Annotated in this window: 51 protein-coding genes (1 of these 51 cut by a window edge); 28 read left to right on the top strand and 23 right to left on the bottom strand. The window is 66.0% G+C overall.

Annotated elements, in window-relative coordinates; genetic code table 11:
* Positions 1-550 carry the 3' portion of an enoyl-ACP reductase FabI gene (gene fabI, locus ACPT9U_RS11505; RefSeq protein ID WP_418365011.1) on the top strand. Its footprint begins 248 nt before the window's first position, so only the last 550 of its 798 coding nucleotides appear in the window; the start codon falls outside the window, past its left edge; the stop codon is at positions 548-550.
* 164 nt (positions 551-714) lie between these two features.
* Here the strand turns inward: fabI and ACPT9U_RS11500 are convergent, their stop codons facing one another.
* The 8 genes from ACPT9U_RS11500 to acs all read right to left on the bottom strand — a co-directional run bounded on the left by ACPT9U_RS11500 (position 715) and on the right by acs (position 15,224).
* Entirely contained in the window at positions 715-2,607 is a 1,893-nt protein-coding gene (locus ACPT9U_RS11500; protein WP_418365012.1) for a SurA N-terminal domain-containing protein, read from the bottom strand.
* A 171-nt stretch (positions 2,608-2,778) separates the two neighbouring features.
* On the bottom strand, positions 2,779-5,361 hold the full coding sequence (gene clpB, locus ACPT9U_RS11495) for an ATP-dependent chaperone ClpB (protein ID WP_418365114.1): 2,583 nt from the start codon (positions 5,359-5,361) through the stop codon (positions 2,779-2,781).
* 70 nt (positions 5,362-5,431) lie between these two features.
* Positions 5,432-7,477, bottom strand: a complete 2,046-nt coding sequence (locus ACPT9U_RS11490; RefSeq protein ID WP_418365013.1) for a sodium:solute symporter family protein — start codon at positions 7,475-7,477, stop codon at positions 5,432-5,434.
* A 37-nt stretch (positions 7,478-7,514) separates the two neighbouring features.
* Positions 7,515-9,707: a 3'-5' exonuclease gene (locus ACPT9U_RS11485; protein WP_418365014.1), complete on the bottom strand. Its 2,193-nt coding sequence runs from the start codon at positions 9,705-9,707 to the stop codon at positions 7,515-7,517.
* A gap of 3 nt (positions 9,708-9,710) precedes the next feature.
* Positions 9,711-10,079 carry a response regulator transcription factor gene (locus tag ACPT9U_RS11480; RefSeq protein WP_418365015.1) on the bottom strand — a complete coding sequence of 123 codons (369 nt, stop codon included), beginning with the start codon at positions 10,077-10,079 and terminating at the stop codon, positions 9,711-9,713.
* A gap of 31 nt (positions 10,080-10,110) precedes the next feature.
* Positions 10,111-12,852, bottom strand: a complete 2,742-nt coding sequence (locus ACPT9U_RS11475) for an ATP-binding protein (RefSeq protein ID WP_418365016.1) — start codon at positions 12,850-12,852, stop codon at positions 10,111-10,113.
* A gap of 13 nt (positions 12,853-12,865) precedes the next feature.
* Positions 12,866-13,063, bottom strand: a complete 198-nt coding sequence (locus ACPT9U_RS11470; protein WP_418365115.1) for a hypothetical protein — start codon at positions 13,061-13,063, stop codon at positions 12,866-12,868.
* A gap of 199 nt (positions 13,064-13,262) precedes the next feature.
* Positions 13,263-15,224, bottom strand: coding sequence for an acetate--CoA ligase (acs, locus tag ACPT9U_RS11465; RefSeq protein ID WP_435751036.1), 1,962 nt, complete (start codon positions 15,222-15,224; stop codon positions 13,263-13,265).
* 288 nt (positions 15,225-15,512) lie between these two features.
* On the opposite strand from acs, the gene ACPT9U_RS11460 reads away from it, so the two are divergent.
* Positions 15,513-17,045 carry a fumarate hydratase gene (locus tag ACPT9U_RS11460; RefSeq protein ID WP_435751035.1) on the top strand — a complete coding sequence of 511 codons (1,533 nt, stop codon included), beginning with the start codon at positions 15,513-15,515 and terminating at the stop codon, positions 17,043-17,045.
* Between the two features lie 164 nt (positions 17,046-17,209).
* Here ACPT9U_RS11460 and ppsA read toward each other — a convergent pair whose 3' ends face one another.
* Entirely contained in the window at positions 17,210-19,576 is a 2,367-nt protein-coding gene (gene ppsA, locus ACPT9U_RS11455) for a phosphoenolpyruvate synthase (protein ID WP_435751034.1), read from the bottom strand.
* A 135-nt stretch (positions 19,577-19,711) separates the two neighbouring features.
* Between ppsA and ppsR the strand changes: the two genes are divergently transcribed.
* The 3 genes from ppsR to msrB all read left to right on the top strand — a co-directional run bounded on the left by ppsR (position 19,712) and on the right by msrB (position 22,194).
* On the top strand, positions 19,712-20,545 hold the full coding sequence (gene ppsR / locus ACPT9U_RS11450) for a posphoenolpyruvate synthetase regulatory kinase/phosphorylase PpsR (protein ID WP_418365020.1): 834 nt from the start codon (positions 19,712-19,714) through the stop codon (positions 20,543-20,545).
* 66 nt (positions 20,546-20,611) lie between these two features.
* Positions 20,612-21,781 carry a DUF2863 family protein gene (locus tag ACPT9U_RS11445; RefSeq protein ID WP_435751033.1) on the top strand — a complete coding sequence of 390 codons (1,170 nt, stop codon included), beginning with the start codon at positions 20,612-20,614 and terminating at the stop codon, positions 21,779-21,781.
* Between the two features lie 11 nt (positions 21,782-21,792).
* A complete protein-coding gene (gene msrB / locus ACPT9U_RS11440; RefSeq protein ID WP_435751032.1) occupies positions 21,793-22,194 on the top strand; it encodes a peptide-methionine (R)-S-oxide reductase MsrB in 402 nt (133 codons plus the stop codon).
* 31 nt (positions 22,195-22,225) lie between these two features.
* Here the strand turns inward: msrB and yjjJ are convergent, their stop codons facing one another.
* From yjjJ to ACPT9U_RS11420, 4 genes are all read right to left on the bottom strand, one after another.
* Positions 22,226-23,599, bottom strand: a complete 1,374-nt coding sequence (gene yjjJ / locus ACPT9U_RS11435; RefSeq protein ID WP_435751031.1) for a type II toxin-antitoxin system HipA family toxin YjjJ — start codon at positions 23,597-23,599, stop codon at positions 22,226-22,228.
* A gap of 174 nt (positions 23,600-23,773) precedes the next feature.
* Positions 23,774-24,955, bottom strand: a complete 1,182-nt coding sequence (locus ACPT9U_RS11430) for an acetyl-CoA C-acyltransferase family protein (protein ID WP_418365024.1) — start codon at positions 24,953-24,955, stop codon at positions 23,774-23,776.
* A 29-nt stretch (positions 24,956-24,984) separates the two neighbouring features.
* A complete protein-coding gene (locus ACPT9U_RS11425; protein ID WP_435751030.1) occupies positions 24,985-25,899 on the bottom strand; it encodes a CobD/CbiB family protein in 915 nt (304 codons plus the stop codon).
* Between the two features lie 187 nt (positions 25,900-26,086).
* Positions 26,087-26,623 carry a CoA pyrophosphatase gene (locus ACPT9U_RS11420; protein ID WP_435751039.1) on the bottom strand — a complete coding sequence of 179 codons (537 nt, stop codon included), beginning with the start codon at positions 26,621-26,623 and terminating at the stop codon, positions 26,087-26,089.
* A gap of 291 nt (positions 26,624-26,914) precedes the next feature.
* Between ACPT9U_RS11420 and ACPT9U_RS11415 the strand changes: the two genes are divergently transcribed.
* The 7 genes from ACPT9U_RS11415 to ACPT9U_RS11385 all read left to right on the top strand — a co-directional run bounded on the left by ACPT9U_RS11415 (position 26,915) and on the right by ACPT9U_RS11385 (position 34,244).
* Positions 26,915-27,418 (top strand): GspH/FimT family pseudopilin, encoded by a 504-nt coding sequence (locus ACPT9U_RS11415; protein ID WP_435751029.1) that lies wholly within the window; start codon positions 26,915-26,917, stop codon positions 27,416-27,418.
* Entirely contained in the window at positions 27,415-27,870 is a 456-nt protein-coding gene (gene pilV / locus ACPT9U_RS11410) for a type IV pilus modification protein PilV (protein WP_435751028.1), read from the top strand. The genes ACPT9U_RS11415 and pilV overlap by 4 nt, the downstream gene beginning before the upstream one ends.
* Positions 27,867-28,871 carry a prepilin-type N-terminal cleavage/methylation domain-containing protein gene (locus tag ACPT9U_RS11405; RefSeq protein WP_435751027.1) on the top strand — a complete coding sequence of 335 codons (1,005 nt, stop codon included), beginning with the start codon at positions 27,867-27,869 and terminating at the stop codon, positions 28,869-28,871. The genes pilV and ACPT9U_RS11405 overlap by 4 nt, the downstream gene beginning before the upstream one ends.
* On the top strand, positions 28,868-29,455 hold the full coding sequence (locus ACPT9U_RS11400) for a pilus assembly PilX family protein (protein WP_435751026.1): 588 nt from the start codon (positions 28,868-28,870) through the stop codon (positions 29,453-29,455). The genes ACPT9U_RS11405 and ACPT9U_RS11400 overlap by 4 nt, the downstream gene beginning before the upstream one ends.
* Before the next feature lie 21 nt (positions 29,456-29,476).
* A complete protein-coding gene (locus ACPT9U_RS11395) occupies positions 29,477-32,890 on the top strand; it encodes a pilus assembly protein (RefSeq protein ID WP_435751025.1) in 3,414 nt (1,137 codons plus the stop codon).
* Positions 32,891-32,892: 2 nt separating this feature from the next.
* The gene (locus ACPT9U_RS11390) at positions 32,893-33,306 is read left to right on the top strand and encodes a type IV pilin protein (protein ID WP_435751024.1); all 414 of its coding nucleotides are present in this window, start codon (positions 32,893-32,895) and stop codon (positions 33,304-33,306) included.
* A 122-nt stretch (positions 33,307-33,428) separates the two neighbouring features.
* Positions 33,429-34,244 carry an ankyrin repeat domain-containing protein gene (locus tag ACPT9U_RS11385; protein WP_435751023.1) on the top strand — a complete coding sequence of 272 codons (816 nt, stop codon included), beginning with the start codon at positions 33,429-33,431 and terminating at the stop codon, positions 34,242-34,244.
* A gap of 85 nt (positions 34,245-34,329) precedes the next feature.
* Here the strand turns inward: ACPT9U_RS11385 and ACPT9U_RS11380 are convergent, their stop codons facing one another.
* The 6 genes from ACPT9U_RS11380 to ACPT9U_RS11355 form a co-directional block, all read right to left on the bottom strand.
* On the bottom strand, positions 34,330-34,815 hold the full coding sequence (locus ACPT9U_RS11380) for a YajQ family cyclic di-GMP-binding protein (protein WP_418365035.1): 486 nt from the start codon (positions 34,813-34,815) through the stop codon (positions 34,330-34,332).
* A gap of 19 nt (positions 34,816-34,834) precedes the next feature.
* A complete protein-coding gene (locus ACPT9U_RS11375; RefSeq protein WP_435751022.1) occupies positions 34,835-35,170 on the bottom strand; it encodes a pyrimidine/purine nucleoside phosphorylase in 336 nt (111 codons plus the stop codon).
* Between the two features lie 14 nt (positions 35,171-35,184).
* Positions 35,185-35,415, bottom strand: a complete 231-nt coding sequence (locus ACPT9U_RS11370) for a DUF2788 domain-containing protein (protein WP_418365037.1) — start codon at positions 35,413-35,415, stop codon at positions 35,185-35,187.
* Between the two features lie 21 nt (positions 35,416-35,436).
* Entirely contained in the window at positions 35,437-36,666 is a 1,230-nt protein-coding gene (locus ACPT9U_RS11365; RefSeq protein WP_435751021.1) for an argininosuccinate synthase, read from the bottom strand.
* A gap of 67 nt (positions 36,667-36,733) precedes the next feature.
* A complete protein-coding gene (argF, locus tag ACPT9U_RS11360) occupies positions 36,734-37,657 on the bottom strand; it encodes an ornithine carbamoyltransferase (protein ID WP_418365039.1) in 924 nt (307 codons plus the stop codon).
* Positions 37,658-37,666: 9 nt separating this feature from the next.
* Positions 37,667-38,842, bottom strand: a complete 1,176-nt coding sequence (locus ACPT9U_RS11355) for an aspartate aminotransferase family protein (protein ID WP_435751020.1) — start codon at positions 38,840-38,842, stop codon at positions 37,667-37,669.
* 302 nt (positions 38,843-39,144) lie between these two features.
* Between ACPT9U_RS11355 and ACPT9U_RS11350 the strand changes: the two genes are divergently transcribed.
* Positions 39,145-39,435 carry a DUF3579 domain-containing protein gene (locus tag ACPT9U_RS11350; protein ID WP_418365041.1) on the top strand — a complete coding sequence of 97 codons (291 nt, stop codon included), beginning with the start codon at positions 39,145-39,147 and terminating at the stop codon, positions 39,433-39,435.
* Positions 39,436-39,643: 208 nt separating this feature from the next.
* On the opposite strand, the gene rpsT is transcribed toward ACPT9U_RS11350, so the two are convergent.
* Positions 39,644-39,910 carry a 30S ribosomal protein S20 gene (rpsT, locus tag ACPT9U_RS11345; protein WP_418365042.1) on the bottom strand — a complete coding sequence of 89 codons (267 nt, stop codon included), beginning with the start codon at positions 39,908-39,910 and terminating at the stop codon, positions 39,644-39,646.
* A gap of 232 nt (positions 39,911-40,142) precedes the next feature.
* Between rpsT and murJ the strand changes: the two genes are divergently transcribed.
* On the top strand, positions 40,143-41,681 hold the full coding sequence (murJ, locus tag ACPT9U_RS11340; protein WP_435751019.1) for a murein biosynthesis integral membrane protein MurJ: 1,539 nt from the start codon (positions 40,143-40,145) through the stop codon (positions 41,679-41,681).
* Between the two features lie 40 nt (positions 41,682-41,721).
* Here the strand turns inward: murJ and ACPT9U_RS11335 are convergent, their stop codons facing one another.
* A complete protein-coding gene (locus tag ACPT9U_RS11335) occupies positions 41,722-42,648 on the bottom strand; it encodes a LysR family transcriptional regulator (protein ID WP_418365044.1) in 927 nt (308 codons plus the stop codon).
* 121 nt (positions 42,649-42,769) lie between these two features.
* Here ACPT9U_RS11335 and ACPT9U_RS11330 point away from each other — a divergent pair, with 121 nt between their 5' ends.
* Positions 42,770-43,546 (top strand): ferredoxin--NADP reductase, encoded by a 777-nt coding sequence (locus ACPT9U_RS11330; RefSeq protein WP_435751018.1) that lies wholly within the window; start codon positions 42,770-42,772, stop codon positions 43,544-43,546.
* Positions 43,547-43,634: 88 nt separating this feature from the next.
* Positions 43,635-44,117 (top strand): glutathione peroxidase, encoded by a 483-nt coding sequence (locus ACPT9U_RS11325; protein ID WP_435751017.1) that lies wholly within the window; start codon positions 43,635-43,637, stop codon positions 44,115-44,117.
* Between the two features lie 69 nt (positions 44,118-44,186).
* On the opposite strand, the gene ACPT9U_RS11320 is transcribed toward ACPT9U_RS11325, so the two are convergent.
* Both ACPT9U_RS11320 and ACPT9U_RS11315 read right to left on the bottom strand, forming a co-directional pair.
* Complete coding sequence (locus tag ACPT9U_RS11320; protein WP_435751016.1) at positions 44,187-44,585, bottom strand: type II toxin-antitoxin system VapC family toxin; 399 nt, start codon at positions 44,583-44,585, stop codon at positions 44,187-44,189.
* On the bottom strand, positions 44,585-44,821 hold the full coding sequence (locus ACPT9U_RS11315; protein WP_297313009.1) for an AbrB/MazE/SpoVT family DNA-binding domain-containing protein: 237 nt from the start codon (positions 44,819-44,821) through the stop codon (positions 44,585-44,587). The genes ACPT9U_RS11320 and ACPT9U_RS11315 overlap by 1 nt, the downstream gene beginning before the upstream one ends.
* A gap of 151 nt (positions 44,822-44,972) precedes the next feature.
* On the opposite strand from ACPT9U_RS11315, the gene ettA reads away from it, so the two are divergent.
* From ettA to ACPT9U_RS11255, 12 genes are all read left to right on the top strand, one after another.
* Positions 44,973-46,637: an energy-dependent translational throttle protein EttA gene (gene ettA / locus ACPT9U_RS11310; protein WP_435751015.1), complete on the top strand. Its 1,665-nt coding sequence runs from the start codon at positions 44,973-44,975 to the stop codon at positions 46,635-46,637.
* A gap of 184 nt (positions 46,638-46,821) precedes the next feature.
* Complete coding sequence (locus ACPT9U_RS11305; RefSeq protein ID WP_435751014.1) at positions 46,822-47,103, top strand: hypothetical protein; 282 nt, start codon at positions 46,822-46,824, stop codon at positions 47,101-47,103.
* 57 nt (positions 47,104-47,160) lie between these two features.
* A complete protein-coding gene (locus tag ACPT9U_RS11300) occupies positions 47,161-48,507 on the top strand; it encodes a pilus assembly protein TadG-related protein (RefSeq protein WP_435751013.1) in 1,347 nt (448 codons plus the stop codon).
* A gap of 140 nt (positions 48,508-48,647) precedes the next feature.
* The gene (locus ACPT9U_RS11295) at positions 48,648-49,373 is read left to right on the top strand and encodes a hypothetical protein (RefSeq protein ID WP_435751012.1); all 726 of its coding nucleotides are present in this window, start codon (positions 48,648-48,650) and stop codon (positions 49,371-49,373) included.
* Positions 49,370-50,149, top strand: coding sequence for a hypothetical protein (locus tag ACPT9U_RS11290; protein WP_435751011.1), 780 nt, complete (start codon positions 49,370-49,372; stop codon positions 50,147-50,149). The genes ACPT9U_RS11295 and ACPT9U_RS11290 overlap by 4 nt, the downstream gene beginning before the upstream one ends.
* Positions 50,146-50,331, top strand: coding sequence for a hypothetical protein (locus tag ACPT9U_RS11285; protein ID WP_435751010.1), 186 nt, complete (start codon positions 50,146-50,148; stop codon positions 50,329-50,331). The genes ACPT9U_RS11290 and ACPT9U_RS11285 overlap by 4 nt, the downstream gene beginning before the upstream one ends.
* A gap of 9 nt (positions 50,332-50,340) precedes the next feature.
* Complete coding sequence (gene cpaB / locus ACPT9U_RS11280; protein ID WP_435751009.1) at positions 50,341-51,213, top strand: Flp pilus assembly protein CpaB; 873 nt, start codon at positions 50,341-50,343, stop codon at positions 51,211-51,213.
* 124 nt (positions 51,214-51,337) lie between these two features.
* Positions 51,338-52,735, top strand: coding sequence for a type II and III secretion system protein family protein (locus tag ACPT9U_RS11275; RefSeq protein ID WP_435751008.1), 1,398 nt, complete (start codon positions 51,338-51,340; stop codon positions 52,733-52,735).
* Between the two features lie 18 nt (positions 52,736-52,753).
* Positions 52,754-54,523, top strand: a complete 1,770-nt coding sequence (locus ACPT9U_RS11270) for an ATPase, T2SS/T4P/T4SS family (protein WP_435751007.1) — start codon at positions 52,754-52,756, stop codon at positions 54,521-54,523.
* Positions 54,520-55,368 (top strand): type II secretion system F family protein, encoded by an 849-nt coding sequence (locus ACPT9U_RS11265; protein WP_435751006.1) that lies wholly within the window; start codon positions 54,520-54,522, stop codon positions 55,366-55,368. The genes ACPT9U_RS11270 and ACPT9U_RS11265 overlap by 4 nt, the downstream gene beginning before the upstream one ends.
* A 7-nt stretch (positions 55,369-55,375) precedes the next feature.
* Positions 55,376-56,290, top strand: a complete 915-nt coding sequence (locus ACPT9U_RS11260; protein WP_435751005.1) for a type II secretion system F family protein — start codon at positions 55,376-55,378, stop codon at positions 56,288-56,290.
* Positions 56,287-56,758, top strand: a 472-nt coding sequence (locus ACPT9U_RS11255) for a DUF192 domain-containing protein (protein ID WP_435751004.1), incomplete at its 3' end; no start/stop codon positions are given. The genes ACPT9U_RS11260 and ACPT9U_RS11255, both read left to right, overlap by 4 nt.

The following is a 56,758-nucleotide window of genomic DNA, read 5'->3' as shown; positions in this document are numbered from 1 at the left end:
CGGGCTCGACAGCCTGGTGCACTCCATCGCCTTCGCCCCCGGTGAAGCGCTCGAGGGCGACTTCCTTGATGGGCTCACCCGCGAAGCCTTCCGCATCTCGCAGGAAGTCAGCACCTACAGCTTCCCCGCGCTGGTCAAGGCTGCACGCCCGATGATGAAGGGCCGCAACGGCTCGGTGCTCACCCTGTCCTACCTGGGCGCGGTACGCACCATGCCCAACTACAACATCATGGGTCTGGCCAAGGCGAGCCTCGAGGCCTCGGTGCGCTACCTCGCCGTGACCCTCGGTCCGGAAGGGACGCGCGCCAACGCGATCTCCGCCGGCCCGATCAAGACCCTGGCCGCCTCGGGTATCGGCAGCTTCGGCAAGCTGCTCGCCTTCAACGAACATAACGCACCGCTGCGCCGCAACGTCACGATCGAAGAGGTCGGCAACGCCGCAGCCTTCATCTGCTCGGACCTCGCCAGCGGCATCACCGGCGAGATCATGTATGTGGACGGCGGCTTCAACACCACCGCCCTCGGCAACGCCCTGCCCCTGCCGCAGTAAGCCTGGCAATGCCTGCCGACCAGCAGTTCCGGTCGGCAATCTCCTAGCCAGCAAAAAGCCCGGACTCGAGAGCCCGGGCTTTTTCATGTCTGTACAGCGGGCAGCGTTCGCTGCAGAGAGCCTGTCGGCGTGCCTGCCGCTGAGCGCCACGGGGCGCTCATCGCTCAGGGCTTCTGCAACACTGCCTGATTGACCTGCACCTCGTAGCGCTGACGCAGATCGGAAAGGAAGGCGCCAAAATCGCGCCCTGCAAGCAGCTGCGCATACTGCGAAGCCACCGCCTCCACGCGCGGATCGTCCTTGTCCAGATCGGGGCGGGTCACCGCCTCGATGCGGTAGATCACATAGTCGCTCTCCGGCAGTTGCACGCCGACGTGCGCCGGGAGCGCCTCGGTCGCCGCGGAGAACACAGCCTGCATGGCTGCCGCGGGAAGACTCGGCGCTCCACGCTGTGCGGCGCGCTCCTCGCTCCACTTCGCCTCGACCGACTCCCCCTTCTCCAGGCGGGCCAGCGTCGCCTTGCCCGCCGCCTCGGCCCGCGCCCTGCCCTGCTCGTCGCGCAGCATACCGACGATGCGCTCGCGAACGGCCTCCAGCGGCAACTGGGTTGCAGCCTCGAAGGTCTTCACGCGCGCGGAAACCAGCGCGCCTGAAGCGATCTCGATCGCCTCGGTGTTGTGGCCCTTCTGCACCGCCTCTTCGCTGAACACGGCACTGATCAGGCGTGCGTTGTCGAAGGGCGCCGCAGCCGGGGCATCCCGGCTGATCCAGTCGGTGGTACGAACCTCCAGACCGAGCGCCTCTGCGGCCGGCGCCAGGGTATCGGGCTGCTCATAAACCGTGTTGGCGAACTGCTCGGCCAGCTCGGCAAAGCGCCGCCCGGCCTCCTGCGCGCGCAACTCGGCGAGGATCTCGCCGCGTACCTCGTCGAAGGCACGAAGCGAAGCCGGTTTGATCTCGGTGACCTCCACCACATGCACACCAAACTCGCTGCGCACCGGATCCCCAACCTGCCCCGGTGCCTGCGAGAAAACGGCCTCCTCGAAGGCGCCGACCATGACACCGCGCCCAAAGAAACCGAGGTCGCCGCCACGACTGGCTGAACCCGGGTCTTGGGATTTCTCCTTCGCCAGATCCGCAAAGCGGGCCGGATCGGAGCGCAGGGTTTCGACCAGGCCGCGTGCCTCCGCCATCACCCGATCAACCTCGGCCTGCTCCGCACCCGCATCGAGCGCGAGCAGGATGTGGCGGGCACGGCGCTCCTCGGCCACACCGAAGCGCTGCGGGTTGCCGTCGTAAAAGGCGCGTACAGCATCGTCTGCGATCTCGATCTTCTGCTCGACGGCTGCACGGTCGAAGATCAGGTACTCGGCCTGCACGCGGGCGGGCTGCTCGAAGCGCGCCGGGTTCTGTGCGTAGAACGCCGCGACTTGCTCGTCCGTGATCTCGACGCCTTCGACATGGTCGGCAGCCGCGAAACGCAACTCACGCACCTTGCGCTCTTCAAGCTGCGCGTCGAGGAAGCGGCGCGCCGAGGCCTCCGGCACAAAACCCGCATCGCCCACCGCGGCCACGACCTGCTGGATGCGCACGTCCTGCGCCAGGCGCGCTTCGAAGCTCGCGGGCGTCATCCCCTGCGCGCGCAGCATGGTCTCGTAGCGCTGCAGCGAGAAGCGCCCCTCCTCCTGGAATGCGGGCACGCCCGCGATCGTGTCCTGAAGCTGGGCGGGCGTCACCACCAGCCGGCTGTCGAGCGCGTACAACGCAAGCACACGCTGGTTGATGAGGTTGTCCAGGACGGCCTTGCGAAGCTCGGGAGAGTCGAGCAGTTCGCGGTTGATCTGCCCCCCTGCGCTCTCGCGCAGACGGTCCTGCTGGTTGCGCAACGCATCGTCGAACTCGAAGGTGCTGATGCTGCTGCCACCGACCGTGGCGGCATCGTTGCCCCGGGCGGAGTCGCTGAAATACGCATCCATGCCAAAGAACGCGAAAGGAATGATGAGCAGCGCCAGGATGACCTGTGCGACCCGCTTGTTTTTGCGAATGGATTCGAACATCTCGATTTCCGTGGGAACTGACGGGAGTCGTATGCGCATGACGGGTCCGAACGAACCCCTCCGCGCACGAAAGGCAGCAGTTTAACGCATTCACCGCCTGATCTGGCTGCAGGCGCGACAACGCCCGGGGGCTTCTCAGCCACCCGGGCGCGGGCACAATTCCAGTCGTCTTCAGGCGAGCCTGTCGAACACCAGCACGCCTTCACGGGCGTCGACCCGGATGCGGTCCCTGGCAGCGAATCTGCCTTCCAGGATCGCCTTCGCGAGCGGATTCTCGATGCGCTCCTGGATCGCGCGCTTGAGCGGCCGGGCGCCGAAAACCGGGTCGAAGCCCGCACTCGCCAGCTCGGCCAGCGCGCCGTCGGTCACCTCAAGCCCCATCTCCAGCCGCGCCAGACGCTTCTCGAGGTACTGAAGCTGGATACGAGCGATGCCGGCGATATGCTTCTCGTCGAGCGCATGGAACACCACCACCTCGTCGATGCGGTTGATGAACTCGGGGCGGAAATACGTTTTGACTTCCGCCATCACCGCGAGCTTGATCACGCCGTAGTCGTCACCCGCCATGGCCTGGATCATCTGGCTGCCCAGGTTGGAGGTCATGACGATCACGGTGTTCTTGAAGTCCACCGTGCGCCCCTGGCCGTCGGTCATGCGGCCATCGTCGAGCACCTGCAGCAGCACGTTGAACACGTCCGGGTGCGCCTTCTCGACCTCGTCGAACAGGATCACGCTGTAGGGCTTGCGCCGCACCTGCTCGGTCAGATAGCCACCCTCCTCATAGCCGACGTAGCCCGGGGGGGCGCCGATCAGGCGTGCGACCGAGTGCTTCTCCATGAACTCGCTCATGTCGATGCGGATCAGGTGCTCCTCAGAGTCGAAGAGGAAATTCGCCAGCGTCTTGCACAGCTCGGTCTTGCCCACGCCAGTCGGACCAAGGAACAGGAAGGAGCCGTACGGCCGGTTCTCGTCCGACAGGCCCGCGCGCGAACGTCGGATGGCGTCGGCCACCAGGCGTACGGCCTCGTCCTGACCGACCACGCGCTCGTGCAGCTTGTCCTCCATCTTCAGCAGTTTCTCGCGCTCGCCCTGCATCATCTTGCTCACCGGGATGCCGGTGGCGCGCGACACCACCTCGGCGATCTCCTCAGTACCAACCTGGGTACGCAAGAGCTTGTTTGGCGTGGCGTTCTCGCCCGCCTGCTCGGCCATCTTCAGCTGGCCCTCGAGTTGCGGCAGTTTGCCGTACTGCAGCTCAGCCACCTTGTCGAGCTGGCCTTTGCGCTGGAACTCCGCCATCTGCGCACGCAGCGCGTCGATCTCTTCCTTGATGTGGGCCGAGCCGGCAGCTTTGGATTTCTCGGCCTTCCAGATCTCCTCGAGGTCGTTGTACTCACGCTGCAGCTTGGCGAGTTCTTCCTCGATCAGCTGCAGGCGCTTCTGCGAGGCCTCGTCCTTCTCCTTTTTCACCGCCTCGCGCTCGATCTTGAGCTGGATCATGCGGCGGTCGAGCTTGTCCATGACCTCCGGCTTCGAGTCGATCTCCATCTTGATGCGCGCGGCCGCCTCGTCGATCAGGTCGATCGCCTTGTCGGGCAGGAAGCGGTCGGTGATGTAGCGGTGTGACAGCTCGGCCGCGGCAACGATGGCCGGGTCGGTGATGTCGACGCCGTGGTGGATCTCGTACTTCTCCTGCAGACCACGGAGGATGGCGATCGTCGCCTCCACCGTCGGCTCGTCGACCAGCACCTTCTGAAAGCGGCGCTCGAGCGCGGCGTCCTTCTCGATGTACTTGCGGTACTCGTCCAGCGTGGTCGCGCCGATGCAATGCAGTTCGCCGCGGGCAAGCGCGGGCTTGAGCATGTTGCCGGCATCCATCGCGCCCTCGGCCTTGCCCGCGCCGACCATGGTATGGATCTCATCGATGAAGAGGATGATGCGCCCTTCTTCCTGGGCGATCTCCTTCAACACCGCCTTGAGACGCTCCTCGAACTCGCCGCGGTACTTGGCGCCGGCGAGCAGCGCGGCCATGTCGAGCGACAGCACTTTCTTGCCCTTGAGCGTCTCGGGGACCTCGTCGTTGACGATGCGTTGCGCCAGGCCCTCCACGATCGCGGTCTTGCCTACGCCGGGTTCGCCGATCAGTACCGGGTTGTTCTTGGTGCGACGCTGCAGGATCTGGATCGCGCGGCGGATCTCGTCGTCACGGCCGATCACCGGGTCCAGCTTGCCGCTGCGTGCACGCTCGGTCAGGTCAAGGCAGTACTTCGACAGCGACTCGCGCTGTCCCTCGGCATCCTGGCTGCCCACGCTGGCACCCCCGCGCACGGCCTCGATCGCGGCCTCGAGCGCCTTGCGATTCAGTCCGTTCTCCTTCAGCAGCCGGCCGGCCTCGCCCTTGTCCTCGCACAACGCGAGCAGGAACATCTCGCTGGCGATGAACTGGTCGCCGCGCCTCTGCGCCTCCTTGTCGGTGACGTTGAGGAGATTGTTGAGATCGCGTCCGATGCTGACCTCGCCGCCATGGCCTTCGACCTTGGGCAGCCGGCCGATGGCTTTAACGGTCGCGGCCTTGAGCGGTGGCACATTGACACCGGCACGCTGCAACAGCGACACACTGCCGCCGTCGTCCTGCTCGAGCAGGGCCTGCAGCAGGTGCAGCGGCTCGATGAATTGCTGGTCGTTCCCCACGGCGATGCTTTGCGCATCGGCCAGGGCCTGCTGGAATTTGGTAGTGAGCTTGTCGAAGCGCATCGCGGGCATCCTCGGGAATCGTTGAACTGAACCCTATGTGGGGTGCATCGGCCACGCTTCAAGGGCCGGATCAGCCTTGCGGTCGGTCCTGCCCCGGCAGGTCGGGGTAGCGCACATAGTCCACCAGATCCTGGATCTCCTGCGGCGGCGGCTTGGTCAGCAGACTGACGACGAAGATCGTCAGGAAGCCCAAGGGTACGCCGAAGGCCCCGGCCGAGATCGGGTTGATGTCGAACCATGCGTTCGCCATGGAGCCGCCGAAGAAGGGGTGCGTGCGCACCACGTAGAACAGCGCGACCGCCAGCCCGACGATCATGCCCGTCACCGCCCCGGGCCGGTTGGCCCGCTTCCAGAAGATCCCCAGCACCAGCGCGGGAAAGAACCCCGAAGCGCCGATCGAAAAGGCCAGCCCGACCATGAACAGGATGTTGTCCGGGCGCAGCGAGGCCACCCACGCCGCCACCACCGCAACCACCAGCAACTGCGACTTCGAGATCACCAGACGGCGGTGCGTCGAGGCCTGCGGGTTGATCACCTTGTAGTACAGGTCGTGCGACAGCGCGTTCGAGATCGTCAGCAACAGCCCATCGGCGGTCGACAGCGCAGCGGCCAGCCCCCCGGCCGCCACAAGGCCCGATACGACGTAGGGGAGACCGGCGATCTCCGGCGTTGCGAGCACGATGACATCGGTGTTCAAGCGCAGCTCCGCAAGCTGCAGCACCCCGTCGCCATTGAGGTCGTCGAGCGTCACCAACCCGACCCTGCCCCAGGAGGCGACCCAGTCGGGGAGGATCGCAATGCTCGAGCCCACCAGGTTGTGATACACCTCCCACTTCGCAAACACCGCGTAGGCCGGTGCGGTCACGTAGAGCAGGAAGATGAAGAACAGCGACCACGCGACCGAGCGCCGCGCCTCCATGACACCTGGCGTGGTGTAGTAGCGCATCAGGATGTGCGGCAGCGCCGCAGTGCCGACCATGAGCACGAACATCAGCGCGAGGAAGTTGTTGCGTGCGACCGCGGACAGCGCGGGCGTGCTGCCCGGATGGGCCTCGGCATGCCGTGGCGGGGGCTTCGAACGCTCGAGCGCCTCCAGGCGCTTGAGCTCCCATTGCTCGCGGGCCTGCGCCGGGGTGGCGGGCAGATCGCGCAGCGCCCGCTCGGTCAGCGCGATGTCCCGCGCAGGCGCATGGTTGATGCGCATCGAATTGACCTGATCGATCAGTGCCTGGCGTTCGACCTCGAGTGAATCAGGAAGGGCCGCGATCTTCGCCGCGTGGTTGTTCGCCTGCGCCGCGTACATGTCGCGCACCTCGCGCTCCGTGGGCGAGGCAAACAGCACCTCCTCCCGCTCGCTGATCTGCTGCAGCACGGTGCCGTACACCGCCTGTGGAATCGGAATGCCGGTGAGCTTGTAGGACAGGATCACCACCGGCACCAGATAGGCGATGATCAGGATCACGTATTGCGCCACCTGGGTCCAGGTGACCGCCCGCATGCCGCCGAGGAAGGAACACACCAGGATGCCCGCCAGGCCGATGAAGAGTCCGATCTCGAACTCCACGCTGACGAAGCGGCTGGTCACCAGCCCCACGCCGTAGATCTGCGCCACGAGGTAGACGAAGCTCGCCAGCACCGCGGCGGCGAGCCCCACCAGGCGCGCGACGTTGCCTTGGTAGCGCGCGCCAAGAAAGTCCGGGATCGTGTATTGCCCGAACTTGCGCAGATAGGGTGCGAGCAGCAGCGCCACCAGCACGAAGCCGCCCGTCCATCCGGTGACGAAGGCCAGCCCTTCGAAGCCGCTGAAGTACAAGGTGCCGGCGAGACCGATGAAGGATGCGGCGCTCATCCAGTCGGCTGCGGTCGCCATGCCGTTGAACACCGCCGGCACCCGCCGCCCGGCCACGTAGTACTCGGACACGTCCGAGGTGCGGCTCATCACGCCAATCGTGGCGTAGATGGCGATGGTCACGAACAGGAAAACATGCCCGATCACGCGCTCGGAAAGCCCCAGCGACTCACCGATCGCGAGTGCAACGACGAAAAACGCGAAGGTGAGCGTGTACAGCCCGTAATACTTGCGCAGCCGGCGCGTGAAACCGACGTTGCGCTTCAAGACCGCCGCCCCACGCGCCTCACGCCCGCAGCCCGCATCAGTACTTGATCCGTGCGTAGTAGGACTTCTCCGCCGCCTCGCGCGCATCGCGCAAGGTACGAATACCCATCTCGGCCAACAGCGGGATCAGCTTCAGGAACACCTCTGCGGTGACGATCGCATCGCCCAGCGCGGTGTGCCGCCCCACGATGGTCAGCCCGAGGCGCTCCGCGATGGCTTCGAGACGGTGGGACGCCTGGTTCGGATGCACCACCGCCGAAAGCAGCAGCGTGTCGATCACCGGCTGGTCGAATCGCAAGCCGGTCTGTGCCTCCTTGAGCTGCAGGAAGCGCATGTCGAAGGCAGCGTTGTGCGCGATCAGCACCGTATCGGCGGCAAAGGCGTGGAAGGCCGGCAACACCTTGTCGATGGTCGGCTGCCCGCGCAGCATGTCGGAGGTGATGCCATGGATCTTCGCGGACTCCGGCGCCAGCGGTCGCTCGGGGTCGACGAGCTGCTCGAAGGATTCACTGCGCAGCAGCTTGCCGTTGAGCACGCGCGTTGCGCCGATCTGGATGATCTCGTCGCCACCGGACGGGTTCAGGCCGGTGGTTTCGGTGTCGAACACCGTATAGGTCAGCTCCGACAGCAGCCGGTCTTCCAGCCCATGCGAGCGCTCGGACCACGCGAAGAGATCGAAGTCGTAGTATTCCGGCCGGCTTTCACCGCGCAGGTAGGTGTCGGCCTCGACCTGCTCCTGCGGCGTCGCGGTCGGCAGCAGGATGCGGAAGAACGCGCGATGGCGTACCTTCTCGCGCTCCAGCCACATCTCGCCGCCATGGCGGTCGATGACATCGCGCACGCTGAGCGGGCTGTTCTCGCCCTCGATCTGCATGGGCTCGAGTTCCCAGCTCATCACTGTCTCGGTGCTCATCGCCTGCCCGGACCAGATCAGGTCGAGATGGGCGAGGCGGCCGGCAGGCGTGAGACGGAAACGCACCTCGCGCACCTCGAACTCGTCGGAGAGCCGGTTCGCGAGATAGGTGATGGCCTGCAGCAGCGCGAAACTGTCCACCCGGACCCAGAGTGACTCATCCACCTCCTCGATCTTGGTGGGCAAGCCGATGCGTTTCTCCACGCGTTGCTGGGCGGCGGCGATGAGGTCCGCACCGAGCATATCCTCGAGCTCCCAGCGCGCCTTGACCGAGTCGGCGAACTCGGCCGCAGCCTGGTCGAGACGCTGACTCATCGCCGCAACCTCGTCGCGCACCACCTTGCGGAAGCGCACCCGCATCTCTTCGGGCAGGTCGTCGTACTCGAGCATGTCGGCCGCTGCGCGCACATTGGCGAGCGCCGCGCGGTTGCCCTCGGTCAGGCCATGCAGCATCTGGTCGCGGCGGGATTCGGACTCGAAATCGCGCGTGATGTTGTCGAGCATCAGGATGAAGCCGGTCAGGGCGCGCTCAGGCTGCGCCGCCGCGGCCTCTTCCTCCTGGGCGGCCCCAGCCACGGACAGCACCGGAGACATCTGCACGCGCAGCAACTGCCCCGCCCGCGTGGTGGTGACGAAATTGGCCTGCGGCTGTGCAACGCCGCGGCGAAGGCGCTGCTGGATGGAGTCGAGCGCGTGGGCAATCAGGTTGCGCTCGAGCACGCCGTAGATCGAGCGTCCCAGGCCGATCAACTCGCCGCCACCCGCGACGCCGGGGGCATCGGAGAGCGCGCGGAACTGGGTGCGCGCCCGGTTGTTGTAGAGCAGCACACGGCCGTCGAGGTTACACACCACCACGCTCTGCGTAAGTTCCGACATCAGCGCCGCGAGCCTGTTCTTCTCGAGCTCCACCGACTCCTTGGCGCGCATGATCTGCGCCTCGACATCGGACATCAGCGCGTCGCGCTGACTCGCGAGCTCGTTCGCAGCCGCGGCCAGCGCCTGCACCTCGGGCGGTCCTTCGGGCTGCACGCGGAAACCGCGATTGGCGCCCACCATGAGCCGCAGGTGCTCGGCCATGCGCAACAGCCCCTGGACGTACTGGCGGAACAGACTCTGCACCACGCCCACCCCCGCCGCGAAACCGACCGCGGTGAGCACGGTGCCCAGGGTCAGGTGCGGCGTGAGAACATCGATCAGCAGCGTTCGCCCCTCACCGCTCGTCTCCAGCCAGACGATCAGGGCCGTAAGCAGGAAAGGCCCGGTCATGAGCATGAACAGCACCATGACCGCGAGAATGAAGCGCACACGGGCGGACATGGTTCATTGCTCCAGCATGCTGCGCACCTTGTCCACCAGTTCACGCGTGGAAAAGGGCTTGGTCATGTACGCGTCGGCACCGAGCGCAAGCCCCTTGGCAACCTCCGTATCCCGCCCCTTGGCGGTGAGCATCAGGACGCGCACCGCTGCAAGCGCGGGGTCCGCCTTGACCTCCTGACAGACCTCGAATCCGGTCTTCTTCGGCATCATCACGTCGAGCAGCACCAGGTCCGGGCGCTCGGCCCGGATGCGCTGCACGGCTTCCTCACCGTCGTTGGCCACGACCACGTCGAAGCCCTCCCGCTTCATCAGGAACTCCAGCGAGATGACGATGTTCTGTTCGTCGTCGGCAATCAGGATCTTCTTGTTCATCGATCTCTCTCCTCCCCACGCCTATTCTATGTCATCCCTCGCTCGCCGCCGAAGTCAGTGGCAGCTCGAACGAGAAGGTCGCGCCTTCTCCGGGCGCGGACTGCAGCCACAGACGGCCGCCAAAGTGCTCGATGATCTGCCGGCTGATCGGCAGCCCCAGCCCGGTGCCCTGCGGCCGCGAGTGCTCGTCCCCACCCTGGCGGAACTTCTGGAACACCACCGCCTGGGTTGCAGGGTCGATGCCCGGTCCGTTGTCCTTCACATCCACGCGCATGTGCGCATCGTCGCATGCGAGCGTGACATCCACCCGGCCGCTACCTGCAGGAACGAACTTCGCGGCGTTCGAAAGCAGGTTCAGCATCACCTGCAGCAGGCGGTCGTGGTCGGCGCGCAGCGTGGGCGCCGAAGCCGGGAGATGCAGTTCCACCACCGCGCCGCGGTCGCGGAAGAGCTGCAGGGTCGCATCCACCGAATGCCGCACCAGCTCGCACGGATCAATATCGGTGTTGTGCCATTCGGCATGTCCCGACTCGATCTTCGCCATGTCCAGCACCTGATTGACCAGACGCGACAGGCGCACGGTTTCCGACACGATGATGCCGAGAAAGCGCTGCCGATCCTCAAGCGCGATCTCCGCATCGTCGAGCAGCATCTCGGAAAGCGCGCGGATCGAGGTAAGTGGCGTGCGCAGCTCGTGCGTCACCGAGGACATGAAATCGTCCTTCAGCCGGTCGAGCTCCTTCAGCTGCTCATTGGCGGCGCGCAGTTCGGCCGTGGCCGCCTCCAGTGCGCGGGACTTCTCCTCGAGCTGGTGCGAGTAGGCGCGCACCTGCGAGGCCTCGTCGAGGATGTCCATCACCTCGCCCAGACCGAGCGGCTCCTCCTGCACGACGGTGGACACCATCACGCGCGCCGACGCCCCCCCGATCGCCCCTGCCAGCAAGGACTCGGCGAAGTGCACAAGCTCCGGGTCGGCCTTGAGCCGCGACAGGTCATCCAGGCCGTGGCTGCGGGCGTAGGCACCGAAAGCCTCCTCGGTGCGGCGCTGGCCCAGAAACCGTGCCACCAGCGGCAGCAGGTCACGGACCTCCGCACCCGAGCGCCAGAAGCTTGCGGGACGCCCATCTGCGCGCCGGAACGCATCGACGAAAAGCGCGCCCTGCGTGGCCTCGGCCCCCGTGGGCACGCGCGCGAGCGAAACCAGCAGATAGGCACCGATGTTGGCGAGCAGACTCCAGAACAGCGCATGACTGATGTTGTCCCAGCCTGCCAGGCCGAACAGTTGCTCCGGCTTAAGCCAGCCGAGCCCATACGGTCCATGGGTGAGGAAGCCCGGGTCGAGCCAGCCCGACTTCGCGAACGAGGGCAGCAGCAAGGTGTAGACCCACACCACGAAGCCCGCGAGCAACCCGGCGAGCGCCCCCTCGCGCGTGCCGCCGCGCCAGTACATCCCGCCGAGCACCGCCGGAGCGAACTGCGCCACCGCCGCAAAGCTGATCAGGCCGATGCTCACCAGCGCGTAGGCCTCGCCCGCAAGCCGGAAGTAGAGATAGCCCAGCAGCAGCAGGACCACGATCGCCCCGCGCCGGATGCCAAGCAGCAGTCCGGTCAGGTCGCGCTCGCGCGCCAGGTCGAGGCGCTTACTGCGCAGCAGCATGGGCATGACCAGGTCGTTGCACACCATGGTCGACAGCGCGATCGCCTCCACGATCACCATGCCGGTCGCTGCCGACAGGCCGCCGATGAATACGAACAGCGCCAGCGCCACGTTGTCGTGCGCCATCGGCAGCGTCAGCACGAAGGTATCGGGGTCGACCGTGCCCTGGCCGAAATGGAGCAGACCGCCGATGGCGATCGGCACCACGAACAGGTTGATCGCGAGCAGGTAGGCGGGAAAGACCCAGGTGGCGCGGCGCAGGTGCTGCTCGTTCACGTTTTCCACCACCGCGATCTGGAACTGGCGCGGCAGGAAGATGATCGACAGCATCGCCAGCAGCACGTGGGCGAACCAGCCGCCGTAGCCCAGCTTGCCCCCGCCATCGAAGACCAGCAGGTTGTGCAGTTCGGGCATCGCCACCGCGCGCGCGTAGAGGTCGCCGAAACCGTCGTAGAGCCAGTAGGTCACGTAGATCCCGACCGCGAGGAAGGCCAGCAGCTTGACCACCGACTCGAAGGCGATCGCGGCCACCATGCCCTCGTGGCGCTCGGTGGTGTCGAGGTGGCGGGTGCCGAACAGCACCGTGAATGCCGCCAGCGTCAGTGCGATGTAGAGCGTCCCATCCTGCCACCAGCCACCGGAAGCTGCGACGCGAAACAGGTTGTCGTGCTCGCCGACCAGCAGTGCATAGCCACTGGAGATGGCCTTCAGCTGCAGCGCGATGTACGGCACGATGCCGACGACCGCGATCAGCGTCACCAATCCGCCCAGCAGATGGCTCTTGCCGTAGCGCGAGGCCACGAAGTCGGCGATGGAGGTGATGCGCTGACTGCGGGCGATGCGGATCATCTTCAGCAGCACCAGCCAGGCCAGTGCCAGGCCCAAGGTCGGCCCGAGATAGGTCGGCAGGAACCACAACCCGCCCGAAGCGGCACGACCGACACTGCCGAAGTAGGTCCACGCCGTGCAATAGACGGCGAGCGAAAGACTGAACACCCACGGGTTGTCGATGACCGAGCGCCCCTGATCCGCCCTGCGGTCGCCGAAATACGCCACGGCAAACAGCAGCAGCAGGTAGGCGAAGGACGCCGCGACGATCAGCCAGCCGGGCAGCATCGCATGCTCCGCATCAGCGCGCTCCGCGCTCGACGATCCACGCCGCAGCGACGATCAGGCCCAGCCACACCCCGAACAGGTAGAGATGGAGCAAGGGCAGGCCAAACACGCTCAGCGGACGATCGAACAGCGAAAGAATCGGGTAATTGAGTAGCAGCAGGCCGGCGATGAACACCGCCATCAGGCGCTGGCCGGCGAGTCCCTTGCGCATCATGAGTCTCCCATGATGTCCGATTCGGCGTCGAAAAATGACGAGGCGCCGCCCCGCTCTTTGCGGCAGGGTCGGCGCATCGCACGATCAGGCACCGCGCGTCATGCGCGGCCGGTCTCCCCCGATGTCCGGCTTGTGCGCCGGATCTCCTCCTGTCGTTCAGGTCGGGGCCACCCTGGAAGAGCGGCCCCCGCGGTCGTCAGCCCTTGAGCTGCTCGAGGATATGCGGATTCTCGAGCGTCGAGGTGTCCTGCGTGACGTCCTCGCCCTTGGCCAGCTGACGCAGCAGGCGGCGCATGATTTTGCCCGAGCGCGTCTTGGGCAGGTTCTCGCCGAAGCGGATGTCCTTGGGCTTGGCGATCGGGCCGATCTCGTGACCGACCCAAGCCTGCAGCTCCTTGACCACCTTGGCGGCATCTTCGCCGGTCGGACGTGCGCCCTTCAGCACCACGAAAGCCACGATCGCTTCACCGGTCACATCGTCCGGACGGCCGACCACGGCAGCTTCGGCCACCTTCTCGTGCGCCACCAGCGCAGACTCGATCTCCATCGTGCCCATGCGGTGACCGGAGACGTTCAGCACATCGTCGATACGGCCGGTGATGGTGAAGTAGCCGGTCTCGGCGTCGCGGATGGCACCGTCGCCCGCAAGATAGAGCTTGCCCTTGAAGTCCTCGGGGTAGTAGGTCTTCTTGAAGCGGTCGGGGTCGCCCCAGACGTTGCGGATCATCGCCGGCCACGGCTTGGTGACCACCAGGATGCCGCCCTGGCCCCACGGTACTTCGGTGCCGGTCTCATCGACCACTGCAGCCATGATGCCCGGGAAGGGCAGCGTGCAGGAGCCCGGAACCATCGGCGTGGCGCCCGGCATCGGCGTGATCATGTGTGCGCCGGTCTCGGTCTGCCAGAAGGTATCGACAATCGGGCAGCGGCCGCCGCCGACGTTCTCGTAGTACCACTCCCAGGCGGCCGGGTTGATGGGCTCGCCCACCGAACCCAGGATGCGCAGCGAAGACAGGTTGTACTGCTTCGGATGCACGGACGGGTTGTTGTCGGCAGCCTTGATCAGCGAACGGATCGCGGTCGGCGCGGTGTAGAAGATGCTGACCTTATGATCCTGGATCATCTTCCAGAAGCGGCCGGCGTCCGGGTAGGTAGGCACGCCCTCGAACACGATCTCGGTCGCACCGCAGGCGAGCGGGCCATAGGTGATGTAGGTATGGCCCGTAACCCAGCCGATGTCGGCGGTGCACCAATAGATGTCATCGGGCTTGATGTCGAAGGTGTATTTCATCGACAGCATGGCCTGAAGCAGATAGCCGCCCGAGGAGTGCTGCACGCCCTTCGGCTTCCCGGTGGAGCCCGAGGTGTAGAGAATGAACAGCGGGTGCTCGGCTTCGACCCACTCCGGCTCGCAGGTCTCGGACTGGCTGGCAACTGCCTCGTGGTACCAGCTGTCGCGGCCGGCGACCATGTTGATGTCTGCGCCCGTGCGCTTGACCACGATGACGTTCTTGACCGAGTCGCAACCGCCCAGCGACAGCGCCTCATCGGCGATCGGCTTGAGCGGCAGCGCCTTGCCGCCGCGGAACTGGCCGTCGGAGGTGATCACGGCCACGGCCGCGGCGTCCTCGATACGGTCGCGCAGGGCTTGGGCCGAGAAGCCGCCGAAGACGATGGAGTGGGTCGCACCGATGCGGGCGCAGGCCTGCATCGCGACCACACCTTCAATCGACATCGGCAGGTAGATGATGACGCGGTCACCCTTCTTGACGCCCATGCCGCGCAGGGCGTTGGCGAACTTGCTGACGCGGGCGAGCAGATCCTTGTAGGTGACCTTGGTGACTTCGCCGCTGTCGGCTTCGAAAATCAGCGCGACCTTGTCGCCCAGGCCATTATTGACGTTGCGGTCGAGGCAGTTGTAGGAAACGTTCAGCTTGCCGTCGGCGAACCACTTGAAGAACGGAGGGTTCGACTGGTCGAGGACCTGAGTGAAGGGTTCCTTCCAGTCCAGCAGTTCCTTGGCACGGCGGCCCCAGAAACCCTCGTAGTCGTCCTCGGCTTCCTTGCACAGCGCACGATAACCGTCCATGCCGGACACCGCTGCGTTCTTGACCATCTCTTCCGACGGGTTGTAAATGCGGACTTGCTCGTTGGACATACTCACCTCTCCTCAACTGTTCAAATGGTTGAAGCTGACCCGGTTACGGGCGGGCTGGTTGGTTCCAGCCTGTTTGATCGCCTGACGGAAAGCCCCTCGGGGGCCTCCCGCTCGGGCGCTTCGATGCCTTCGAATCGCCGGCATTTTAGTGATGTCTATCTTACACAGGACTTACACAGCCCGGCCAGCGGCGGTTGAACGCCCCCGGTGGTAGAATCCGACGCCTGTCCGGGCCGGCCGGCCCGTGCACGTCATTCTGCCCCCATGTCATTCCGGAGACCAAGCGTCATGACGATCATTCGCCAGGAAGACCTCATCCAGTCGATCGCGGATGCCTTCCAGTACATCAGCTACTACCACCCGCTCGACTACATCCAGGCGCTCGGCGAGGCCTATGAGCGAGAGGAAAGCCCCGCGGCCAAGGACGCCATCGCGCAGATCCTGACCAACTCGCGCATGGCCGCCGAAGGCCACCGCCCGATCTGCCAGGATACCGGCATCGCGGTCGTCTTCCTCAAGGTCGGCATGAACGTGCAGTGGGACGCGAAGATGAGTGTCCAGGACATGATCAACGAAGGCGTTCGCCGCGCCTACAACAACCCTGACAACAAGCTGCGCGCCTCGGTGCTGCTCGACCCGGCCGGCAAGCGCCAGAACAGCAAGGACAACACCCCGGCGGTGGTCCATTACGAGATCGTCGAGGGCGATGACGTCGAGGTCATCTGTGCTGCCAAGGGCGGCGGTTCGGAAAACAAGACCAAGATGGCCATGCTCAACCCGTCCGACTCCATCGTCGACTGGGTGCTCAAGACCGTGCCGACCATGGGCGCCGGCTGGTGTCCGCCGGGTATCCTCGGCATCGGCATCGGCGGCACGCCCGAGAAGGCGATGCTGCTGGCCAAGGAATCGCTGATGGACCCGGTGAACATCCACGAACTGCGCGAGAAGGCTGCCTCGGGCGCCCAGCTCAGCCGCGTGGAGGCGCTTCGCCTCGAACTGATGGACAAGGTCAACGCGCTCGGTATCGGCGCGCAGGGCCTGGGTGGCCTCACCACCGTGCTCGACGTCAAGATCATGGACTACCCGACCCACGCCGCCAGCCTGCCGGTCGCGATGATCCCCAACTGTGCCGCCACCCGCCACGTGCACTTCCACCTCGACGGCTCGGGTCCGGCGCATCTGCCCACGCCCAGGCTCGAGGACTGGCCGCAGGTCACCTGGAAGGCCGACACCAACGTCGCCACCCGCGTGAACCTCGACACGCTGACGAAGGAAGAAGTCGCGTCGTGGAAGCCGGGCCAGATCCTGCTGCTCAACGGCAAGATGCTCACCGGCCGCGACGCCGCGCACAAGCGCATCGCCGACATGCTCGAGAAGGGCGAGAAGCTGCCGGTCGACTTCACCAACCGCGTCATCTACTACGTCGGCCCGGTCGACCCGGTGCGTGATGAGGTCGTCGGCCCGGCCGGTCCCACCACCGCCACCCGCATGGACAAGTTCACCCGCATGATGCTGGAGAAGACCGGCCTCATCTCGATGATCGGCAAGTCCGAGCGTGGCCCGATCGCCATCGAGGCAATCAAGGACAACCGGTCGGCCTACCTGATGGCGGTGGGCGGTGCAGCCTACCTGGTGTCGAAGGCGATCAAGGAAGCCAAGGTGGTCGGCTTCGAGGACCTGGGCATGGAAGCGATCTACGAGTTCACCGTGCAGGACATGCCGGTGACGGTCGCGGTCGACGCCAACGGCACCAGCGTACACAACACCGGCCCGAAGGAATGGCAGGCGAAGATCGGCAAGATTCCGGTCACCGTCGCCTGAGCAACGCAGCCTGCGCCGCCACCCGCGGCGCAGCACCACACACAGCCCGGCCAAGGGAAGCGAACCCCGGCCGGGCTTTTTTCATGGGCAGACAAAACAAACGGGGAGCAGGCTTTACGCCCCTCCCCGTTCTTCACTTCAGCACCGGCTCACCGGCCGCCGCCTTACTGCGCGCGATGCGCAGCCAGCTTCAGCCAGGTATCGACCACCGTATCCGGGTTCAGTGAAATGGTCTGAATCCCCTCGTCCATCAGCCACTCGGCAAAATCCGCATGGTCGGACGGACCCTGGCCGCAGATGCCCACGTACTTGCCGAGCTTGTTGGCCGCCTGGATCGACATCGACAGCAGTTGCTTGACCGCCGGATCGCGCTCGTCGAAGGCGTGCGCCACCAGACCGGAGTCGCGATCCAGGCCCAGCGTCAGCTGGGTAAGATCGTTGGAGCCGATCGAGAAGCCGTCGAAGTACTGCAGGAACTGCTCGGCCAGGATGGCGTTGGACGGAATCTCGCACATCATGATCAGCTTGAGATCCTTCTCGCCGCGCTTGAGGCCGTGCTCCGCAAGCAGATCCACCACGCCGGCGGCCTCTTCGAGGTTACGCACGAACGGGATCATGATCTGCACGTTGGTCAGCCCCAGCTCGTTGCGCACCTTCTTCATCGCCGCCACTTCCATCTCGAAGCAGTCACGGAAGCTGTGCGCGATGTAGCGCGAGGCGCCGCGGAAGCCCAGCATCGGGTTCTCTTCCTCCGGCTCGTAGATGTCGCCGCCGAGCAGCTTGCGGTACTCGTTGGACTTGAAGTCGGACATGCGCACGATCACGGGCTTCGGATAGAAGGCCGAGGCGATCGTGGCCACCCCCTCGACCAGCTTCTCGATGAAGAATTGCTTGGGCGTGGCGTAGCCGCGCGAACGGCGGTTGATCTCGTCACGCAGGCTGGCCGGCACCTGGCCAAGGTCGAGGATGGCCTTGGGGTGGATGCCGATCATGTTGTTGATGACGAACTCCAGGCGCGCCAGGCCGACGCCGCCATTGGGGATCTGCGCGAACTCGAAGGCAAGCTCGGGGTTGCCCACGTTCATCATGATCTTCACCGGGATCTCGGGCAGGTTGCCCATGTCGGTGGTGATGACCTCGAACTCGAGCTTGCCGCGATACACGTAGCCGGTATCGCCTTCGGCGCAGGACACGGTGACCGACTCGCCTTCATTGAGCACCTCGGTCGCGTTGCCGCAGCCCACGATGGCGGGGATGCCCAGCTCGCGCGCGATGATCGCCGCGTGGCAGGTGCGGCCGCCGCGGTTGGTGACGATGGCGCTCGCACGCTTCATCACCGGCTCCCAGTTGGGGTCGGTCATGTCGGTGACGAGGATGTCGCCCGCCTGCACGCGGTTCATCTCCGAGGCATCGCCGACGATGCGCACCACACCGGCACCGATCTTCTGCCCGATGGCACGGCCATGGGTGAGCGCCTTGCCGTATTGCTTGAGGCGGTACTTCTCCATCACCAGGCCCGTATCCTGGCTCTTCACCGTTTCGGGGCGGGCCTGCAGGATGTAGAGCTTGCCGTCGACACCGTCCTTGCCCCACTCGATGTCCATCGGGCGGCCGTAGTGCTTCTCGATGATCACCGCGTAGCGGGCCAGCTCCAGCACGTCCTCGTCGGTCAGCGAGAAGCGGTTGCGATCCGCCTCGGGAACATCCACGGTGCGCACGGACTTGCCAGCGACGGCCTTGTCGGTGAATACCATCTTGATCAGCTTGGAACCCAGGTTGCGGCGCACGATGGCGGGCTTGTCCAGCGCCAGCGTGGGCTTGTGCACGTAGAACTCGTCCGGGTTCACCGCGCCCTGCACCACCGTCTCGCCCAGGCCGTAGGAGGCGGTGATGAACACCACCTGATCGAAGCCGGATTCGGTGTCGATCGAGAACATCACACCCGAAGCGCCCGAGTCGGAACGCACCATGCGCTGCACGCCTGCCGACAGCGCCACGTCAGCGTGGGCGAAGTTCTTGTGCACGCGGTAGGCAATCGCACGGTCGTTGTACAGCGACGCGAACACTTCCTTCATCGCATGCAGGATGTTCTCGTAGCCGTGGATGTTGAGGAAGGTTTCCTGCTGGCCGGCGAAGGACGCATCCGGCAGGTCCTCGGCGGTCGCCGACGAGCGCACCGCGAAGCTGCCCTCGCCCTCGGCAGTGATCGCCTCGTAAGCCGTCTTGATCTCGGCTTCGAGCTTGGCCGGGAACGGAATGTCGATGATCCACTGGCGGATCTGCGCGCCGGTCTTCGCCAGGGCTTCGACGTCTTCGACGTCCAGTGCGTCGAGCGCGGCATTGATGCGGTCGGCAAGGCCGTCGTGGGCCAGGAACTCGCGATAGGCCTCGGCCGTGGTCGCAAAGCCGCCCGGGACACGCACGCTCGAAGGAAGCTGGCTGATCATCTCGCCGAGCGAGGCGTTCTTGCCGCCGACCTTCTCGACATCGGTCATGCGCAGTTCGTTGAAGGGGATCACATAGCGTGTCATGGGTGGCTTCCGCAAATGTTGGAGAGAAAGCAAAATAACCGAGCGCGAAGTTTAACGTTTTTTTTGTGCTCTGCCGCATCCGGGCTTGTATGTATGTATAGAAGCCGCTGATGCAGGAGCCACAAGGCCCAACACATGACCGACATTCCAAGCCGCAGCGTCTTCTTCGTTTCCGACGGCACCGGCATCACCGCAGAAACCCTGGGCCACAGCCTGCTGGCGCAGTTTCCCGAGGCGAGATTCCGCCAGATACGCGCCCCCTTCGTCGACGACATCGACAAGGCGATCGACTGCGCCAACCACATCCGAGAGGTCGCCCGGGAAGACGGCGTGCGCCCGATCGTGTTCAGCACCCTGGTGCATGAGGACACCGTTGCTGCGCTGCACAAAGCGGACGCGCTCTTCCTGGATCTCTTCGACAGCTTCATCGGACCACTCGAATCCGAGCTCGGGCAGCGCTCCACGCACGCCGTCGGCCGGTTCCACGGCATTGCCGACAGTCTCAACTACAAGCACCGCATCGAGGCGATCAACTTCGCCATGGCCCACGACGACGGCATCTCCAGCGACGGAGAACTGGCCGAAGCGGACGTGATCCTGGTAGGCGTGTCGCGCTCGGGCAAGACCCCCACCAGCCTCTACCTCGCCATGCAGTTCGGCGTGAAGGCCGCCAACTATCCGCTGATCCCCGAGGATTTCGAGCGCAACAAGCTCCCGGGCGAACTGCACAAGTACCGCGCCAAGCTCTTCGGCCTTACCATCGCGCCGGAGCGCCTCTCTCAGATCCGCCAGGAGCGTCGCCCCAACAGCCGCTACGCCTCGCTGGACAACTGCCGCTACGAGATCGACGCGGCGCAGAAGCTCATGCGCCGCGAGAACATCCGCTGGCTCGAATCCACCACCAAGTCCATCGAAGAGATCTCTGCCACCATCCTCCAGACCGTGCGCGTGGAACGCCCCGGCTTCTGACCTGCCCAAGGCCGGGCAAGCACGAAAATCGAACGGACCCAAACAACGCCCAACACAGGACAAGACATGAAAAGAACGCGCATCAAGCGCCGAGGCGGCCTCGGCCGCAGCGCCGAACGACTCGTCCGCCTCGCCACCGGCCTCGCCCAGTCCGGCAGCCGCATCGAAGACCGCTACTGGGAGCGCCAGCTTGCGGGCCTGATCGATGAAACGCTTGCGGACAACGACGAGGAAGTGCTCAACACCGCGCTCGACCACCTCTACAGCACCGAGCCGCGTGCCTATGACGAGCTCGCAGACAGCATCGAATCGCGCGCCGAATGCGCCGCGGGCGCCCTGACCGAGCACGACGTGGTGCTCATCGCCGCGCCGGTGCTCGCCTGGTCGCGCTACCGCATCGGCGCCACCAGCATTTCGCCCGCCGTGCTCGCCAACCTCCGCGTGCACCTGCAGGCGCACGTGCTCGCGAAGGACGCGCGGCTGTCGGTGGCCGACTTCCTGTTCAGCCCCGACCAGTTGCCGCAGGGCTACTGCGCCACCGCCGAATTCGCCAAGGTGATCTGCGCTGCCGCCCTCGAGGGCCTCGATCTGCACATCGAGACCGAAGGCATGCCCGAAACCGCCCAGTTCCTCTCCGACACGCGCTACCTGCTCGCTGCGGTCGCCGTCCCGCGCGGCGCCCCGATCTTCCGCTGGCAGGAAGAAGACGGCTCGCGCGATGGCGCACTCGAGCACTGGCGCACCCAGGGTGGCGCCTGCCTGACGCCGCTGCTGCCGGGCTGCGTCGTGGATCTGGTGCTGCCCGAGTCCTACTTTGCCGCCAGCCGCGCAGCCGACAAGGAGAGCCGCCCCTACTCGGTGCGCGCCTCGGTTGCCTACCTCGCCACCACGCTCGAAACCCCGGCCGCAAACCTGCGCGCCGTGGTCGCCCCGTACTGGGACCGCGCGCTGGAGGAATACCGGATCGGCTTCACCGTCCGCGATCAGGACCAGGTCGTGCACGGCGTGGTGTGGCCACTGCTCGGCGCCGAGGACGAAACCTCCGACTGCATCGGCGAGATCGAAGCCGTGCTGCGTGAATCGGGGGTCAGCGAGATCCTCGCGCTCGACCACCACTTCCCGCTCGAATACTGCGACGACTGTGGCGTTCCGCTCTACCCCTCGCCCGAGGGCGAAGCCGCCCACGCCGAGATGCCGGCCGAGCAGACCGAGCAGATCCCGCGTCACCTGCACTGAGGAAGTCGCCCATGTCCCGCAAGATCGTCAAACCCGAAGCCGAGTGGCGCGCCCAACTCACCGACGCGCAATACCACGTCACACGCGAGAAAGGCACCGAGCGCGCCTTCACCGGCGAATACTGGAACGTCTGGGACAAGGGCGCCTACCACTGTGTGTGCTGCGGCGCCCCGCTCTTCCGCTCCGAGCACAAGTTCGACGCGGGCTGCGGCTGGCCCAGCTTCTGGACCGCCGCCGAGCCCGACAATGTCGAAACCGCCGAAGACCGCAGCCACTTCATGATCCGCACTGAAGTCCTGTGCCACGCATGCGGCGCCCACCTCGGCCACGTCTTCGAAGACGGCCCCCAACCCACCGGCCTGCGCTACTGCATCAACTCGGCGTCGATCAAGCTGGAAAAGGACGCAGGCTGAAGGAAGGCTCAGGGATGCGGGCTGAGCGCGCTCACACGCGGCCCGCTGCATTCTCGAGCCGGTTTGCGTTATCGCGGAACACCTCGCGCAGGGGGTCGGAGATCCGGCGATCACCAGCGGCCGCGCTCCAGAAGACCAGCGCCTGTCTGCAGGCCTCCAGCCAGATGGCGCGCTCTCCGGGGAGCGGCAAGGGCGGTTGCCATACCTTCGTAGGTAGTTCGCCGCCGGGCAGCGGAGCGTAGTCCATTGGCACCATGTCGTAGGCTGGCGCGAGCGTGAGCCGGCCATCGGCCACGCGGAAGGCGCAGTTGCCAAGGTGCATGTCGCCATTGGCGATCAGGCGCCCGAACCACCACAGTCGGCCGATGCATGCTGCATCCACCGGGGACAAGAACCCTGCCTCGACCAACGCACTGGCATGTTCCCGCCAGTCACGCGCGCCCAAGCCAAGAAGATGCGCGCTGACCGCTTGCAGGCTTACGACCGGCAGCCGACCGAAGCGACCCAGGCGGTCGAAGCGCTCCGACTCGAGGAAGGTTCGACCCTTGCTGGCGAGGATGCGAGTTCGCGCAACCTCGATACCCGTCAGCCCCTGCGCCGCGCCCAATGCAAGGTGCTCGCAGACCAGCAAATCGGCCCAGCGCTGGCTGCTCTCCCCCGCACCGGAAAACTTCACCAGCACATGCGGTGTGCGCTGACCCGGTAGCTCGCGTAGTGACAGGAACTTCGGAAACTCACCCGCCGCGCTGCTCCCCGCGATACCGAGTGACACGCTGCGCTCCGCCGAATCGTGATAAGCCGCGAGCAGCGTCGACTCGGTGAGGACCGGCGTAGGCGCCAACGCCTCGGCCTGCCACAGCCGCGCTGCCTGCTCGCCGAAAATCAGGTGACCGGGAAGGTCAACGCCGCGGCGGCTCAGGATCCAGGCGATTTCGTCATCGCCCCAGCCGCGGGGATCATCGGACACCTCAAGATCCAGGTGAAGTTGGCGGGCGAACTGGCGCCCGAGGTATCCCTGCGGCTGCATGTCGTACAACGGATAAGGCAAACCCGGCCACCACCCGTCTCGTGCCTCGCCATCGACCGGAAATCCGAGCCTGTCCAGCGCGCACCAGGCCCCCTCTGGCTGGAGCAGGCGCAGGACCCCACCCTCCTGCAATCGACCGTCGGCACCGACATGAAACACCGGAACCGGCGCCGACGAACCACGCAACGGGCGGCACGCAGCGTACCGCGTTCTACCCGCCGCCCCACCACGGCATACATCCGTGCCCAACTCTTCGAACAGGCGCAGCACCGTTCGCGCCGACACGTCCAGTTGCCGCGCCAGATCGGCCGCACGCGCAGGCCCTCGCCGCAGGAGGGCAATCAGCCGCTGGCGTACTTCAAGATTCCTGGTGCGCATAATGTCGAGCTAACTGCATCGTTAAAATAACAATTAATCTCTAATAATCAGATTGTTAGGCTAGCATGTTGCTTCATTACGTCTAGAGTTTTGTCCACAAACTACCCGGATGAAAAAACCCGCGCCAGCCTCACGGCCGCGCGGGTTTCTTTTATCAGAGGGCAAAGACAGCGCTTACACGCGTTCCCACACCGTGGTGATGCCCTGGCCGCCGCCGATGCACATGGTGGCCACGCCGTAGCGGCCATTCACGCGGATCAGCTCGTGCAGCAGCTTGGTGATGATCACCGAGCCCGTCGCGCCCACCGGGTGGCCGAGCGAGATCGCGCCGCCGTTGGGGTTGACCTTGGCGGTGTCGAGGCCGAGGCCGCGGTTCACCGTGATCGACTGCGCCGCAAAGGCCTCGTTGGACTCGATCACGTCGATCTGGTCCAGCGTCAGGCCAGCGCGCTTGAGCGCGAGCTGGGTCGCGGGGATCGGGCCTTCGCCCATCACCTCGTTGGGCACGCCGGCGATCGCGTACGACACCAGGCGGGCGATCGGCTTGTGGCCGGCGGCCGAAGCCTTGGCCGCATCCGCCAGCAGCAGGAAAGCGGCAGCGTCGTTGATGCCCGAGGCGTTACCCGCCGTGACGGAGCCGTCCTTCTTGAAAGCGGGCTTCATCTTCGCCAGCGCTTCCAGGGTGGTCATGCGCGGATGTTCGTCGGTGTCGAACACCACGGTGCCCTTGCGGGTCTCGAAGGTGATCGGGACGATCTGGCTCTTGAAGCGGCCCTCGGCGATCGCCGCCGCAGCGCGTTTCTGCGACTCGAGCGCAAAGGCGTCCTGCTCTTCGCGGGTGATGCCATGCTTGGTGCACAGGTTCTCTGCGGTGATGCCCATGTGGCCGACGCCGAAGGGGTCGGTCAGCACCGCAACCATCGAGTCGATGGCCTTGGTGTCACCCATGCGCGCGCCGCTGCGCAGTGCGGGCAGCAGATAGGCGCCACGCGACATCACCTCGACGCCGCCGCCGATCGCGTAGTCGGCATCGCCCAGCATGATGGCCTGGGCCGAGCTGACGATGGCCTGTTGCGCCGAACCGCACAGGCGGCTGACCTGGAAGGCCACGGAATCCATTGCCATGCCGGCGTTGATGGTAGCAACACGAGACACGTAGGCGTAGCGGGAGTCGGTCGGAATCACATGACCCACGGAAGCGAACGAAACTTCCTTCGGATCGACACCGCCGCGTGCGATCGCCTCCTTGATCACCACCGCACCGAGGTCGGACGGCTCCATGTCTTTCAGCGAGCCACCAAAGCCACCCACCGCGGAACGAACAGCACTCAGAACAACGACTTCACGATTTGCCATAACCCACTCCCTTGTTGAGATGAAACGTGTCACCCGCCCGCCGCGCCCGCAACCGCGAGCAGCGCCAGCAGGAACAGACACACCAGCAGAGCCCGCCAGAGCAGACCCACCGTACCTTGCATGTGGTCGACGCCCGCCTCGCCGCCCAGCCCCATCTCGGGCCGTTCGACAAGCGCACCCGCTTCGTGAATCGGCCCGCCCAGGCGGACACCCAGCGCGCCACCACCGCTTGCAATCAGTATAGCCGACGACCTCTCCGGCCACAGCACCGCCTGCGACCGCCAGCAATACACCGCATCCTCGAAGTTCCCCACCACCGAAAACACCAGCGCCGTCAGCCGTGCCGGTAACCAGTCGAGGGCGAGAAAAACGCGCTGCGCAAATCCGTCGCAAGCACCGGACTGCACCGCGCGCCCAACCGCCAGCAGCGCCGCCAGGCGATAGAGCACCACCCCGCTCGGCCCGGGCAGCAGCACGAACCAGAAGATCACCCCGAACACCGAACGGTGCGCTGCAACCAGCGCCTGCTCGATCGACAGCCGCGCAACCTCTCCGGTGGTCGCAGCGTCATGTCGCACGCCACGCCAGTCCGACAACAGGGCACGCGCGCCATCGAGATCCGCCATGCGCAGCGCCACGTGCACTTCGTTGAAGAACCGGCTATCGCGCGCAAACCCCATGCCGGCGAACAGCACCGCCACGTTGAACAGGAAGGCCAGCAGCGGATGCAGCGACCACAGCATGCCGTACACAACGGCGCTCGCCAGCGCAGTCGCGGGCACGACCAGCAACCAGGCCGTCCGCCCACCCGCCCCGGTGCTCGCCTGCACGCGGCGCTCGAACCAGGCGACGAAGCCCCGGCCGAGCCTGCTCGCCAGCGACCCGGCACCTGCCGGCCAGAATTGCTGCAGCACGAGCGCAACAAACAAGGAAAGAAGGGTCATGCGGCAGCCCAGGAAGGCATCAGGAGCGAAACGTGGAATAAAACTGAAAGACTGAAAGACCGAAAGACTGGAACGACTCCAGAATAGTACCGCAGCACCCTACCGGACATGCTGCGCAGGCGACGTATGCACGCAACAGCTGTGGCATCCGCGCCCGCGCCTGCATGTGACACCGACGCCGTACAGATCAGCTGCGCTGTCCCAGCAAGCGGTACAGCGACATGATGATCCCCGCCGTCGCGCCCCAGATGAAATACCCCTGGTACGGCATGGCATGGAAGGTGCGCAGCCGCCCCTCGTGCACGATGCTGTGCGCCTCGTGGTTGGCCGGGTCGAGAAAGTGCGCCAGCGGCACCTCGAACGCCTCCGCCACCTCGAAGGCATCCAGCGTGAGCTCGAACGGCGGCCGCACCACCCCCACCACCGGCGTCACGCGAAACCCCGTTCCGGTCAGATAGTCGGGCAAGGCACCGAGCAGTTCCACATGGCGGCGATGCAGGCCAATCTCCTCCTCCGTCTCACGCAGCGCAGTCTCCACCGGCGACGCATCACCCGCCTCCACCCGCCCGCCCGGAAAGCTGATCTGGCCCGGGTGGTGGTGGAGGTGGTCGGTGCGCTTGGTGAACAGGAGTGACTCCTCGCCCTCGCGCGCAATCAGCGGTACAAGCACGGCAGCCGCCTTGTACGCAGTCTCCGGCAACTCCGGCGCAAAATCGCCCGCCACCGTGCCGGGACGAACCCCTGCAAGCCTGTTTCGAAGCAGTTCAGGCCCGATCAAACCCACCCCCTCAACGCGTAATCTGCATGAAACCGTGGCAGATGCCTCGCGCCACCTGGTTCTCGCCCTTCCTCCCGGGCGCCACAAGCGCATCATAACCTTCACGGTCGACACCGTCAGTCGCCACCGGACCCCATGAGCATGGCTAGCAATCCGTTGCGGACCGTTGGTCGTGCGTTTTAACCCACTGGTCGCCCGCCCGACCCTTCCGCATCGTCAGCCCGGTACCTTAAGGCTATGAAAAAGATATCCGGTTTCACTATCGTCGAACTGATGGTCACGGTTGCCGTGGCGGCCATCCTGATGATGATCGCCGCACCGGCATTCCGCGATGCGATCGCCAGCTACCGGCTGACCACCTTGACCAACGAGCTCGTCGCTGCCACGCGCTTCGCGCGCGGCGAGGCCATCAAACTCAACCGCCCCGTAAGCTTCTGCCGGGCGGCGGCCGCCAACAGCACCGACTGTGCCGGCGGCGCAGGTGCCAACTGGGCCGACTGGGTCGTGTCCGACGGCACCTCCGGCATTCGTCGCGGCGCGCCCGAGCAGTTGGGCAACGAGTTCCGGGTCGCGAGTAACTTCGGCGGAGACACCGTGACCTACGCCCCGAACGGCCTGCCCACCGCAAACGGAGTGGTGACGGCCTGCACGACGACCCCCATCGCCGAGAATCGCCGCGTCATCACCATCGGCCCAGGCAACCGCATATCGGTCGCGCGTGCAGCAGGAGCCTGCCCATGAAACCCCTTCGCCCCCACCGTCGCGCCCCGCGCAGCACGCGGCAGGCCGGTGTCTCCCTGATCGAAGTCCTGGTCGCTGTCCTCGTCCTCTCGCTCGGACTGCTGGGGATGGCCGGGCTGCAGACCAGCGCCCTGCGCAACAACCAGAGCGCGTTCGAACGCAGCGTGGCCGTCATCGAAAGCTACAGCATCGTCGATGCGATGCGGGTCGACCGCGTCAATGCGGTCAACGGCGTATTCAACATCCTGATCGACGGCACGCCGGTGGGGGGCACCTTCGCCGGCAACGAGTTGGCCAAGTGGCGCAACCGGCTCGCCGCACAGTTGGGCGCCGGCGCAGCGGGCTCGGTCAACTGCAATGGCGCAGCATGCACGATCACCGTTCGCTGGCAAGACGAGCGCATCGGCGGCGCCGGTGCGGTGCAAACGATCCAGACCGAGGTGCAGCTATGAAAAACCTGGTTTCCCGCCCTCGCGCACGCCAGGACGGCCTGACCCTGGTCGAACTGATGATCGCCATGTTGCTCGGCCTCGTCGTCGTCGGCGGGGTCGGCTCGGTGGTCATCGCCAACGGCGAGGCCTACCGGACCAACGAAGGCCTGTCGCAGACGCAGGATGCCATCCGCACCGCCTTCGAACTGGTGGCCCGCGACATCCGCGAAGCGGGCGCCACGGGGTGTGGCAACAGTACGGTGACGAACGTCCTGAACGGCGGCGGCGGAGACTGGCTTGCAAACTGGGACGGCGTCCGCGGCTACGACGCCGGCACACCCCTGCCTGCCGCGTTCGGCATCGGCAACCGGGTCGCCGGGACCGATGCGATTCTGCTGCAGGGCATCGAGGGGACGGGGCATAACGTCGTCGTTCATAGCACGGGCGTGGGGGGTGGTGCAGCCAATTTTCAGATCAACTCCCCCACAACAGCGATCAACGACGGAGACATCCTCCTCGTGTGCGACCCGACCCGCGCGGTGATTTTTCAGGCGAGCAACTACAACGGCGCAAACCGCACGGTCGTCTTCAACACGGGCGGATCCATCAATCCGGGGAATTGCTCAAAGTACCTCAACCCTCCGGCAACGCCCGGCGCCTGTGGTGGCGGCGAACCCAACCCGCCGTTCGAGCAGAATTCACAGATCGCGGCCATGGTCGCGACCGTCTGGTACATCGGCGACAACGGCCGACCGGACGAGGGGAGCCGCTCCCTGTTCCGCCGCCGCATCGGAGGCGGAGGCGCTGAAGAGATCGTGCCCGGAATCTCCGACATGCAGCTGAGCTACCGCCCGACGGACACGGCGACGGGCTTCGTGACCAGCCCGGCCAACTGGCGGAACGTCACAGCGGTCGAAATCACGCTCACCGCCGTCAGCACCAACGACCGGGTGAGTGTCAACAACGGCCGCCTCCAGCGCACCTTTACCACGGTGGTCGGCCTCAGGAATCGTGTGCCATGAAATCAGCCGCAACCTTCCCCGGCATGCTGCCCGCAGGGTGCAGGCGGCAAAAGGGTATCGCCTTTGTCGTTGCGCTCGTCATGCTCGTCATGCTCACGCTGATGGGCCTGGCAGGCATGCAGAACACCTCGCTCCAGGAGCGCCTGAGCGGCAACATGTACGACCGCTCGCTCGCCATGCAGTCCGCCGAGGCCGCGCTCAGGGCGGCCGAAGCAGCGCTCAGCGCCAACCCCGGCCTTGGGGTCAATTGCCTGCCCGGCAACGTCGCGTGCGACATCGTCCCGCCAACGGCCTTCAACGGCGACGACGGCAACTGGGTCAACGCCCCGGGCGCGTTCACCACCAACCCGGGCACCTCTGCGGGTACGGGGCAATATCACATCCAGTTCGTCGCACGAGAGTTGAGCAGCGAGGACGAGCTTGGCCTGTCCAGCAGCGCAAACAGCTTGCAATACGGCAGCCCCTCCGGCACCCCGCCCGTCAATTTCTACCGCGTCACGGCACGCAGCCACGCGCCCGCCGCGGGCAACGACACCCGCTCCATCGTCGTGCTCCAGAGCACCGTGCGGCGCGTGGCACCCTGATTCCCACTGGGAGACCCCACCATGAAAACCGCTTCCAGCTTCCATCAGACCCTTCGCGGACTCGCGATCGGAGTCCTCGCCGGCCTCCCCCTGCTCGCAGGGGCCGCGGGCGTGACGGTCGACCAGCAGCCTCTGGTCGTCGCGGAGCCCCTGCCGCCGAACATCCTGTTCATCATGGACGACTCGGGGTCGATGGCGTGGCAGCACATGCCGGGTACTTCAGCCACCTGGACCAGCTCTCCGGACAGAGGCCTGCCCTACAGCGGGCAGCTCAACAACGACATTCGACTGCGGGCTGCCAACGTCAACACGCAGTGGTACGACCCCACCAAGAACTATATCCCGTGGAAGAACTGGGATGGGACATCTTGGCGACAGTACAACCCCAAGACGGAAAATCTCCCCTACGACCCCTCAGGAGAGATCAACACGGGCTCGCATAGCCTGCGCCAGACCAGCTATCCAGACCGTCCGGATAACTCAGACCGGGACCACAGTTCGACCACTTCGAGCACCGATCGCGCATTCCGGTTCCAGGGTTTCTACGTTTACCAGAGCGGATTGCAAAGCTCGAATGCCAACTACCGTCGCTTCGATTTCCGCTGGAACTCCACGAATTCACGTTGGGAAGGTCGAGCCTGTCCAGCGACCATCTGGGGCACAAGCACGAGCCTGAGCGACTGTACCTATTACGTCGGCAACACAACCCTGGGCCCCTACGGCCGCACGCTCGAGGCCGAGGTGCAGAACTACGCCAACTGGTTCTCCTACTATCGCTTGCGCGCAAGCATGGCCAAGGCATCGGCCAGCCGGGTGTTCGCCGACCTCGGCGAGGATTTCCGTGTCGGCTACAACACGATCTGGAACCGCCAGAACTACCGCATCCCGGTGGGGAACGACGACGGCCTGTTCCGCGGCAGCAACAAGCAGGGCTGGTTCACCCGCCTGTTCAACACCAACGCGTCCAACGGCACCCCGTTGCGACAATCGCTCGGCGACGCCGGAGAGTATTTCCGCGAGACCGGCGTCAACGGCCCCTGGGGCCCGCAGGCCACAGCCGCACAGTATTCGTGCCGGCAGAACTTCACCATCCTGACCACCGACGGTTACTGGAACAGTGACGAGGCATCTGTCAGCGGAGCGCGGGCGAACAACGACGGTACCGGCGGCAGCACGATCACCGGACCGAACGGTGCGAGCTACCAGTACATCGCGGGTCGTCCCTATTCGGACACGCGGAGCAACACGCTTGCCGACGTGGCCATGTACTACTGGAAAAACGATCTGCGCACCGACCTGAAGAACGATGTCCCCGCAAGCGCCGCCAACCCGGCCTTCTGGCAGAACATGACCACCTTCGGCATCTCGATCGGACTCAAGGGTACGCTTGACCCCTCCACCGATCTTGCCGCACTGGAAAACGGCACCAAGTCCTGGCCCAACCCGACCGAAGCGGAAGACGCCGAGCGCATCGACGACCTGTGGCATGCGGCCGTCAACAGCCGCGGAGAATTCATCGTCGCCTCCAACGCAGACGATTTCGTCGACTCCCTCAATGCCGCGCTGGGCGAGATCGCGAACCGCCTCGGGTCCGGAGCCTCGCTCGCTGCCAACTCGACCAAGCTCGAAACGGGTACGCGCACCTTCCAGGCGCAATACTGGAGTGGCACCTGGCGCGGCGAGCTGAACGCATTCCAGGTAAATGCCGATGGCTCGCTCGCACCGACACCGCTGTGGAAGGCCAGCGAGCAACTCCCCGCCTGGGGGTCACGCAACATCTGGGTCCATAACCCGCAGGGCACCGGAAACAATGCCTACAAACTCTTCGAGTGGGGTAATCTCGGCTCGACTCAGCAGGCCGCGATCGCTGCGGACGCCACGACCGGCGCGAAGGTCGTCGACTACCTGCGTGGGGAGCGCGTCAACGAGCAGACTGACGCCAACCCCACCGGCACCTTGCGCGCCCGTACCGGTCTGCTGGGTGACGTGGTGAACTCTCAGCCGGTTTTCGTGGGCACGCCCAACCCGCGCCTGTACTACGGCGCGAGCTTCAACGGCGCCACGGCCTATGCCACCTTTGCCGCAGGCCTGACGGGCCGCCCCCCCACCCTCTACGTCGGCGGGAACGACGGCATGCTGCATGGCTTCAACACGAACACGGGCGCGGAGACCTATGCCTTCGTCCCGAATGCTGCAATCCTCGCCGGCATCAAGGGCCTCTCGTCGACCAGCTATGCGCACCAGTACTTCGTCGACGGCGAAGTAACGGTCGCAGACGCCTACGGTGGCAACTCCATCGGCTGGCGGACGGTGCTGATCGGCAGCATGGGGCGCGGCGGCCGTGCGCTCTTCGCGCTCGACGTCACCGACCCGGCCAACGTCAAGTTCCTGTGGGAGCGCGACGCGACACAGATTTCCGCACTGGGCAACGTGCTCGGCAAACCAGTGATCGCACAGGTTGCCAATGGCGACTGGAAGGTCCTGATCGGCAATGGCCCCAACAGCGCGAGTGACGACGCAAGCCTGATCATGATCGACGTATTCACCGGCAGCTCGACCGTGGTGAGCACTGGCGTCAGCGGCAGCAACGGGCTTTCCGCGGTGTACACATGGGACTCGGACGGTGATCGCTTCATCGATCAGGCCTACGCGGGAGACCTGCAGGGCAATCTCTGGCGCTTCACCAGCCTGGGGGGCACCCCGGCAGCCTCCAGACTGTTCGTTGCCCAAGACGGCTCCGGCGTCGCTCAGCCCATCACTGCAGCCCCCCTCGCCGCGAAGAACCGCAGCACCGGCGACCTCTGGGTCTTCTTCGGTACCGGCCAGTACCTCAACCAGGCCGACACGACCAACCTACAGGTGCAGAGCTGGTATGGCCTGATCGACCGGGGCGGCACCATCGCGTCCCGTACTGACCTCCTCGAGCGCAACATCCTTGCCGAGGGCGAGATCAACGGCTTCGGCGCACGCGTGATCGAGGAAGGCAACGCAGGGCAACTCATCGGCACGGACGGCTGGTTCATCGACCTCGAGTCGCCCTTGAACGGTGCGGAAGGCGAACGCATCGTCGTGCCGAACCAGTTCCAGGGCCCCATCCTCGTTGGTACGACCCGGATTCCGGACGGCAGCGACCCCTGCAACCCGAGCGGTCGCGGCTTCATCATGGCAATCGACCCCTTCACGGGCGCAAGGCTCCCGCAAACCTTCTTCGACTTCACGCTCGATGGAAGCTTCAATGACGCCGACAAGCTCATGGTCAACGGGCAACTGGTTGTGGTGTCGGGCATCGGTTTCAGCGCAAGTCCGAACAGCCCCATCTTCATCGAGAAGGTGATGCAGGTCAGTCTGGATGACGGATCGACCCGCACGGTCGGAACAGAGGGCACCGGCACGGATGCCGTTCGTCAATCGTGGCGCGAAATCGTAGGACAGTGAACATGCAAAGACATCAGCACCGCCTTGCCGGGCACTCCAAGGCTCGCCAGCACGGCATCACCTTGATCGAGATGATGATCGTGGTGGCGATCCTGGGGATTCTGGCCTCGATCGCCTACCCCTCGTATCAGCAGCACGTCCTCCGAACCTTCCGCAGCGCGGCGACGGCTTGCCTGATGGACCAGGCCCAGTTCATGGAGCGTTTTTACACCACGAACATGACCTATGCCGGAGCGGCCCCGGCCTTGGGCTGCATGGCCGACCCGGACCTGACCCAGCGCTATCAGTTCCAGCGCGTTTCCGCCGCAACCACCTACACCCTGACCGCAGCACCGATCGGCGCACAGGTTGCCGATGCCTGCGGAAACGTGAGCCTCGATCAGTCGGGAGCGAGAACACCCGCAAACTGCTGGTGATCCTGGTCGAACCAGGCCTCCGAATACGACAGACCGTGACAAACGTCACGCCCCAAGTTGGGCTTTGCTGGGACTAGAACCGGACCCGATGTAAAAGGAGCAATCAAAAAAAACGAAAAATCATGAAAAACGCATTTTTCTCGTTCATGGGCACGAGTTACCCCTCTCACCTTGAGCGCGAATTCGAGCGGATCCTGATCCGTATCGAGGACTTGTGGGACACCCCCCAGATCCATGATTACTTCAGCGATCTGCTGATCGACAAGCGCGGCGGCCGCAAGGGCTTCCCGCCCGACGTACTGGCTGACATCATCCGCCTGCGCGACGCTCGCGAACTCGAAACCTTCAAGGCGGCTGAGCGCAAGGAGCACGCGATGCACGATCTGGTGTCGCGTGGCATAGCATTCCTGCCAAAGAATTTCTTCCGCTACCTGGAGGAAGGCGACCAGGAGGTGATCGACCTCTTCGTGCGCGCCAATTTCAACGTCAACATGCCGTCCGAGGACGGGGTGCCGCCCTTGCTGATCGCGCTCAAGCGCGGACTGACGATCATCGCGCAGATTCTGTTGAATGCGGGCGCAGACCCGAACGGGAAGGACCGGCTGGGGCTTACCCCGCTGCTGATCGCCTGCGGAAAGCCCACCGACGGATACCGGAACACGGTGCTGCTGCTGCTCGCCAAGGGCGCACACATCGACGTGCGCGACCCGCTCGGCAACACGCCGCTGCTGCTTTCTCTCAGCGGCGCCACCACCGATATTGCGTTCACACTGATCGAGCAAGGCGCCGACGTGTCTGCCACCCGCCGCGACGGCGCATCGGCGCTATCGCTGGCGCAGAAGCTGGAGGACGGGCGCCTGGCGCGCCTGATCGAGCTGAAGATGCAGGACGCCGCGAACGCGAGTCGCAAGCTGTACGGAGAGCACAGCGCTGCATGACGTCTGGCAGCGCCCTGCCTCTGCGGTTGAGCGCACCGCGGCAACAGGCTGCCTTTGTTAAGAAGGCCCCGGCTGGGCGCCCCCGTCAGTCGCGGAAATTCCCGTATTGCAGCGGGAAGTCGGTGACCTGTTTCTTGACCAGCGCAATGGCTTCCTGCAGTACGTCGCGCTTGGCGCCGGAGACGCGCACGGCTTCACCCTGGATGGCGGCCTGAACCTTCAACTTGCTGTCTTTCAGCAGTTTGACGATCTTCTTGGCCATATCCTGGTCGACGCCCACGCGTACCTTCACTTCCTGCTTGACCTTGTTGCCGGAGATCTTCTGCACCTCGCCGTAGTCCAGGCAGCGGACGTCGACGTTCTTCTTGGTCATCTCGGGCAGCAGGATGGTCTTGATCTGGTCGAGCTGGAAGTCGCTGTCACCGTAGAGGGTGATGAGTTTTTCGGCGAGCTCGATGTTGGCACTGGTGCCCTTGAAGTCGTGGCGGCCGGTGACCTTGCGGTTGGCCTGCTCGACCGCGTTGCGCAGCGCGGGCTGGTCTACCTCGGACATGATGTCGAACGACGGCATGGCTCCCCCTCCCCTGCGCTCAGCCGAAGTGGCAGATGTAGTGATAGGGCTCGCCGACGACTTCGATGTCGAAGCTCGAATTGGCGGGCACGTTGAAGGATTGGCCGGCGCCGTAGGTCGTCCAGTCGCCGGGGTTGCCGTCAGGGTCCTTCAGGCGCACGCTGCAGCTGCCGGCGACGCATTCCATGACTTCCGGGGCGCCGGTGTTGAAGGTGAGCAGCGCCGGCAGGATGACGCCGACCGATTTCCGGGTGCCATCGGCGAGTTGAATGCCGTGACTGACGCACTTGCCGTCGAAATACACGTTGGCCTGGGTGGTGACGGTGACGCCGTCGAAGCGGGTGGTGACGCTCATGCTGTTGAACCTTCCTATTCGATTCCGAGAAGCTTCTGGATGATGCCCTTGGCAACGAACCCGACGAAGCCCACACCCAGGCCGATGAACATCCACATCATGCCGTAGCGGCCGGCCTTGGATTCCTTGCCGAGGTTCCAGATGATGAACATCATGAACAGGATCAGCCCTGTGAGGCCGACCTGGAGGGCGATTTCCTCGAACTCGGTGAAGCTGAGTCCGAGGATGAAGTCTTCGTCGTTCATCGCGATCGGTGCGATCCTGCCTTAGCCGCGCTTGGCCCTGGCGTTGGCAGCGATGCGCATGCGCAGCGCGTTGAGGCGGATGAAGCCGTGGGCGTCCTTCTGGTTGTAGGCGCCGGCGTCGTCCTCGAAGGTGGCGATCGTCGGGTCGAACAGCGAGTCGGTCTTCGAGTCGCGGCCGGTGACGATGACGTTGCCCTTGTAGAGCTTGACGCGCACCCAGCCGTTCACGGTTTCCTGCGTCTGGTCGATCAGGGCCTGCATGGCGCGGCGCTCGGGGCTCCACCAGTAGCCGTTGTAGATCACGCTGGCGTAGCGCGGCATGAGGTCGTCCTTGAGGTGGGCGACTTCGCGGTCGAGCGTGATCGACTCGATGGCGCGGTGGGCGCGGAGCAGAATGGTGCCCCCCGGGGTTTCGTAGCAGCCACGGCTCTTCATGCCGACGTAGCGGTTTTCCACCAAGTCGAGGCGGCCGATGCCGTGCTTGCCGCCGAGTTCATTGAGCTTGGCGAGCAGTTCGTGCGGCTTCATGCGGGTGCCGTTGATGGCGACGAGGTCACCGCGCTCAAACTCCAGGTCGAGGTATTCCGCGGCATCCGGGGCGGCCTCGGGCGACACCGTCCAGCGCCACATGTCTTCCTCGGCCTCGGCGGCGGGGTTCTCGAGGTGGCGACCTTCGTAGGAGATGTGCAGCAGGTTGGCGTCCATCGAGTAGGGCGAACCGCCCTGCTTGTGCTTCATTTCGATGGGAATGCCGGCCTTTTCTGCGTAAGCAAGCAGTTTCTCGCGCGAGAGCAGGTCCCACTCGCGCCAAGGGGCGATGACCTTGACGTTGGGCATGAGCGCGTAATAGCCAAGCTCGAAGCGCACCTGGTCGTTGCCCTTGCCGGTGGCGCCGTGCGAGACGGCGTCGGCGCCGGTGGCCTGGGCGATCTCGATCTGGCGCTTGGAGATCAGCGGGCGGGCAATCGAGGTGCCGAGCAGGTACTCGCCTTCATAGACAGTGTTGGCGCGGAACATCGGGAAGACGAAGTCGCGCACGAACTCTTCACGCAGGTCGTCGATGAAGATGTTCTCGGGCTGGATGCCGAACTTGAGCGCCTTCTGGCGCGCGGGCTCGAGCTCTTCGCCCTGACCGAGGTCGGCGGTGAAGGTGACCACTTCGCACGCGTAGGTGTCCTGCAGCCACTTCAGGATGACCGAAGTGTCCAGCCCACCCGAATAGGCGAGCACTACTTTCTTGACGTCGCTCATGCTGTTTTCCTGTTTTCTGCTGTGTTGCCGGCACGCACGCCCGTGCACGCCGTTCATGTTCGTTGGATCAGTGCTCGATGCGGCCGAGCATCAGGTATTCCATCAAGGCCTTCTGCGCGTGCAGGCGGTTTTCGGCCTCGTCCCATACCACCGACTGCGGGCCGTCGATGACCTCTGCGGTGACTTCCTCGCCGCGGTGCGCGGGCAGGCAGTGCATGAACACGGCCTCCTTGTGCGCCACGGACATCATCTCGGCGTCCACGCACCAGTCGGCGAAGGCCTTCATGCGCGCTTCGTTCTCGGCCTCGAAGCCCATCGAGGTCCACACGTCGGTGGTGACCAGGTCAGCGCCCTTGCAGGCTTCCATGGGGTCGGCGAACTGCTCGAAGTGGTTGGTACCGAAGAGGCCCGCACGCTCGGGCTCGACTTCGTAGCCCGGCGGGGTCGACACATGCACGTTGAAGTCCAGCACCTCGGCGGCCTGCAGCCAGGTGTTGCACATGTTGTTGCTGTCGCCGATCCACGCCACCGTCTTGCCCTGGATGCAGCCGCGGTGCTCGATGAAGGTGAGGATGTCGGCGAGGATCTGGCAGGGGTGATATTCGTTGGTCAGGCCATTGATGACCGGCACGCGCGAGTTGGCAGCGAAGCGCTCGACGATGTCCTGCTCGAAGGTGCGGATCATCACGATGTCGCTCATGCGCGAGATGACCTGGCCGGCGTCTTCCACCGGCTCGCCGCGGCCGAGCTGCGAGTCGCGGGTGTTGAGGTAGATCGCCGAGCCGCCGAGCTGGTGCATGCCGGCCTCGAAAGACAGGCGCGTGCGCGTGCTCGCCTTCTCGAAAATCATCACCAGCGTGCGGTCGAACAGTGGATGGTAGGGCTCGTAGCGCTTGAACTTGTCCTTGATCCACTTCGCGCGGGCGAAAACGTAGTCGTATTCCTCGCGCGTGAAATCCTTGAACTGAAGATAGTGTTTGAGTTCGGTCATGGGCAGTCCTCAGCCGTTCGCGAGGAAGTCGCGAATCATCGGCGCCAGCATGGACACCAGGGTTTCGGCATCGGCGTGGGTGAAGGTAAGCGCCGGCAGCAGGCGAACAACGCGCTCGGAGGTCACCGACAGCAGCAAGCCCTGCTCGGCCGCGCGGGCCATGAGCACGCCACAGGGGCGGTCGAGCTCGATGCCGATCATCAGGCCGCGGCCACGGATGTCGACCACGCCCGCCACGCCCTCGAGCGCCGCGGCCATGCCCTTGCGGATCGCCTCGCCGACGGCGATCGCGTTATCCATCAGCTTGTCCTCGACGATGGCGTCGAAGGTGGCCAGGCCAGCCGCGGAGGCGAGCGGGTTGCCGCCGAAGGTGGAGCCGTGATTGCCTGGCCCGAACAGGCCCTTGGCCCGTCCGCTGGTGACGCAGGCGCCAATCGGCACGCCCGAGGCCAGACCCTTGGCCAGTGTCATCACGTCGGGCTTGGTGCCCGCGTGCTGCCACCCGAACCACTTGCCCGTCCGGCCCATGCCGCACTGGACCTCGTCGCAGATCATCAGCCAGCCCTTTTCGTCGCACAGGGCGCGCAGCTCGCGCTGGAAGGTTTCGTCGGCCACGTTGACGCCGCCTTCGCCCTGAATCATTTCGAGCATCACCGCGACCACCGCGTGGTTGTGCTCGGCGATCTTGCGGATGGCCTCGATGTCCTTGTACGGCACGCGGATGAAGCCCTGCACGAGCGGCTCGAAGCCGGCCTGGGCCTTGCGGTTGCCGGTTGCCGACAGCGTGGCGAGGGTACGACCGTGGAAGGCGCTCTCCATCACGATGACGTGCGGTACCTCGACGCCCTTGTTGTGGCCGTACATGCGCGCGAGCTTGATCGCAGCCTCGTTGGCTTCGCAGCCGGAGTTGCAGAAGAAGACCTCGTCCATGCCAGAGGCTTCGGCGATGCGGTCGGAGAGCGCGTCCTGCAGGGGAATGCCGTACAGGTTGGAGGTGTGCAGCACGCGCGCGGCCTGATCGGCGATGGCCTTGACCAGGCGCGGGTGGTTGTGCCCGAGGGTGCTGACTGCGATGCCGGAGAGGGCATCGAGATAGCGCTTGCCAGTTTCGTCGTAGAGCCACACCCCGTCGCCATGCGTGAAGGCAACCGGCAGGCGTGCGTAGGTGTTCATGACGTGGGACATGTTGGAAACCTCGATCGAAACGAAGCCAAAAACGCACACGGCGGCAGGCGCCGCCGTGCTGGGACAAGGGCAGGATGTTAAGCCAAAAATGTCAGGGCTGTACATAAGCGCGGCCCGGGCGCCCCGCGCCGGCGCCCTGCCCACCCCCGCGCGGTGGCCGCCCCCCCTGAGGGCGGTCGCGACCGCTTCCACATTGCGCAGGCAGGCGCCGCCATATGGATTTCTGCTAGAATTCGCGGCGTTTTGAGTCCGGCATCCAAGAACCGGAACAGAACACCCCCCGAAGTCGAAAAGGCATCAACATGAGCCAGAAGATCGAGAACTTCATCATTATCGGGGTCACGAGGGAGGGGAAGAAGTTTCGCCCAAGCGATTGGGCCGACCGCCTGTGCGGCGTCATGTCGGCCTTCGGGGCGGACCACCGCATGAAGTACTCCCCCTACGTGCGACCCGGCGTTGCCATCAAGGGACACAACACCGTCCTGGTGGACGCCCGCCTCTACGACATCGAACCCTTGGCGTACAAGTTCATGGTGAACTTCGCCAACGACAACAACCTCGAGATCGACTGGAAGGGCGACACGCCGCTCTGAGCGCCCGCCGAGGTGTTCCCCGAGGTTTTCACCCATGGGCGCAACGGACTGCGGAAGCGGGCTTGCTCGCGAACATCGCGAGATCCAGCGCCACTTTCTCGGGCGACCCCGCTCCCGCGGAAACGCAGCCAGCGGTGCAGACAATAAAAAAGCGACCCGCAGGTCGCTTTTTTATTGTGGCGCCGAGGCACCGGAGCATGCAGCAAGATCAGGCAGCCATGCCCTTGACGGCGGCCGACAGGCGGCTCTTGTGGCGAGCGGCCTTGTTCTTGTGGATGATCTTCTTGTCGGCGATGCTGTCGATGGTGCTCATCGAGGTGCGAAAGACCGACTGAGCCGCCGCCTTGTCGCCACCCACGATGGCCTTGCGCACGGCCTTGATCGCGGTACGCAGGCGGGAACGAAGGCTGGCGTTATGGGCGCGGGCCTTGGTCGCCTGACGGGCGCGCTTGCGAGCTTGTGCCGAGTTGGCCATAAGTGTGAATTCCGTATTGGTGGTTCTGTAAAGTCCGCGATTATATTTTCCGCGCAGGATGGATGCAAGACTTGGAGCGCAAATATTTCTCGCCGGCGAAGGGGGTACGCGATCCGCGGACGAGGCAACCAATGAATGCGTCTTACCGGCACGCGCCCGGGCCGCTATGATGCGCGCTTTCCGATGAATGCGCGTCCGCCAACGCCCCCCTCCGCCCGGCCTCGCCCTCCGCATGAACCTCCTGCGCGCACTCGCCACCGTCAGCGGCATGACCCTGCTGTCCCGCATCCTGGGCTTCGCACGCGACCTCATCATCGCGCGCGCATTCGGTGCCGGCATGGCGACCGACGCCTTCTTCGTCGCCTTCCGGTTGCCCAACCTGCTGCGGCGCATGTTCGCCGAGGGCGCCTTCTCGCAGGCCTTCGTGCCCATCCTGGCCGAGTACAAGAACCGCCTGGGTGAGGACGCCACGCACACGCTGGTCAATCGCGTGGCGACGCTGCTCGGGCTGGTGGTCGCCGTGGTCGCGGCGCTGGGGGCGCTGGCGGCGCCCCTCATCATTTACGTATCGGCGCCGGGGTTCTCGGGCGATCCGGGCAAGTTCGAACTCACCGTCGAGCTCACCCGCATCACTTTCCCGTACATCTTCTTCATGTCGCTGGTGGCGCTGGCGGGCGGTGTGCTCAACACCTGGAGCCGGTTCGCGATCCCCGCCTTCACCCCGGTGCTGCTGAACCTGTCCTTCATCGGCATGGCACTGTTCGCGGTGCCGTACTTCGATCCGCCGGTACTGGCGCTGGCGTGGGCGGTGTTTCTGGGCGGCCTGCTGCAACTTGCGTTGCAGATCCGCCCGCTGATGAAGATCGGCATGCTCCCGCGCTTTGAGCTCGACCTCTCCGACCCCGGTGTGCGCCGCGTGATGAAGCTCATGGCGCCCGCCATCCTCGGCGTTTCGGTGAGCCAGATTTCACTGCTGATCAACACCATCTTCGCCTCCTTCCTCGAGAGTGGCAGCGTGTCGTGGCTGTATTACGCCGACCGCCTGATGGAGTTCCCGGCAGGGCTGCTCGGCGTGGCGCTGGGGACGATCCTGCTGCCGAGTCTCGCCAAGCTGCACGCCGACGACAAGGCGGATGAATTCTCGTCGCTGCTCGACTGGGGCTTGCGACTGACGCTGCTGCTGACCTTGCCCGCGGCACTCGGCCTTGCGCTGCTGGCGGTGCCACTGGTCGCAACGCTGTTCAACTACGGTGCTTTCTCTGCGGCCGACGTACTGCACACGCGCAGCGCGCTGGTGGCCTACAGCGTGGGGCTGACCGGGCTGATCCTGGTGAAGGTGCTGGCGCCGGGCTTCTACGCGCGCCAGGACATCCGCACACCGGTGAAGATCGCGATCATCACGCTGATTGCCACCCAGTTGATGAACCTTGCCTTCATCCTTCCGTTGCGCCATGCGGGCCTGGCGCTTTCGATCGGGCTTGCGTCGTGCCTGAACGCCGCACTGCTGTACCGCGGGCTGCGCAAGCGGGCGGTCTATGTGCCACAGGCGGGCTGGGGCGTTTTCACGCTGAAGCTGCTGGTGGCGCTGTGCGTGATGGGCGGGGTGCTGTGGTTCGTGAGCGGGCCGGCGGCGTTGTGGACCGAGATCGGCGGGCTGGAACGTGCAAGCCGGCTGGCGGGTGTGGTGGTCGCAGGCGCCATGGCGTATTTCGCGACCCTGTTCGCGCTGGGATTCCGGCTGCGTGACTTCCGCCGCCGCGGCGCGGCCTGAGCGCCCGGCGTCGCGGGCTTGCCCGCGAAGAATGCGGCCTTCAAGCGACCGGCGGCAGCGGGATCTGGTCGCTGCGCTGCGCGCCCGCGGTGAAGGCGCGGCAGTCTTCCAGGAAACGCCGCATCGCCGCGCTGTGATACTTGTCGCGGTGCCACACGAAGCTGAAGCGCCGGTGCAGATCCAGCTCGGGCGTCTCGAGCGCCACCAGGCTGCCGCGGCGAAAGGCGTCGCGCAGCGCCAGCCGCGACAGGCAGCCCAGGCCAAGGCCGCTTTCCACCGCGCGCTTCACCGCCTCGGTATGCTCGAGTTCCAACCGTGGCACGATGCCGCCCGGCCAGTGGCGCAGCGCCGCATCGAAGGTGGCGCGCGTGCCCGACCCATGCTCACGCAGGATCCACGGCTGTGCGGCGATCTCGTCGAAGGCCACCTTGCCACGTCCCGCGAGCGGATGTTCTGGCGCGCAGAACACCACCAGTTCGTCTTCCACCCAAGCCTGCGCCTCGAGCTCGGCGTCGACGATCTGCCCTTCCACCAGTCCAAGATCAATCTCGTGATGAAGCAGCATGCCGGCAATGGTCGCCGTGTTGTGCACCTGCAGGCGCACCCTGCTCTCGGGATGGGCCTGCAGGAAGTTCGACACGATCAGCGGCAGCAGGTAATTGCCGATGGTGAGTGTCGCGCCAACACGCAGACTGCCCAACCCTCGCTCGCCGCGCAGCAGGGCTTCGATTTCGGCTGCGCGGTCAAGCAGTTCCACCGCATGTGGCAGCAGCAGACCGCCCTGATCGTTCAGGCGCAGGCGCTTGCCATGGCGGTCGAACAGCCGCTGATCGAACTGATGCTCCAGCTCGGCCAGCGCCGCACTGGTGGCCGACTGCGACAGGGAAAGCGTCTCGGCCGCGCGCGAGACATTCTCGCTGCGCGCCACCTCGACGAAGACCTGCATCTGGCGAAGCGTGAATCGCATATCTATTTTCCAGGCAAGAGATAGATAAATTATCCACTTGAACGGTAAGCCGCAGTGGACCGAAACTGTGCTCCGTCTCTTTTTGCCACAGCTTCGCCCCATCCCGGCAGGAAACCCGCCCATGAGCAGCCTCGTCACCGAACGCGTCCTCAGCGTCCATCACTGGAACGAATCCCTCTTCAGCTTCCGCACCACGCGCGATCCTGGCCTGCGCTTCGAGAACGGCCAGTTCGTGATGATCGGGCTCGACGTGCACGGCAAGCCGCTGACGCGTGCTTACAGCATTGCCAGTCCCAACTACGAGGAGCACCTGGAATTCTTCAGCATCAAGGTGCCCGACGGCCCGCTGACCTCGCGCCTGCAGCATCTGCGTGAGGGCGACCCGATCATCGTCAGCAAGAAGCCCACCGGCACCTTGGTGCTGCACGACCTGAACCCCGGCAAGCACCTCTACCTGCTCGCCACCGGCACCGGACTGGCCCCCTTCCTGAGCGTGATCCAGGACCCGGAAACCTACGCGCGCTTCGAGAAAGTCGTGCTGGTGCATGGCGTGCGCTTCGTGTCCGAGCTGGCCTACACCGACTTCATCACCCGCGCGCTGCCGCAGAACGAATTCTTCGGCGAGCAGGTGCGCGAACAACTGATCTACTACCCGACCGTGACGCGCGAGCCCTTCCGCAACACCGGTCGCATCACCCACGTCATCGAGTCGGGCAGGCTCTTTGCCGACACCGGCCTGCCGCCGCTCGACCCCGCGCAGGACCGGGTGATGATCTGCGGCAGCCAGGCCATGAACAAGGACTGCTGCGACCTGCTGGATGCGCGCGGTTTCAGCATGTCACCCCGCATCGGCGTGGCGGGCGACTATGTGATCGAGCGCGCCTTCGTGGAGAAGTGATCGCACCGCCCTGAATCGCCCACGAGCAAACTTTTTGCGCATGTGGGGCTCGAATGAATCCTGACCCCTCCCTCAGATGGAGCCCCACATGCCTTCTTCCCTCCACGAAATCGAAGTCGAACGCCTCGCCGGCGGCACCACGACGCTGGGTGAATACGCTGGCAAGGTCCTGCTGATCGTCAACACCGCCAGCCAGTGCGGCCTCACCCCGCACTACGCCGGCCTGGAGAAGCTCTACCAGACCTACAAGGACCGCGGCCTCGTGGTGCTCGGCTTCCCGTGCAACCAGTTCGGCGCGCAGGAGCCGGGCAGCGCCGAGGAGATCGGCGCCTTCTGCGAGAAGAACTACGGCGTGAGCTTCCCGATGTTCGCCAAGATCGACGTCAACGGCGACGGCGCCCATCCGCTGTACAAATACCTGAAGCAGCACGCCAAGGGCATCCTCGGCACCGAGGCGATCAAGTGGAACTTCACCAAGTTCCTGGTCAGCCGCGACGGCGAGCACATAGAACGCTACGCGCCGACGACCACGCCGGAGGAACTGGTGAAGGATATCGAGGGGATACTGTAGCGAAGGAGAACGCTTGCGCAGTCCCGGATGCGCGTGCGCCAACGCGGGGGCGCAAGCCCCCGACACGATTCAAGGCGTCACGAGTTCGATCGAGGGAAAGTACTGCCGGTACTTGTGCGGATCGCGCGTCAGGATCGGCCAGCCCTCCACTGCGGCATGGGCGCCGATGAAGAAATCCGCCAGCACGTTGTTACGCTGGCCCCCGTTCCTGCGGTAGGCCACGAACGCCTTCCCTGCGAGGAAGAGCGCCGGCCTGGGGATCTCGCAGACATCGACGCCGAAGCCCCCTAAGGCGTCATCGAGCGTCTCGACCGTCGAGAAGGTCAAGGAAAGTTCGGCGTAGATGATGGGATTGATTGCAAGGCGATGCACTTGCGACTGCCGACGCAGCATATCGATGGACCAATCCGCCCACTGCGGATCGTCTTCCAGCACATCGATCAGCACGTTGGTGTCGACCAGCAGCATCAGTCGTCGCCACGTAGCAAGGCCATCAGGTCGTCCGTCCGCCATTTCACGTCGGCCTTGCCGCGCAGGCGCTCGAAGCGATCAGCCTCGTCTCGTAGTTCACCGGGGCGCGTCAGGACGACCTCGCCCTCGCGATTGATGCGGAACTCGATCGCGCATCCGGGCTCGAGATGCAGCGCGTCGCGGATGTGCTTGGGGATCGTCACCTGCCCCTTGCTCGTCAGTGTGGTGTGCATCTCGATTCTCTCCTTCCTGTATTTCTTACACGTCGCCTCAGCGTAATACCCCAATCGGCTAGCTGCAAGCTCCATGCGTGCCGGCCGCTGCCCACTCGGGTAGACTCCGCCCTTTTCCGCCCCACCGAACACCGTCAACGAGGTACCCGTAGTGGCCCAATACGTCATGTCGATGCTGCGCGTGAGCAAGATCGTTCCGCCCAAGCGTCAGATCATCAAGGACATCTCCCTCTCCTTCTTCCCCGGCGCCAAGATCGGCCTGCTGGGCCTCAACGGCTCGGGCAAGTCGACCGTGCTGCGCATCATGGCCGGCGTGGACAAGGAATACGACGGCGAAGTGCAGTGGCTCGCCGGCCAGCGCATCGGCTACCTGCCGCAGGAGCCCGAACTCGACCCGGCCAAGACCGTGAAGGAAGAGGTCGAGTCGGCGCTCGGCGAGATCATGGAAGCGCGCCAGAAGCTCGAGGAGGTCTACGCCGCCTACGCCGAGCCCGACGCCGACTTCGACAAGCTCGCCGAGGAACAGGCGAAGTACGAGAACATCCTGTCGACGGCCGGCAACGACGTCGAGACCCAGATGGAGATCGCCGCCGACGCGCTGCGCCTGCCGCCGTGGGACGCCGTCATCGGCAACCTGTCGGGCGGTGAGAAGCGCCGCGTCGCGCTGTGCAAGCTGCTGCTGTCCAAGCCCGACATGCTGCTGCTCGACGAGCCCACCAACCACCTCGACGCCGAATCGGTCGACTGGCTGGAGCAGTTCCTCACCCGCTTCCCCGGCACCGTGGTCGCCGTCACCCACGACCGCTACTTCCTCGACAACGCCGCCGAGTGGATCCTCGAACTCGACCGCGGCCACGGCATCCCGTGGAAGGGCAACTACTCTTCCTGGCTGGAGCAGAAGGGCGAGCGCCTGGCGCAGGAAGCCAAGCAGGAAGCCGCGCACCAGAAGGCAATGAAGACCGAACTGGAGTGGGCGCGCTCCAACCCCAAGGCGCGCCAGGCCAAGTCCAAGGCCCGCCTGGCCCGCTACGAGGAGATGGCGAGCGTCGAGTACCAGCGCCGCAACGAGACGCAGGAAATCTTCATCCCGCCCGGCGAGCGCCTGGGCGACAAGGTCATCGAGTTCCACGGCGTCAGCAAGGCCTTCGGCGACAAGCTGCTGATGGACAACGTCAGCTTCAGCATCCCGCCGGGCGCCATCGTCGGCATCATCGGCCCCAACGGCGCGGGCAAATCGACGTTGTTCAAGATGATCGAAGGCCGCGACACGCCCGATTCCGGCACCGTCGAGATCGGCACCACGGTCAAGATCGCCGCCGTCGACCAGACCCGCGAAGGCCTGGCCAACGACAAGACGGTGTTCGACGCGATTGCCGATGGCGCCGACGTGCTTACCGTGGGCCGCTTCGAGATGCCCAGCCGCGCCTACATCGGCCGCTTCAACTTCAAGGGCGGCGACCAGCAGAAGATCGTCGGCAACCTGTCGGGCGGCGAACGCGGCCGCCTGCACCTGGCCAAGACCCTGATCCAGGGCGGCAACGTACTGCTGCTGGACGAACCGTCCAACGACCTCGACGTCGAGACCCTGCGCGCGCTCGAGGACGCGCTGCTGGAGTTCGCCGGCTGCGCGCTGGTGATCTCGCACGACCGCTGGTTCCTCGACCGCATCTGCACGCACATCCTGGCGGCCGAAGGCGATTCGCAATGGACCTTCTTCGCCGGCAACTACCAGGAATACGAAGAGGACAAGAAGAAGCGCCTGGGCGAGGAAGGCGCGAAGCCGAAGCGCATCCGGTACAAGCCGATCGCACGCTGATCCGGGCGCACCACCGGCCTCATCTGCCTCACCCGGCAAGGCCCGCTGCAGCAATGCAGCGGGCCTTTTCCGTTCACGCAGCCCGAACATTCCCGAATCGGGTAACCGAAAACCCTTTTTGCATATTGACTATGCATTTTTCATTTGACATCATCATGTCACTTCATCCACGGACGGCACGATCATGTCAGCACCTGCACAGCACAAAACCCGGCACCACACCCAGCGCGGTCAGGGCATGACCGAGTACATCATCATCGTCGCGATGATCGCGGTCGCCGCGATCGCGGTGTACCAATACTTTGGCCAGACGGTGCGCAACCAGACCGCCGCCATCGCCCAGGAGCTCTCCGGCAAGGACGGCACCGCGGCCAAGACCGCAGCCCAGACCGCCTCCGAAAAGGCCGGGACCGTCGGCAACCAGAAGCACACCCTCGACACCTACGTAAACCAGGTCGGCAAGTAAGCACGCGCCGGCCGGGCAGCGCCCGTCTTCGAGCGAAGCACGCAAAGAGCACGGGCGATGCGCACCCACCATCCACACCGCCAGCGAGGGCAGGTCCTGCCGCTGGCGACCCTGCTGCTGCTCGCGGTCGCGGCCACTCTTCTCTACATGTTCAACGGCGGCCAGCTCGTGCAGGAAAAGCTTCGCCTCACCAACACCGCCGACGCGGTCGCCTACAGCGCCGGCGTGCTCGAGGCCCGCATGCTCAACTACGACGCCTACGCCAACCGCGCGATCATCGCCAACCAGATCGCGATCGGGCAGGCGGTAGGGCTGGCGTCGTGGGCCAAGTACATGGGCACCTCGGCCCAGACCATTCGCCCCTATCTCTATCTCATCCCCGGTGTCGGTGCCGCCCTCGCGCAAGCCATGGACTACTTCGAGTCCGCCATGGACACGCTCACGCCTGCCCTGGCAGTCGCGGTCACGCGCCACGACGCCGCAATCCAGGCGCTGGCGCTGTCGCAGCAGCTCATGCACGGGCCAGGCGACGCGGTGGCCGTGGCCAGCCGCCTCGCGCTGATGCAGCGCGTCGCCCGTGACAACGACCCGCAGGCCGTCGTCGACCCGCTGCCGATCGGCGACGACTTCATCGGATTCACCCGCGCCTACGCCACGCGCGACGACCGTCGCCGCATGGGCACGCTGGTCGATGACAGCCGCGAGGCCTTCCTGCGCAGCCGCAACTGGAACTTCGGGGTCGTCCTGCTGTGCCACGGCATCGAGCTGCGCAAGCGCGGCAGCACCGAGCTGATCGACCTGGTCGATGGCTGGAAATCCATGGACACGCTCTCGGCGCACCACCACCGCGTGCGCCGCTGGCGCTGCCGGCGCAGCGAGCGGCCGGTGGGCTACGGCTCGGCCGCCTCCGACGACGCGCTGGCCGATGGCGCCTACAGCTACGGCGGTTCGCGCAGCACGAATCCGCGCGCCAGTGCGCGCGCCGAATCGTCCGACGGCATCGCCAAGGGCTTCGCCCCCTCGCCCACCACGATCGGCGGCGGCGCCATCCCCAGCTTCCGCGAACTGTCGGACCGTGCGCTGGCGATGGACGCGCCCGCCACCCGGCTCACCGTCCGCGTCACCAAGTCCGCTGCGGCGCAGCGCTTTTCGGGCGGATCGAGCAGCGTGAAGCCGGCCGGGCGGTTGCAGCTCTTCGACGGCGCGATGGTGGGTGGCGTCAGCGCGGCCATCTCGAGCGTGGAGGTGTTTTTTGAACGCCCGGACAACGGCAACAGCCTTCATCCCGGGCGCACCGAGCTCGGTAGCCTCTTCAACCCGTACTGGCAGGCACGCCTCGCCCCGGTGTCCGCCGCAGCAAGGGCCCAGGCCCAACTGCGCCAGGGCGGAGCACAGCTCCCATGAGTCGCCGTCTCGAGCATTCGTTCGCCCTGCCCCGGCCACAGCCCTGTGCGCGCCATATCGACGGCGCTCGGGCTTCGCGTCCTGCCAGGGACGCAGGCGTGCGCGCGGCACCACCGCGGCGGCGCCCGCCCGCGCGCCGCATGCGCGGCCAATCCACCGTCGAATTCCTGGTGCTGGCCGTAGTGCTACTGCCGCTGTTCCTGATCGTGCCGCTGCTGGGCAAGCAGCTCGACATCGCGCAGACGGCCGCGAGCGCGAGCCGCTATGTGGCTTTCGAGGGCACGGTGCGCCACGGCAGCAGCCAGCAGCCGTGGAAATCCGACGCGCAACTGGCCGACGAGGTACGGCGGCGCTTCTTCAGCGCCAGCACCGCGCCGGTCAAGACCGACGACGTGGCGGGCGATTTTGCCGCGCATCGCAACCCCTTGTGGACCGATCACCGCGGCGATGCGCTGCTGCCATCCTTCGCCGCCAACGTCGGTGCCGCCAGTCGTCGCGCCGCGCTGACGCAGCCGACGGGCGCAGTGTTCGCGGCGGGCATGGGGCTGGACACCGAAAACCTGCACACCGGCTCGGTGCGGGTGAACGTCGCCGACGTAGCCGGTCTGGCGCCTTTCGACGCGCTCGGCCTGTCGATCGAGCGCCACACCACGGTGCTGGTCGATCCGTGGTCCGCGTCCGGGCCGGCGGCGGTGCGCGACGCGCTGCGCCGGGAGCGCTGGAGCCTGACGAGCCCGTTCCCGTTCGGCGTGCTGGAGGCGGTCGCCGCGCCGCTCAAGCTCATCCCGCTCGTGCTTGAGAGCACCCGGCTCCCCGATATCGGTCGCGTCGACGCCGACATCGTTCCGGAGGACCGCATCCGATGAAGCGTACGTTCGCCCAGGCACGCCCGGTCTCGCTCGTGCCTGCTGTGCAGCCCGCGCGCCGGCGCGCCTCCGCTCAGCCGACGACGCTTGCGCGATTCGTGCCAATCGCGTTGTGGGCCCTATTCACCCTGCTCGCCGCGGTCGCCCCATCCGCCGCCCTCGCCGACACCTGGCCGGTGCTCGCGCATCCGCAAGACGCCCGCATCGAGCCCGTCGGCGAGCGCGTCCGCGTAAACGGCGTGCCGATGCGGCTCACGCGGGTGATCACCACGCTCCCGACCGAGGCCGCGACCACCCACTACCGAGGCGCGCTCGGCGCCCCGGTCGCGCACGCGCAGACCGGCGACACGCAGGTGCTGACGCAGGCACGCGGCGACTTCTTCATCACGGTCAGCATCACGCCGCTGCCCGACGGGCACAGCGAAGCGCTGACGGCGGTCGCCGACAGCCGCGCCGCGCGCGAGGCCGCCGGCCGGCCCCTCGGGTTCGCCCTGCCGGCGGGCTCCGAGCTGCTGTCGGACATGGAGTCGATCGACGGCGGCCTCGCCTCGCGCCAGCTCGTACTCACCAACCTGCACAGCCTGCGCACCAACCTCGATCGGCTGTCCGCGAGCCTCGCGGCGCGCGGGCTGCGTCCCGACGGCCCGCCGCTCGCCGACCGCGACGACGCGCTCGCGCAGGCCTTCAGCGGCGCCACCGGCGAAGCGCAGCTCGTCCTCGTGCGCCGCGACGGCGCCACCAGCGCCGTGCTCACCCTGCGCTCGAGGCAGCCATGACCCACCGCCGCCGCAGCGTCACACGCGGGCAGGCGCTCGCCGAATACCTCGCCGCCCTGCTCGTGCTGGCAATGCTCATCGGCTTCGGGCTGGGCGGCGAGGGCTCGGTCATCGACACCCTGCTCGCCGCCGTGCGCAACGCCTTCGACCGCCAGAGCGGCTTCATCTCCCTCCCCTTGTAAGCATCCAAGATGGCCACCAACACGCCCAACCCCAGCAGCCCCCCCACCCTGCGCAGCAGCCGCAAGAACTGGATCGTCCTCGCCCTCGCGCTCGCCCTGGGTGGGCTGGCCGCCTACGCCGCGAGCAACTACCTGTCCGAGCGCATGGCCGAGATCGACGCGCGCGCAAACGCGGTCGACACGGTGCAGGTCGTCGTCGCCAAGGCCAGCCTGCCGGCGGGCGCGTCGATCACGGCGGATTCCGTGGCCGTGCGCGAGATCCCGCGCACCTGGGCGCATTCCGGCGCGATCACGCCCGACCAGTACAGCCGCGCCGAGAGCCTCGCGCTCGCCTACCCCGCCGCAGCCGGCGAGCCGATCCTGTGGGCGCAGCTCGAGGGCCGGCGCGCGCCCACCTTCTCCGCCCGCCTGCAGTCGGGCCAGCGCGCGGTCACCGTGCCGGTGGACGAGATCAGCTCGCTGTCGGGCATGGTCGAGCCGGGCGACCGAATCGACATCGTGGTCTCGGCGCGCAACGAGACGCGCAACTTCACCTTCACGCTGCTGCAGAACGTGGCCGTGCTCGCCACCGGCAGCCACGCCGACCCCGATGCGCGCGATGCGCAGGGCCAGCCCCGCAGCTACACCACCATCACGCTCGACACCTCGCCCGAGGACGCCAAGCGCGTCATCGCCGCCCGCGAGGTGGGCCGCGTCACCGCGCTGTTGCGCGCGCCCGGCGACCTCGCCGCCGTCTCCGGCGCCATCACCGACGCCCGCACGCTGCTCGGCCTGCCGGCCGGCGACGGCAAGGGCGTCAGTTCGGTGCCGGTGATCTACGGCGGCGGCCCGATCACCAGCGGGCTGCAGATGAGCTCGCGCGCCGAAGCGCCAGAGGACTGATCCAGTTCTTTCGCCCCGCCCTGCGACCACGACCGCCTCCCCCTCCTCCCTAAGCCCTCCTCCCTAAGCCCTCCTCCCTAAGCCCTCCTCCCCGAGCCCTCCTCCACCCATCCCGACCGAACCGATGCGCCGCCTGCTCCGAACCCTGCTCCCCCTCCTCGCACTGGGCTTCGCGCCCGCAACCTTCGCCACCGCCATGCCCGAGCTCACGATGTTCCAGGGCGAAACCCGCGTCCTCGCCGAACCCAACGCCGGCCGCCTGGCGGTGGGCAACGGCAAGGTGCTCTCCGCCGCCGTGCTCGACGACCGCGAGATCCTGCTCATTGCCAACGATGTCGGCGTGTCCTCGCTGCACATCTGGACCGCCAAGGGCAGCAACCGCCGGGTCAAGGTCAACGTCGTCCCCGCCGAGACCCCGCGCGTGAATCGCGAGATCGCCGCCTTCCTCGCCAACATCCCCAACGCGCGCAGCGCGGTGATCGGCGACAAGGTCGTGGTCGAGGGCGACAGCCTCAGCAACCGCGACCAGGCGCGCATCGAAGAGCTCGCAAAACGCTTCCCGCAGATCATCAACTTCACCAACCCGGTCGGCTGGGAAAAGATGATCGTCATGGACGTGCAGATCGTGGAGTTCCCGATCAACATGCTGCGCGAGGTCGGGCTGGCCTGGAACGCCACCGGCGGCGCGGCCGTCGGCGGCATCTGGATGCCGGGCCGGCGCGGCAACGCCCCGCTGCAGATCGATCTGCGCGCCGGCAGCGAGAATGCACCGCCCATCATCAACCCCGACGGCAGCGGCGGGCCGGTGCCGCTCAGCTCCAGCCTCAACGTGCTCTCGGCGATCAACACCGGGCTCAATGCCCAGTTGCGCCTGATGGAGCAGAACGGCTCGGCCTCCATCCTCGCCCAGCCGGTGCTGTCCGCCCGCAACGGCGCCGAGGCGAGCTTCCTGGCCGGCGGCGAGTTTCCCTACAGCGTCAGCAACATCAACGGCACCACCATCCAGTTCAAGCCCTACGGCATCCGGCTCGAGATCACGCCGCGGGTGGACGACAACGGCGTGATCCGTGCCCGCATCATGAGCGAGGTCAGCGACCTCGACCTGTCGGTGATGGGCGACGCCGGCCCGGCACTGCGCACGCGCAAGACCGAGACCGAGTTCAACGTGATGCAGGGCGGCACCATCGTGCTCAGCGGGCTGCTGACGCGTGACGTCAACGCCGCCATCGACAAGGTGCCCTTCCTCGGCGACATCCCGGTGCTGGGCGCCCTGTTCCGCTCGCGCCGCTTCCAGAACAACGAGACCGAGCTGGTCGTCTTCGTCACGCCGCACGCGGTGGACAAGCACACCCTCGAGCAGGCCGAGACCCTGCTGCGCGCCCGCCAGCGCATGGCCGACGTGCCGCGCGCCACCGAGCCCGACCTGGCCGCCGTGCCGGGCCTGCCGGCGCCGGTCGAGGACCGCGTTGTCCCGGGCAGCGCATTCCAGCGCGACGGCGACTACCCCTGGTCGAACAACTGATCGCGGAGCCTGCCCATCATGTTCCAGGTCACCATCCGCCACCCCGAGAGCGCGCCGCGGGTCGAATCGATCACCGACACCTCGGCGATCATCGGCAAGGGCCGCGACTGCCGCCTGCGCCTGCCCGGCTGGAAGATCGGGCGCGAACATGCGCGCATCTACCGCAGCAAGGCGGGGCTCTACATCCAGGATCTGGGCCAGCTTTTCGGCACCACGGTGAACGGCGCGCGCATCCAGCAGCACGGGCCGATTGCGCCCACCGATCAGATCGTGGTGGGGCCGTTCACGCTGGTCATCGAGGACAGGATTCAGGCGCAGCCTGCCGGCGCCGAGGCGCCCGCCAGCGCCGTTAACACCCATGTCGCCGCCATGGCCACCGGCGCCGTCGGGGCGTCGCTGCCTTCGCCGCTGGCGCAGAAGGCGCACCAGGGCGCGACACCCCACGCGCCCCACGCAGCGCATCCCGCACACGCCGCCCGCGCACCCGCAGCCCCCGCCGCGCCCACGCCCGAGCAGTTCTGGCGCAAGCACATCCACGAAGCCCTGCTCGACGCCATCGACCTGCGCCGACGCGACCTGGTGCGCATGAGCGACGCCGAGCTGCGCGCCGAGACCGAGGCCCTGCTGATCGAGCTCATCGACCAGGAGGCGGCGCTGCCCGAGTCCATCGACCGCGACGGCCTGCGTCGCGACGTGCTCGACGAGGCGGTCGGCCTCGGCCCGCTCGAAGCCCTGCTCGAGGACGACTCGATCACCGAGATCATGGTCAACCGCCACGACGAGATCTACATCGAGCGCCGCGGCCGCCTCGAGCGCCATCCGGGCAGCTTCACCAGCGACCGCGCGGTGCTCGGCGTCATCGAGCGCATCGTCACCCCGATCGGGCGGCGCATCGACGAGTCCTCGCCGATGGTGGACGCCCGCCTCAAGGACGGCTCGCGCGTCAACGCCATCATCCCGCCGCTCGCCATCAAGGGCCCGGCGCTGAGCATCCGCAAGTTCGGCCGCAAGGTGCTCACCGACGCCGACCTGCTCGCCTTCGGCGCGATGAGCCCGCAGATGGCCGCCTTCATGCGTATCTGCGTCGAGCAGCGCAAGAACATCCTGATCTCCGGCGGCACCGGCTCGGGCAAGACCACACTGCTCAACGTGCTGTCGAACTTCATCCCCGACGGCGAACGCATCATCACCATCGAGGACGCTGCCGAACTGCGCCTGGCCCACTCGCACCTCATCAACCTCGAGGCGCGCCCGCCCAACGCCGAAGGGCGCGGGCAGATCGCGATCCGCGACCTGGTCAAGAACGCCCTGCGAATGCGCCCCGACCGCATCGTGGTGGGCGAGTGCCGCGGCGGCGAGGCGCTCGACATGCTGCAGGCGATGAACACCGGCCACGACGGCTCGCTCACCACGCTGCACGCCAACAGCCCGCGCGACGCACTCGCCCGCCTCGAGACCCTGGTGCTGATGGCCGGCATGGACCTGCCACTCTCCGCGATTCGCGAGCAGATCACCTCGGCCATCGACCTCGTCATCCAGCAGGCGCGCCTGCCCGACGGGCGGCGCGTGATCACCGCCATCGTCGAGGTCGCCGGCACCGAATCGGGTCGCATCCAGATCCAGGAGCTGTTCCGCCACGAGCAGCGCGGCCGCGACGCCGAGGGGCGTGTGCTCGGCCGCTTCAATGGCTGCAACGCGGTGCCCGCCTTCTACGAGGAATTGGCCGAATCGGGCGTGCAGCTCGATCTGTCGCTGTTCTCCGCGCCCGGCGACGGAGGCGGGGCATGAACCTCGGCGTTGTCCTGGTCGTAGTCGCCATCACCATCGCGCTGCTCGTGTGGGCGCTGGTGGATATCGGCACCCGCCTGCTGCAGGCGTGGCGCGAGCGCTTCACGCGCGAGACCGGCTTTCACCTGCGCGAGCTGTTCCTGTTCATCGATCCGGCACGCCTCTATGTGCTAAACCTCGCGCTCACGCTGCTCGGCGCGGGCGCGGCGTGGCTGCTCACCGGCAGCGTGCTCGTCGCGCTGGCGGTGGCCGTCGTGCTCGTGCTGTCGCCCAGTCTGGTGTTCCGCTGGCTGCGCGCGCGCCGCATCGAACAGGTCGAACAGCAGCTCCCGGACGCCCTGCAGATGCTCGCGGGCACCGCGCGCGCCGGTCTGTCGCTGCCGGCCGCCATCCGTCAGGTCAGCACCGAGCTCGCCCCGCCGCTGCAGCAGGAGCTGCTGCTGGTGCAGCACGAGCAGCGCCTCGGCGTGAGCCTGGACGACGCGCTCGAGAACCTCGCCCGGCGCATCCCCGCGCAGCCGGTCAAGCTGATGGTGTCGGCCATGCGCATCGCCAACGAGACCGGCGGCGGCCTGGCCGAGACGCTCGAGCGCACCGCCAGCACCCTGCGCAGCCAGCACGCCATGGAACTCAAGATCCGCGCGCTCACCGCCCAGGGCAAGCTGCAGGCCTGGGTCGTCGGGCTGCTGCCGGTATTTCTGCTGTGGGTGCTCGCCCGCATGGAGCCCGAGGCCATGGCGCAGCTGTGGACCACGCAGCTCGGCTGGGGCGTGCTGGCTGTGGTGATCGTCATGGAATTCATCGGCGTGCTGCTCATCCGCCGCATCGTCGCCATCGACATCTGAGCCGCCCATGAACCCCACCTCCTCGCCCCTGCTGCTGACGCTGGACCCGCGCTGGGTCATTGCCGCCATCGCGCTCAGTGTCGGCCTGTCGGTCGCGCTCGTGGCCTGGCTGGTCTCGCGCACGGCCGCCGCGGTGCCGCAGCAGGACCGCATCTGGCTCGACGCCCCACCGCCCGGCTACCGCATCGTGTGGTGGCCGGTGCAGTGGCTCGCCCACTACCTGCGCATGCTGCTGCCCGCGCGCCAGGCGCAGGCCGACCTTGCCCGCCTGCGCCTGGCCGGGCTCGACTACGCGCTCGATGCGGCACAGTTCCTCGCTGGCCGCCTGGTGTGGGCGCTGCTGTGCGCCGCGTTCGCGGCCTGGATGGCGGCCAGCTTCGCGGTCCCCCTGCTCTGGCCGACGCTCGCCGGGCTCGTGCTCGGCTACGTCTTCCCGCTCGTGTGGCTGCGCGACCGCATCGCGCTGCGCCGCCGCCTCACCTTCACCGCCCTGCCCTTCATGCTCGACCTCATCACCCTGTGCGTCGAATCCGGGCTCAACCTCAACAGCGCCATCGCCCAGGCCGTCGCCAAGGGCCCGAGTGGCCCGCTGCGCGACGAACTCGCCCGCCTGATGCGCGACATGCGCGCCGGCCGCCCGCGCAGCGAAGCCCTGCGCGACATGGCCGCGCGGCTCGACATGGCACCGGTCACCAACTTCGTCTCCACCCTCATCCAGGCCGAAGCCACGGGCATGAGCCTGGGCCCCATCCTGCGCGCCCAGGCCGAACAGCGCCGCACCGAACGCTTCGCCCGCGCCGAGAAGCTCGCCATGCAGGCCCCGGTCAAGCTGCTGTTTCCACTGCTGTTCTTCATCTTCCCCTGCGTGTTCGCGATCCTGATGTTCCCGATCGTGATGAAGTTCATGGGGGCGGGGCTGTGAGCACCGATCGGCTGATCATTCACCACGCCGAACGCTTGTCCGACCGCCTGCGAGGCCTGCTCGGCAAGCCCCCGCCCGCGCCCGGCCATGCGCTGCTGATCACCCCCTGCGTCTCGGTGCACACCGCCTTCATGCGCTACCCGATCGATATCGTTTTCCTGAACAGCCGGGGAATTATCCTCAAGATCGTCGAAACGCTTCGCCCATGGCGCATCGCAGCGTGTTGGCGCGCCCGGCACACACTGGAACTGGCTGCCGGCGAAGCACGCAGGCTCGGGCTCATGCCTGGCGAGCAAGTGGATCTCGCACCAGCGACGCCGCACGCGTCCCGGTCACCCCGCGGCGAGCGCGGCGCCACCCTGGTCGAATTCGTCATCGCCGGCCCGCTCGTGCTCTTCATCCTGCTCGTGCTGATGCAGTACGCGCTGCTGTTCCACGCCAGAAGCCAGCTCAACTACGCCACCTTCG

Source organism: Thauera sp. AutoDN2 (genome assembly GCF_051280715.1).
In the GTDB taxonomy this organism is placed as follows: Bacteria; Pseudomonadota; Gammaproteobacteria; order Burkholderiales; family Rhodocyclaceae; genus Thauera.
Note: the sequence above shows the minus strand (reverse complement) of the source record. Positions and strands in the feature narration are given on the sequence as shown.

What these genes read in the sequence shown, in the direction of transcription:
- ACPT9U_RS11500 (WP_418365012.1), bottom strand. Translation starts at nt 2,607, where the DNA reads ATGTTCGAATCCATTCGCAAAAACAAGCGGGTCGCACAGGTCATCCTG.
- clpB (WP_418365114.1), bottom strand. Translation starts at nt 5,361, where the DNA reads ATGCGCTTCGACAAGCTCACTACCAAATTCCAGCAGGCCCTGGCCGAT.
- ACPT9U_RS11485 (WP_418365014.1), bottom strand. Translation starts at nt 9,707, where the DNA reads ATGTCCGCCCGTGTGCGCTTCATTCTCGCGGTCATGGTGCTGTTCATG.
- ACPT9U_RS11480 (WP_418365015.1), bottom strand. Translation starts at nt 10,079, where the DNA reads ATGAACAAGAAGATCCTGATTGCCGACGACGAACAGAACATCGTCATC.
- ACPT9U_RS11475 (WP_418365016.1), bottom strand. Translation starts at nt 12,852, where the DNA reads ATGCTGCCCGGCTGGCTGATCGTCGCGGCGTCCTTCGCCTACCTGCTG.
- ACPT9U_RS11470 (WP_418365115.1), bottom strand. Translation starts at nt 13,063, where the DNA reads ATGCGCAAGGGACTCGCCGGCCAGCGCCTGATGGCGGTGTTCATCGCC.
- acs (WP_435751036.1), bottom strand. Translation starts at nt 15,224, where the DNA reads ATGTCCAACGAGCAAGTCCGCATTTACAACCCGTCGGAAGAGATGGTC.
- ACPT9U_RS11460 (WP_435751035.1), top strand. Translation starts at nt 15,513, where the DNA reads ATGACGATCATTCGCCAGGAAGACCTCATCCAGTCGATCGCGGATGCC.
- ppsA (WP_435751034.1), bottom strand. Translation starts at nt 19,576, where the DNA reads ATGACACGCTATGTGATCCCCTTCAACGAACTGCGCATGACCGATGTC.
- ppsR (WP_418365020.1), top strand. Translation starts at nt 19,712, where the DNA reads ATGACCGACATTCCAAGCCGCAGCGTCTTCTTCGTTTCCGACGGCACC.
- ACPT9U_RS11445 (WP_435751033.1), top strand. Translation starts at nt 20,612, where the DNA reads ATGAAAAGAACGCGCATCAAGCGCCGAGGCGGCCTCGGCCGCAGCGCC.
- msrB (WP_435751032.1), top strand. Translation starts at nt 21,793, where the DNA reads ATGTCCCGCAAGATCGTCAAACCCGAAGCCGAGTGGCGCGCCCAACTC.
- yjjJ (WP_435751031.1), bottom strand. Translation starts at nt 23,599, where the DNA reads ATGCGCACCAGGAATCTTGAAGTACGCCAGCGGCTGATTGCCCTCCTG.
- ACPT9U_RS11430 (WP_418365024.1), bottom strand. Translation starts at nt 24,955, where the DNA reads ATGGCAAATCGTGAAGTCGTTGTTCTGAGTGCTGTTCGTTCCGCGGTG.
- ACPT9U_RS11425 (WP_435751030.1), bottom strand. Translation starts at nt 25,899, where the DNA reads ATGACCCTTCTTTCCTTGTTTGTTGCGCTCGTGCTGCAGCAATTCTGG.
- ACPT9U_RS11415 (WP_435751029.1), top strand. Translation starts at nt 26,915, where the DNA reads ATGAAAAAGATATCCGGTTTCACTATCGTCGAACTGATGGTCACGGTT.
- pilV (WP_435751028.1), top strand. Translation starts at nt 27,415, where the DNA reads ATGAAACCCCTTCGCCCCCACCGTCGCGCCCCGCGCAGCACGCGGCAG.
- ACPT9U_RS11405 (WP_435751027.1), top strand. Translation starts at nt 27,867, where the DNA reads ATGAAAAACCTGGTTTCCCGCCCTCGCGCACGCCAGGACGGCCTGACC.
- ACPT9U_RS11400 (WP_435751026.1), top strand. Translation starts at nt 28,868, where the DNA reads ATGAAATCAGCCGCAACCTTCCCCGGCATGCTGCCCGCAGGGTGCAGG.
- ACPT9U_RS11395 (WP_435751025.1), top strand. Translation starts at nt 29,477, where the DNA reads ATGAAAACCGCTTCCAGCTTCCATCAGACCCTTCGCGGACTCGCGATC.
- ACPT9U_RS11390 (WP_435751024.1), top strand. Translation starts at nt 32,893, where the DNA reads ATGCAAAGACATCAGCACCGCCTTGCCGGGCACTCCAAGGCTCGCCAG.
- ACPT9U_RS11385 (WP_435751023.1), top strand. Translation starts at nt 33,429, where the DNA reads ATGAAAAACGCATTTTTCTCGTTCATGGGCACGAGTTACCCCTCTCAC.
- ACPT9U_RS11380 (WP_418365035.1), bottom strand. Translation starts at nt 34,815, where the DNA reads ATGCCGTCGTTCGACATCATGTCCGAGGTAGACCAGCCCGCGCTGCGC.
- ACPT9U_RS11375 (WP_435751022.1), bottom strand. Translation starts at nt 35,170, where the DNA reads ATGAGCGTCACCACCCGCTTCGACGGCGTCACCGTCACCACCCAGGCC.
- ACPT9U_RS11370 (WP_418365037.1), bottom strand. Translation starts at nt 35,415, where the DNA reads ATGAACGACGAAGACTTCATCCTCGGACTCAGCTTCACCGAGTTCGAG.
- ACPT9U_RS11365 (WP_435751021.1), bottom strand. Translation starts at nt 36,666, where the DNA reads ATGAGCGACGTCAAGAAAGTAGTGCTCGCCTATTCGGGTGGGCTGGAC.
- argF (WP_418365039.1), bottom strand. Translation starts at nt 37,657, where the DNA reads ATGACCGAACTCAAACACTATCTTCAGTTCAAGGATTTCACGCGCGAG.
- ACPT9U_RS11355 (WP_435751020.1), bottom strand. Translation starts at nt 38,842, where the DNA reads ATGTCCCACGTCATGAACACCTACGCACGCCTGCCGGTTGCCTTCACG.
- ACPT9U_RS11350 (WP_418365041.1), top strand. Translation starts at nt 39,145, where the DNA reads ATGAGCCAGAAGATCGAGAACTTCATCATTATCGGGGTCACGAGGGAG.
- rpsT (WP_418365042.1), bottom strand. Translation starts at nt 39,910, where the DNA reads ATGGCCAACTCGGCACAAGCTCGCAAGCGCGCCCGTCAGGCGACCAAG.
- murJ (WP_435751019.1), top strand. Translation starts at nt 40,143, where the DNA reads ATGAACCTCCTGCGCGCACTCGCCACCGTCAGCGGCATGACCCTGCTG.
- ACPT9U_RS11335 (WP_418365044.1), bottom strand. Translation starts at nt 42,648, where the DNA reads ATGCGATTCACGCTTCGCCAGATGCAGGTCTTCGTCGAGGTGGCGCGC.
- ACPT9U_RS11330 (WP_435751018.1), top strand. Translation starts at nt 42,770, where the DNA reads ATGAGCAGCCTCGTCACCGAACGCGTCCTCAGCGTCCATCACTGGAAC.
- ACPT9U_RS11325 (WP_435751017.1), top strand. Translation starts at nt 43,635, where the DNA reads ATGCCTTCTTCCCTCCACGAAATCGAAGTCGAACGCCTCGCCGGCGGC.
- ACPT9U_RS11320 (WP_435751016.1), bottom strand. Translation starts at nt 44,585, where the DNA reads ATGCTGCTGGTCGACACCAACGTGCTGATCGATGTGCTGGAAGACGAT.
- ACPT9U_RS11315 (WP_297313009.1), bottom strand. Translation starts at nt 44,821, where the DNA reads ATGCACACCACACTGACGAGCAAGGGGCAGGTGACGATCCCCAAGCAC.
- ACPT9U_RS11305 (WP_435751014.1), top strand. Translation starts at nt 46,822, where the DNA reads ATGTCAGCACCTGCACAGCACAAAACCCGGCACCACACCCAGCGCGGT.
- ACPT9U_RS11300 (WP_435751013.1), top strand. Translation starts at nt 47,161, where the DNA reads ATGCGCACCCACCATCCACACCGCCAGCGAGGGCAGGTCCTGCCGCTG.
- ACPT9U_RS11295 (WP_435751012.1), top strand. Translation starts at nt 48,648, where the DNA reads ATGCGCGGCCAATCCACCGTCGAATTCCTGGTGCTGGCCGTAGTGCTA.
- ACPT9U_RS11290 (WP_435751011.1), top strand. Translation starts at nt 49,370, where the DNA reads ATGAAGCGTACGTTCGCCCAGGCACGCCCGGTCTCGCTCGTGCCTGCT.
- ACPT9U_RS11285 (WP_435751010.1), top strand. Translation starts at nt 50,146, where the DNA reads ATGACCCACCGCCGCCGCAGCGTCACACGCGGGCAGGCGCTCGCCGAA.
- cpaB (WP_435751009.1), top strand. Translation starts at nt 50,341, where the DNA reads ATGGCCACCAACACGCCCAACCCCAGCAGCCCCCCCACCCTGCGCAGC.
- ACPT9U_RS11275 (WP_435751008.1), top strand. Translation starts at nt 51,338, where the DNA reads ATGCGCCGCCTGCTCCGAACCCTGCTCCCCCTCCTCGCACTGGGCTTC.
- ACPT9U_RS11270 (WP_435751007.1), top strand. Translation starts at nt 52,754, where the DNA reads ATGTTCCAGGTCACCATCCGCCACCCCGAGAGCGCGCCGCGGGTCGAA.
- ACPT9U_RS11265 (WP_435751006.1), top strand. Translation starts at nt 54,520, where the DNA reads ATGAACCTCGGCGTTGTCCTGGTCGTAGTCGCCATCACCATCGCGCTG.
- ACPT9U_RS11260 (WP_435751005.1), top strand. Translation starts at nt 55,376, where the DNA reads ATGAACCCCACCTCCTCGCCCCTGCTGCTGACGCTGGACCCGCGCTGG.